Origin of the sequence: Sphingomonas sp. LHG3443-2, assembly GCF_049896405.1 — a bacterium.
In the GTDB taxonomy this organism is placed as follows: Bacteria; Pseudomonadota; Alphaproteobacteria; order Sphingomonadales; family Sphingomonadaceae; genus Sphingomicrobium.
In genome coordinates this window covers 1,099,760-1,155,233 of sequence record NZ_JAFCUG010000001.1, presented here as the reverse complement: position 1 = coordinate 1,155,233, position 55,474 = coordinate 1,099,760, and the positions used below count along the sequence as shown (strand labels likewise).

Sequence of the window (55,474 nt, the reverse complement as noted above, 5' to 3'; positions counted from 1 at the left end):
CCCGGCCTGACCTTCAATCTCCTCAGCGAGGATCGCCATGATCCCCACGGCTATCTCGTCGACCCGCAACTTTACGGGCCGGAGAATTGGCGGATCAATTGCACCATGGGCGGCCCCCGCTCCGTGCAGGACGAGCGCCATTATGCCGCTTACCGAAGCAGCAACCCAACCACCTTCTACGACGATGCCGTCAGCGACCTCGACCTGCCGTACGGTTGCCAGTCGCCGCTGATGCTGGATTCGGGCGGGCTGGTCGGCCTCGCCCTGCTTCGTTCTTCGCGCGATGGTCCGTGCACGCCCGACATCATTGCGGTCTTCACCCGGATCGCCCGCCAGGCGCACCGCGCCGTGCTGGTCCAATATGCGCTCGGTCAGCAGCGCGGCGAAGCCATGCTGGCCGGGCTGGCAACAAGTGGCGAGATGACCCTGCTTCTGGACCGTAGCGGCGGCCTGGTCGCGCTGACCCCCGCGGCGGAGCGGATGTTCGATTGTCCGCTCGGCCTCAGGCTCGATGGCTCGAACGTCCGCCTGTCACGCAGCGACGAGGATCAGGCGCTCACGGCCGCCATCGGGCGGCTGCTGGCAAGCGACGGATACAGCGGCCCCGTCGTTCACCAGGCAATCGTCGGCCGCAGCGACGAACATCCGGGCGGCTTGTGGGAGCTGTTCCTGACCCGCCTTCCCGCGCGCTATGACCTGATCGGGGTGGAGGCGCAGATCGCAATGACGCTGCGCCCCCTGCTCACCCCTTAGTTCGCCTTGTAGAGCACTTCGCCACGGCGGCTGCTCAGCAGCATCTTGAAGCTCACCGGGTGGAAATAGGCCTCGACGCGGCGGCCCTGCGGATCGGTGCCATAGACTTCGTAGCAGCCGCCATCGACCTTGGACTTGCGCACTTCCCAGCCGTCCTTCTTCAGCTTGCTCTCAAGGCTGGCCATGCTCTTCCAGCTCTTCTGCGGAGCATCGCACTTCATCTTGCCGGTGGCGGCAGCAGGCGTTGCGAGGCCAACCGACAAAGCGGCGGCGGCGGCGAGAAGAAGAATACGCATCAGATTGCACTCCTGGTGGGGGTTGGAAACAAGCGCGCCACCCGAACGGCCTGAAGCAGGACGAGCGGCGCGAAATGAAGCAGGGCGGCGGCAAGGCCGTCGTGGACCAGCGCCCAGTGGACAAGGGTCAGGATCGCGGCGGGGTAAGCCAAGCGCTGCAGTCGCTTCCAGCCGGACCGCAGCGCGCGCATGGCCGCATCGTTGCTCGTAAGACCGAGGGGCACGAGGATCAGCAGCGCCGCCCAGCCGGTCCAGATCGCCGGCGCGCCAAGCTCGGCCAGCATGTCGGCGACATTGCCCATGTCAGCCACATAAGCGGCGGTGTGCGCCAGCGCGTAGAGGAAGGCGGCAACGCCAAGCGCGCGGCGGTGACGGGCAAGGAAGCGAACGGCACTTGCCTGCGGCCACAGCTGCCGCCACGGCGTCACCATCAGTGCCAGGATGATGAAGCGCGCGGACCACTCGCCGGTCGGATGGAGGAGGTCGCCCGGCCAAGCGTCGGGATCAAGCGCATAGCGCACCAGCGCTGCGGCCAGCGGCAGGGCCAGGACGAGCCAAACGAGAAACTTGCCGCGCGAGGTCACCAAACCCTGCTACGGAACTTGCGAACGCCTCGCAATAGCAAATGCGCAGAAAGCGCTTGGGAGGGTTAGCCCTCGATCACCACCTCGGTGCCCATCTCGGTCAGTGGGTAGAGCTTCTTGGCGAATTCAAGCGGAAGCCGGACGCAGCCATGACTGGCCGGATAACCCGGCAGCGCACCACCATGAAAGGCGATGCCCATTTCGTCGTACATCTGCATGTAGGGCATCGGCGCATTGTCATACTTGCGGCTGAAGCCCTTCACCTGCTTGCGGAACACCTTCCAATAGCCAAGCGGGGTTTCCTTGCCTTTCTTGCCCGAGGAGATGGTGCTGACCCCGACCAGCGCGTCGCCCTTGTAGACAAACATAAGCTGCTGCATCCGGTCGATCACCACCTTGGCCGGTGCGTCGGGAATGGTCGCGGCCCACAGATACTGGCCTGGCTTCAGCGCCAGGTTGCCGAACTGCGCTTTCGCCTGCTGCGTCGCCTTGGGCGCATGGCCGTTGGTCCACTCATAAGGGAGCTGCACTGTCGGCACGGGCCGCGGCGCCTCGGCGACCTTGGTCGGCGTGGTGGCGCAACCGGCCAGCAGGGCGGCAACAAGCGCGAGCGGCGCGAAACGAAGAGCGGTGGTGCGATTCATGGTCGGCAGCCATCGCAAATGGCTCCATGACGTCAAGTGTCCGGTAAATCGCGATTTAAAGCCTTTTAGCCGCCGATCCCCGTGTCGGCCGGTGGCGCAGCGTTGACGTGGCTCCAGATCGCGCTGACCACCACCGAGCCTTCGCCGACGCTTGAAGCCACGCGCTTGACCGAGCCCGAGCGCACGTCGCCCACAGCAAAGATGCCGGGGCACGAGGTGGCATAGCTGCTTGCGCCCCCGACTTCGCGCCCCGTGCGGACGAAACCGGCGCGGTCGAGTTCGACAAGACCCGATAACCACTCCGTGTTGGGTGCGGCGCCGATCATGATGAACAACGCGCGGCAGCCGACGGACCACTCGCCGTCGCGCCCGCGCACCGTGACCCGCTCGAGATGGTCCCCGCCGTCCAGCCCGCACAACTGGCTGCCGGTATGGATCTCGATCCGCGGGTCGGCCTCCAGCCGCCCGCGGAGATAAGCGCTCATCGTCTCCGCAAGGCCTGACCCGCGCACCAGCACGTGCACCTTTCGCGCGACGCGGGAGAGATACATGGCGGCCTGCCCGGCGCTGTTGCCGCCACCGACCACGATCGCTTCGGTGTTGTGGCAGAAGCGGGCTTCCATCTCGGTTGCGGCATAATTGACGCCTGCCCCCTCGAAGCTCGCCAGCCGGTCGATGGGCAGGCGGCGGTACTGGACCCCGGTCGCAACCAGCACCGCACGGGTGCATAATTCTTCGCCATCATCGAGCGTGACGCAAAAGCCGTCGTCGCGCCGGGTCAGCCCCTCGACACGCCGGGGCATGGCGAAGCAGGTGCCGAACTTCATCGCCTGCACCTGCCCGCGGAACACGAGGTCGGCGCCCGAGATGCCCGTCGGAAACCCCATGTAATTCTCGATCCGGCTGCTGGTCCCAGCCTGCCCGCCAATGGCATTGTCCTCGACCACCAGGGCGCGCAGCCCTTCCGACCCGGCATAAACGGCGGCAGCGACCCCGGCGGGTCCGGCCCCGACGATGATGAGGTCAAGGGCCTCAGCCGGCCGCGCCTTGAGGTCGAGGCCGAAATGCCGCGCGACCTTGCGCGGCGTGGGATCGGCGATGGCCACGGCGTTGATGGTGACCCCGGGCGTGCCTTCGGCGACGTCGCGGAAGGGCAGGCGATTGCGGTTGAGGAAGCTCGCCACCCGAGCCACCGCGGCGTCATGCTCGGCACCGGTGACGATGATGCTGCTGTCACCCGATTCGAAGATGCGCCTCCGGCGCGCAGCAAAGACGGTGAGGATGTGGTCGCCGATCTCGGGGACATCGCTCATCAGCCGGAGCATGGCCGAGCGCGGAACCTCGATGGTGCTGGTGTCCACCGAACCCCGCATCGACAGGGTCATCGGCCCGCCCTTGGAGAAACGCCAGCTCGCCCATGAACTGGCCCGGGCGAAGGGTCGCATCATGCACCCGCTTGCCGGTCACCGGATCCGCGACCTCGATCTCACCTCCCTCGACCAGCACGAAGCGATCCTGCGAAGCGGCCGCTTCAAGGATGATGTCACCGGCACGGTAGCGGCAGACAGAAGCGATGGCGCGGATTGCCGCTATCTGATCGTCCGCGAACGGACGCGGTGCCATGGTGTCAAGATCGCCGCCGATGGAGTCCATGGGCTTCACTGTGAACGCCGCTCGGCTTGGCGCTAGGTCTAGTCAGCTTGGCGATGAAATCACCGGGGGATGCGTCCGAATGCGGGATTGAGTCGTAATAACGTGAGGTTAACCGTCTTGGTCAGCCCTGTAGGAGTTCCGCCCCCGCCCCTGCCCCCCTCAGGAAGGATCATCAATGAGAACCCGTCTAGCCGCGCCCTTGCTCATCGCCGCGTCGTTCTTCACCGCCACTTCAGCGTCCGCAGAGACGGTGTACGGCCTGACTTCCACCCGCATCGTCACGTTCGATTCGAGCAGCCCCGGGACCATCCTGTCGAGCAGCCCGATCACCGGCATCACCGGGAATGTCAGCCTCAAGGGCATCGACTTTCGTCCGGCTGACGGCCAGCTCTATGCGCTGGGTAGCAACGGCAATCTTTATCGCCTGACGCTCAACGGCAATACGTACCAGGCAGCCGACCTCGGCGCCCTTTCCACCGCGGTCGGGGGCAGCTCGACCGGATTCGATTTCAATCCGACGGTCGATCGCCTGCGCATCACGACGGACACTAACCAGAATCTGCGGGTCAATCCCAACACAACGCCACCGGGCGTAATCGTGGACGGTGCCATCACCTTGAATGGCAGCAGCAACATCGACCTGGTCGGGTCGGCCTACACCAACAGCTTCGCCGGCACGACCAGCACGGCGCTCTACGGCCTCGATGCCTTCACCGATGCACTGGTGCGGTCGACCGATGCCAACGCCGGCACCTACGTCAACACCAACACCGCTGGTGGCCTGTTCGGGCCGCTTGGCGTGACCTTTACCAATTCGGACCTTGTTGGGTTCGACATTTCGGGCGTCACCAACGCCGGTTTCTTCAACCTCAACGACGGCTTCTTCAGCGTCAACCTGACCACTGGCGCGGCAACGCGCATCGGGACCATCGGCGCGGGCAGCCTAATCGGGCTGTCGCTCGCGCCCGCCGCGGCGGTGCCCGAGGCCGGGACCTGGGCGCTGATGCTGATCGGGTTCGGAGCCATCGGCGCGAGCATGCGCCGCCGGCGTTCGGCAACTGCCAGGCTGGCCCGACTGGCCTAGGCAGCCGAGGAGCGAGCCTGCGGGTGTTCTCCCCCGCTCCCCGCAGGTTCGCTCATTCCCATTCGATCGTGCCAGGCGGTTTCGACGTATAGTCGTAGACCACCCGGTTGATCCCCTGCACCTCATTGACGATGCGGGTCGCCACACGGCTCAGGAATTCCGAGCTGAACGGATAAACATCGGCGGTCATGCCATCGACGCTGGTCACCGCCCGCAGCGCGCAGACATAGTCGTAGGTGCGCGCGTCGCCCATCACGCCGACGGTACGGACCGGAAGCAGCACCGCAAAAGCCTGCCAGATGGCATCGTACAGCCCGGCATTGCGGATCTCCTCGAGGTAGATGAGGTCCGCCTTGCGCAGGATGTCGCACTTCTCCTTGCTGACCTCGCCCGGGATGCGGATGGCGAGGCCAGGCCCCGGAAACGGGTGGCGACCGACAAAGGCCGGCGGCAGGCCAAGCTCGACGCCAAGCTCACGCACCTCGTCCTTGAACAATTCGCGAAGCGGCTCGACCAGCTTCATGTTCATGCGCTCGGGCAGTCCACCGACATTGTGATGGCTCTTGATCGTCACCGACGGGCCCCCGGTGAAGCTGACGCTTTCGATCACGTCGGGATAGAGCGTGCCTTGCGCCAGGAAATCGGCGCCGCCGATCTTGGTCGCTTCGGCCTCGAACACTTCGATGAAGGTCTTGCCGATGAACTTGCGCTTGGCCTCGGGATCGCTGACCCCGACGAGGCCCGACAGGAACAGCTCCTCGGCGCGGACGTGGACCAGCGGGATGTTGTAGTGGCCGCGGAACAGGGAGACGACCTGATCGGCCTCGGCGCTGCGCATCAGGCCGTGATCCACGAACACGCAGGTCAGCTGCTCGCCGATCGCCTCGTGGATGAGAACGGCGGCAACCGCGCTGTCCACCCCGCCAGACAGGCCGCAGATGACCCGGCCCGAACCGACCTGCGCGCGGATGTCGGCGATCTTCTGATCGCGGTAGGCCGCCATCGACCACTCGCCCGAGCAGCCGCAGATGTGCCGAGCGAAGTTCGCCAGCAGCTTGCCGCCGTCCGGGGTGTGGACCACTTCCGGGTGGAACATCAGGCTGTAGCGGCGGCGCTCTTCGTCGGTGGCGATGGCAAAGGGCGCCCCTTCGGAGGCGGCGACGACCGAGAAACCGGGCGCGAGGCTCTCGACCCGATCGCCGTGGCTCATCCACACCTGATGCCGCTCGCCGACCTGCCACAGCCCGTCGAACAGGGCGGAGGGGGCCACCACCTCTATAAAGGCTCGGCCGAATTCCTTTTGGTCGGAGGTGACGACCTTGCCGCCAAGCTGCTGGTGCAGCGTCTGCTGGCCGTAGCAGATGCCGAGCAACGGCAGGCCGCTGTCGAACAAAGCCTGCGGGGCGCGCGGACTGTCGTCCCAGGTCACCGACGAGGGACCGCCGGAGAAGATAACGCCCTTGGGGTTCAGCTGCTCAAAGGCTTCTTCGGCGGCGTTGAAGGGCGCGATCTCGCAATAGACTCCTGCTTCGCGGATGCGGCGGGCGATGAGCTGGGTCACCTGGCTGCCGAAGTCGACGATCAGCAGGGTTTCGGCCGGTTGCATGAGGCGGCTGCGCTCCGTTTGGCGGACATGAGAAAAGGCGCCGAAGCCCTATGGCTCCGGCGCCTTCCTGTCCACCGCGGCGGACCGCTTTAGCGGTTAGACGCGGTTGACCTTGAGGTCGGAAATACGGCCATTGCGATCGAACTTACAGTCGAAACGAAAATTGCCGCGAACCTGATTGTAGCCGTTGTTGTACGGCTGGTTGTACCCACCGTACGGCTGATTGTAGCCGCCGTAATAAGGCTGACCATAATTACCCTGGTAAGCAGCGTTGGTCGCTAGGCCATAGACCCGCATGTTGCCGTTCTTGGTCCGGTTAACGCGATCGATCTGGGCGACGCGATAGACCGTTCCCTGGTTATAGGCATAACCCGGGTTATAGCCGCCATACGGGTTGTTATAACCACCAGCGTAGCGACCGTTGAGACGCTGCTCGGTCGCCGCAGCGCACTGCTGCACCGCGACGCGCTCCTGGTCGTAGTTGCCGACACCGTAATACTGGTTGTAGCCGTAGGGGTTCTGGCCGCGCAGAATGGAGTTCAGCACCGCGCCGGTGATCACGTCACCAAGCCCGCCGCCGCCATAGCCCCCGCCGGGATAATATTGCGCCGCGGCCGGGGCCGCCGCACCGATCGAGATCGCCGCAACCGCGGCCGCACCCGTCAGGATCTTTGAAACAGCCTTCATGGCCACTGCCTCCTATTCTTCCGCAGACGTTTCTTCGCCTGTTGCAACGCTTTTGAACGATTCGCGCTGCATCATCTCTGAATGCCCTGTTTGCCCCAGTTCACTTTTCTTACCGGAGCGGCGCCAAAAGGGGAGTTTTCAGCCATTCAGAAAAGTTTGCTTTACTGCACGTGATAGTTGACAAAGCAAAAAAGTTCGTTTCGCGTACCGAAACGAGCGGAACTCGGCCCCGTCGATACGTGTTTTTACGGTCAAACGGAGTCACGAAAAATGAAGCGCCTAGCAACCTTGGCGGCAGCCATTGCCGTCGCGGTGGCGACCCCTTGCGCCGCCGCTTCTTCCAACTCGTTCGGACCTGACGAAAGCCCGGCGGCCCTGATGGCCGCATCGGCCGCCGTCGCTGCTGCCCGCGACCATGCCGAGCCGGTGATTGCCGAGCGCGCGCTGAAGCCGGGTGGTTTCTGGTGGGCGTCCGAGGCCCCGACCGACGGCAACATCGAAGTCGTCGTCAGCCTCCAGGACCAGCATGCCTATGTGTATCGCGCTGGCGAGCTGATCGGCGTCTCGACCATTTCGAGCGGCAAGCCGGGCAAGGACACGCCCCCGGGTATCTTCCCGATCCTCGAAAAGAAGCGGATGCACCACAGCCGCAAGTACGACAATGCACCGATGCCCTTCATGCAGCGCCTCGATCAATATGGCATTGCGCTGCACGCGGGTGCCATCCCGGGTCGCCCGGCCAGCCACGGCTGTGTCCGCCTGCCCGCGGCGTTCGCGTCCAAGCTGTTCGCGATGACCAAGGTCGGTGACCGGGTGGTGATCGGCTGACGAGATCAGCCGGCGAGGGTGTCTCCCCTTCTCTCGCCGGCTGCCCTCTCTCGCGAGCCTATGTGGTGATGGCAGTCCCAGCCTCCCCGACCGATCGGCCGGGGAGGCTGTCGGTTATTCTTACTTGATCTCGAGGCCGGTGAAGCGGGCCATGAAGGCCGTCACGTCGCTGGCTTCCTCGATGATCTTGTCGGTCGGCTTGCCCGAGCCGTGACCGGCGCGGGTTTCGATCCGGATCAGCTGCGGCGCGCCGGTCGGATGGGCGTTCTGCAACGCCGCCACATATTTGAAGCTGTGGCCGGGCACGACGCGGTCATCCGTGTCGGCGGTAGTGACCAGGATCGCCGGGTAAGCGACGTTGGCCTTGATGTTGTGGTAGGGCGAATAGGCCAGCAGGGTGCGGAAATCGGCTTCCTTGTTGGGGTAGCCATAATCGTCGACCCAGTACCGCCCGGCGGTGAAGCGGTCGAAGCGCAGCATGTCCATGACGCCAACCGCCGGATTGGCCGCCGCGAACAGGTCGGGACGCTGATTGACCACCGCACCAATCAGCAGGCCGCCGTTCGATCCACCCTGGATGGCGAGGCCGCCCTTCGGCGTCACGCCCTGCGCGATCAGCGCTTCGCCAGCGCCGATGAAGTCGTCGAACACATTCTGCTTGTTGGCGAGACGGCCGGCATCGTGCCACGCCTTGCCATATTCACCGCCGCCGCGGATGTTCGCCAGAACATAAGCGCCGCCCTGCTCCAGCCAGGCGAGGCGCGTCGCCGAGAAGCTCGGTGTCAGCGAGACGTTGAACCCGCCATACGCATAAAGCAGCGTCGGCGCCGGGCCGGTCACCCCGCGCTTGCGAACGATGAACATCGGCACGCGGGTGCCATCCTTGGACGCGAAGAAGCGCTGTTCGACGGTGAAGTCGTCGGGGTTGAACAGCAGCTTCGGCTCGAACCAGGCGGTGCTGGCGTTCGAGCGGACGTCGTAGCGGTAGATGGTCGACGGGCGGTTGAAGCTGGTGAAGGCGAAGAAGGTCTCGGGATCGTCGAGATCGCCCGAGAAACCACCCGCTGTGCCGAGACCCGGAAGCTCGATCACCCGCTCGCGCGCACCCGTCAGGCTGTGCACGCGCACTTCGGTCGACGCGTCCTTCAGGTAGGAGGTGATGAGCTTGCCACCGACCAGGCTCGACGCGCTCAGCGTTTCGGCCTGCTCGGGCACGATGGTGCGCTTGTTCGGCCGCGCCGCGTTGACGTCGATCGCCACCACCTTGAGGCGCGGCGCGCCATCGTTGGTCTGGAAATAATAGGTCGAACCGCGATTGCCGATGTAGCTGTAATCGTGGGTGAAGCCCGGGATCAGCACGCGGCGGGTGGGCTTGGCCTTCTGCCAATCGACCAGCGTCACCTCATAACGCTCGTCGGTGCCGCTGGACGAGGTCACGACCAGGGTCGAACCATCGTCGCTGACGGTCGCAGTGTTGCTGAGTTCGGGCTTGTCCGGCCGGTCGAACATCAGCCGGTCGGCGCTCTGCGCGGTGCCGAGGCGGTGGTAGTAGACCGCCTGGTTCTTGTTCAGCGACTGGAAGTCCTGGCCTTCGCCGCTTTCGGGGAAGCGCGAATAGAAGAAGCCGCGATTGTCCTTGGACCACGACAGGCCCGAGAACTTCACCCACTTGATTTCGTCGCCGACCACCTTGCCGGTGTTGACGTCGAGCACCTTCAGGGTGCGCCAGTCAGAGCCGCCGTCCTGGATTGCATAGAGCAGATAGCGGCCGTCCTCGCTCGGCACCCATTCGGCGAGCGCGGTGGCGCCGTCGGTGCTGAAGGTGTTGGGATCGATTAGCAGCCGCTCAGGCCCGTTGACGCTGTCGCGCACATAGAGCGGCGACTGGTTCTGGAGGCCCGTGTTGCGGGCATAGAAATAGCGGCTGCCCTTCTTCACCGGCACGCCGACACGCTCGTAGTTGTAGAGCTCGGTCATGCGCTTCTTGAGGATGTCGCGGCCGGGCAATGTGTCGAGGAAGGCGTCAGTGACCTTGTTCTGTTCGGCGACCCAGGCGGCGACCGCCGGATCCTTGCGAACGTCGTTCTCGAGCCAGCGGTACGGGTCGGCAACAGCGGTCCCGAACTGCGTTTCACTGACGTTGCCGCGCTGCGTCGCGGGATAGGTGAGCGCGGCGGGCGCAGCAGGCGCGGCTGCGGGCGCTGCGGCCTCCATCGGCGGCGGGGCGGAAACGGGTTCAAGCGGCGGAGTGGTCGAGCAGGCGGCGATCGGGAGGGTCATCAGGATCAAGCTCTTGCGCATGGAAGTCCCTTGGGTCGGGTTGGGGTCAGCAAGTGCTAGGCAGCGCGCCCGCGAAGGGCAAGCTTGCCTCTCATCCCAAACCGTCGCATCCCCGACCCATGACCCTCGTCAACACCGACTTCCACGCCGCGGCCGAGGCCGAATTTGATGCCATGATCGCGCTTCGCCGCGCGATCCATGCCGATCCGGAGCTCGGGCTGCACTGCACCCGAACCAGCGCCAAGCTGAAGGCGTCGCTCGAGGGCTTGCCGCTGGAAATCCGCGACTCGACGAGCACCAGCGGCTTCGTCGCCATTCTGCGTGGCGCCCGTCCCGGCCGCACCGTGCTGCTGCGCGGCGACATGGACGCGCTTCCGATCCACGAGGAAACCGGGCTGGAGTTCGCCTCGCAGACCGACGGCAAGATGCACGCCTGCGGACACGACACCCATTCGGCCATGCTCTCGGCGGCCGCGCGCATCCTCAGCGCCCAGCAGGCGAGCCTTGAAGGCACGGTGGTCTTCATGTTCCAGCCGGGCGAGGAAGGCCATCACGGCGCCCGCTTCATGATCGAGGACGGGCTGCTCGACGATCCGGCGCCCGATGGCGCCTTTGCGCTCCACATCTGGCCGACGCTGAAGGGCGGCCAGGTCACCAGCCGCGAAGGCGCGCTGCTTGCCTCGACCGACGCGCTCAACGCCACCATTCGCGGCCGCGGCGGCCATGCCGCGATGCCCTATCAGGCGGTCGATCCGATCCCCGTCGCTTGCGAAGCGGTCGGCGCGCTCCAGCATTGGATCGCTCGGCGTGTGCCGTTCTTCGATTCGGCGGTCATCTCGATCACCCAGATCCACGCCGGAACCGCCTACAACATCATCCCTGAAGTGGTGGAGCTGAAGGGCACGCTGCGCACCCTGTCCGACACCCGCCGCGAGGCCGGCCGCGCCGCCTTCGAGCAAATCGTGAAGGGTGTCGCCGCCACCCACGATTGCACCGCCGAGGTGCGCATCGACCAGGGCTATCCCGCCACCCGCAACGACCCGCGCGCCGTCGCCATGATCGAAACGCTGGCCACCGACCTGTTCGGCGAGGGCACCTACGAAGAAATGTCGAGCCCGGTAATGGGCGGCGAAGACTTCGCCTACGTGCTCCAGAAGGTGCCCGGCTGCATGGCCTTCATCGGCGTGGCGCCGGAGGGTCACGAAGATCCCGAAAGCCGCCCCTCGCTCCATCACCCGCAGATGACGCTGGAAGAGAGCTGGCTGAGCCGCGGGGTGGCGCTTCACTGTGCCTTCGCGACGCGCTTTCTGGGGCGGGGGTGGGAGTAAGCCCGATGCGGGAACTGACGCTCCGCGGGGTGGTGCTCGGCGCCGTCCTTACCCTGCTGTTCACCGCCGCCAACGTCTATCTCGGGCTCAAGATCGGCCTGACCTTTGCGACCAGTATTCCCGCCGCGGTGATCTCGATGGCGGTGCTGAAGGCGTTTCGCGACACCACCATCCAGGAAAACAACATCGTCCAGACGATCGCGTCGGCGGCAGGCACGCTGAGCGCGATCATCTTCGTGCTTCCGGGCCTAGTGATGATCGGTTGGTGGACGGGCTTCCCCTACTGGCTGTCGGTCGCAGTGATCGCGATCGGCGGAATCCTCGGCGTGATGTATTCGGTGCCGCTCCGCCGCGCCTTGGTAACGGGCAGCGACCTCCCCTATCCCGAAGGCGTCGCCGCTGCCGAAGTGCTGAAGGTCGGCGCAGGCGTCGGCGGAGCGGAGGAGAACAAGAAGGGTCTCGCCGCCATCATCCTCTCCTCGCTGGTCAGCGCCGGCTATGCGCTTGCGACCCAGCTCAAGCTGGTGGTCGCCGAAGCCGCGCGCACGGTGCCGGTGGGCGCCGGCGGCACCACGCTTTCGGGCAGCCTCAGCCTCGCACTGATCGGGGTCGGGCACCTTGTCGGCCTCGGCGTCGGGATCGCGATGGTTGTCGGGCTGGTGATCAGCTGGGGCGTTCTGGTCCCCTGGTTGACCGCCCTCACCCCGGCCGCCGCCGGCGTGGAGCTTGGCGACCATGTCGGCAACATCTTCCGCTCCGAAGTCCGCTTCATCGGCGCCGGCACCATCGGCGTCGCCGCCATCTGGACCCTGCTCAAGATTCTGCCGGCGATCAGCCGCGGCATCGCGGGCGCGCTGGCCGCCAGCCGCCAGCGCGCAGGCGGCGGACAGGAAAGCTTGCCGCTGACCGAGCGCGACTTGCCGATCAAGCTGATCGGCGGCGCGATCCTGCTGCTGATGCTGCCGATCGCGGGGCTGCTCGCTTTCTTCGTCAGCGGCACCGATCTGCATGAGCACGTCGGCGCCCTGATCGGCTTCAGCCTCGCCTACATCCTCGTCGCGGGCATCATCATCGCCAGCGTGTGCGGCTACATGGCGGGCCTGATCGGCGCGTCGAACAGCCCGATCTCGGGCGTCGGCATCCTTGCCGTGCTCGGCATCAGCCTGATCCTCGCCGCGCTGTTCGGGGGCGAGCTGACGCCCGACACGACCCGGACGTTGGTCGCCTTCGCACTGTTCGTCACCGCGGTGGTGTTCGGCATTGCCACCATCTCCAACGACAACCTCCAGGACCTCAAGACCGGCCAATTGGTCGGCGCGACGCCTTGGCGGCAACAGGTGGCGCTGGTGCTGGGCGTGCTGTTCGGGGCATTGGTGATCCCGCCGATCCTCGACTTGCTGAACGGCGCCTTCGGGTTCCAGGGCGCGCCGGGCGCGAGCGAGAATGCGCTTGCCGCCCCGCAGGCCGCGCTGATCTCCGCCATCGCGCAGGGCGTGCTGGGCGGGAACCTGCGCTGGGACCTGATCGGCATCGGCGCTGCCATCGGCGCGGTAGTCGTCGTGATCGACGAACTCCTCCGCCGCACCGGCAAGAAGAGCCTGCCCCCGCTCGCGGTCGGCATGGGCATCTACCTGCCGATGGCGCTGACCCTGCTGATCCCGATCGGCGCGCTGCTCGGCTACCTCTACAATCGCTGGGCTGAGCGCTCCGGCAATTACGAGGTCAAGGAGCGGCTCGGTGTCCTGATGGCGACCGGCCTGATCGTCGGCGAAAGCCTGTTCGGGGTCGCCTTCGCAGGCGCGGTAGCGGCGACTGACGATGACACGCCGTTGAGCCTGTTCCCGGACGGTTTCGAGCCCAGCGTCCTCCTCAGCATTGCGCTTTTCACCGCCGCCGTGCTGTACCTCTACCACTCCACCCGCCGCAGCGCCGCCGCCCTCCCGCCGGTGGCCGGCGAGCCGGGCATCGCGCAAGAAGCGACCTACCGATGACCCCCAAGTATCTCGGCCAGAACAGCGGCCTTCCTGCCTCTCCTGAAGAAGCCGCGCTCGATTATGTGCCGAACCCTCGGGTCGGCAGCCTCTACCTCGTCCGTTTCGCCGCGCCCGAGTTCACCTCGCTTTGTCCCGTAACCGGCCAGCCCGATTTCGCGCACCTCGTCCTCGACTATGCGCCGGGCGACACCATCGTCGAATCCAAGAGCCTCAAGCTGTTCCTCGGCTCGTTCCGCAATCATTGCGGGTTCCATGAGGACGTGACCGTCGGAATCGGCCAGCGCCTGTTCGACGAGATGAAACCGACGTGGTTGCGTATCGGCGGCTACTGGTATCCGCGCGGCGGCATACCGATCGATGTGTTCTGGCAGTCGGGTCCTCCGCCTGAAGGCCTGTGGGTGCCCGATCAAGGCGTGGCGAGCTATCGCGGGAGAGGATGATGGACGATCTGGTCTCGGTCTCGTGGCTGGCCGCCAACATGGGTTCGGCCGACGTGGTGGTGCTGGACGCGAGCTGGCACCTCGATCCCAAGCGCGATGGCCGCGCCGAATATGAGAAGCGCCACATCCCCGGCGCGCGTTTCTTCGACCTCAAGAGCTTGTCCGATCCCGCTGCCGGCTCGCCCCACATGCTGCCGAGCGCCGAGGCGTTCGGACAGGCGATGGAGGAACTCGGCGTGGCGTCGGACGACCGCATCATCGTCTATGACGACAGCGCCATCCACACTTCGGCCCGGGCCTGGTTCATGCTGCGCCACTTTGGCGCAAGCCAGGTCGCGATCCTCGATGGCGGGCTGCAATGCTGGATCGCCGAAGGTCAGCCGGTCACCGCCGACCCGCCGCCTGCCCGCCCCGCCCGCTTCGACGCAAAGGTCGAACGCCCGCAGACAGTGGCAACCAAGTCCGAGCTGCTGCGCGGAGTCGGCATGCCGATCGCCGACGCCCGCTCGGCCGAGCGCTTCAAGGGCGACACGCCCGAACCGCGGCCTGGGATCGAACCCGGCCATATCCCCGGCTCGCGCAACCTGCCGATGAGCGATCTCTACAGCCCTGATGGACGCTTCCGCCCGGTCGGAGAGCTCAAGGCCGCTTTCACCGCGGCTGGTGTCGATCCGGAACGGCCCTTCGTCGCCAGCTGCGGATCGGGCGTCACCGCCAACAGCCTGATCTTCGCCGCGCGCCTGCTCGGCAATCGCGACACCCGGCTTTACGATGGAAGCTGGAGCGAGTGGGGCGCGGACCCACTGACCCCCAAGGAACGCGGCTAAAAGGTCAGGCGCGGCCCGCGAACAGGGCTTCGATCCCGGCAAGGTCACGGCGCAGCGTGTCGCCAAGCACCGCCAGCGCTGCCGGATGGGTCTTCTCGCCGCTGCCCTCGGCACCGATCAGCGCTTCGATCCCTGCCGCAGCCGCACCTGCTGCCGCAACCGAGCGGCTGTCCGCACAAGCCTGCACCGCGGGCGGGCTTAGCGGAAGCAGCGCTTCAAAGGTGATGTCGTCCAGATTGCGGCGCGGACGGCCCTCGAACATCTCGACCAGCGCGAGCGCCTTGCGGACGCTACGCAGGCGATCGACGGCCTCGCCATACGGGGCTCCGGTCGCGGGCTGTTCGGGCTGAAAATGGATCATGCGACTCGAAGTAAAGCCGCGTGGTTGAGAAGACGTAAACGGGCCCGACCCGCCGCCTCGCAGCGGGGCCCGTCAGCTCAGCCAGCCGGCGCGTCGAGGTCGCGAAGGATCCAGCCGCGCTGGGGGATGGTCTCGATGAACTCGGCCCCATTGCTCGCCATCCGAAGCTTCTTGCGGAGCTTGGAGATGAACACGTCGATGATCTTGGGCTGCGGCTGATCGTCGGCGCGGCGATAGAGGTGCTTCAGCAGCATGGTGCGCGTGACGACATTGTTGCGCGCGAAGGCGAGCAGTTCGAGGACGCGATATTCCATTTCGGTAATCGCGATTGGGTGGCCGTCGATGCGGATCAAGCGCTGCACCTGGTCCACGCTCATCCGCCCGCCGCACAGGGTTGGCGGAAGCTCCGATCCTTGCGCTTTCAGGCTGGCGAGCAGCTTGGAAGCGACATCGTCGGCATCGTCACGCGCGCCAAGACTGACCGGAGCGCCGATCAGCTGCTGCTGAAGCTCGGCCACTAGGGCATGCGCTTCGTCAGCGAACTTGGTCCCCTCCTCGAATCGCTTGCGCGATCTTTCGAGCAAGGCTTCGACCTCGACCAGCCGGGCGGAAATCGTATCGTCGGCCATTCTACCCCCCGTCCCTCTTGTTCTGATTACGGCGTCTGAACCGATGCGTCCTGACCGTCGCCCGCCGGCGCCGAGAGGATGTTCTGGGTCAGCGCGCCCTTGTCGACCACGGCAGTGTCCGGACTTCCGGCGACGGAGCGGGCGCCAAGCGCCGCGCGGTCTGCGCCAGCCTTTTCAAGGAGACCGGTCTCGCTCGCCGGACGCGGCGCGGGGCCGCCGAACAAGGCCTGGATGGCCTGACCCTGCGCCCCTTCAGCGCTGAGGCTGGCAGTGCCGGCACGCGGCGGCGTCAGGCTGTAATCGGGCGGGATCACTAGCGGCGCGTTGCGGGCCACCCGGAACTCATCGAGGTTCGACCCGGCACCACCGCCGATGCCGAGCGCCGCGCAGCCGGACAGGGCCAGCCCGGCACCGAGGAGAGAAAGAAGGGAAAGCTGCTTACGCATTGTCAGGCTCTTTCGAAGGCTTTGGCTCGCGGACCAGAAAGGCGCGCAATATCAGGATCACGACGCCGATGCTAATGCATGCGTCGGCAACATTGAAGACCAGGAACGGGCGGAACTCGCCGATGTGCAGGTCGAGGAAGTCGAATACGTAGCCAAGCCGGGCGCGGTCGACGATATTGCCGAGGGCGCCGCCCAGCACCAGGCCGAGCGCCAGCTGGTCGCCGCGTTGCTCCTCGCGGGTCAGCCACCAGGCGACCACACCGGCGATCACCGCCGTCATGGCAACCAGCAGCCAGCGGCTGGTGTCGTTGCCGGCGGTCAGCAGGCCGCGTGAAATGCCGCGGTTGTGGACCCGGGTCAGGTCGAAGAAGGGCAGGACGTCGATGGTCTGGCCTTCCACGGTGAGCCCGATCGGACCGGCGGTCAGCCATTTGGTGAACTGGTCCAGGACGAACATCCCGCCCGCCAGCGCGAACCCGGCACGACCTCTCACGCCACCACCTCGCCACAGCGATTGCAGAGGTCACCGTCCTCCTCGACCTCGGGCAGGTGGCGCCAGCAGCGGCCGCACTTCTGATAGTCGGTGCGGTGCGCGACCACTGCCGGGCCTTCGACCACCGTGCCGGTGTCGAGCAGCACTTCGGAGACGATGAACAGCTCGGCCAGTTCGTCGGCGGCTAGCATCGGACGGTCGGCGGTGTCGGGCAGCCCGATCGCCACCTTGGCTTCAAGGCTGGACCCAATCACCTTTTCACGGCGCATCGGTTCGATCTCGGCGGTCACCTGCTCACGCAGCGCGCGGTAGGACGTCCAGATCTCGAGCAAGCGGGCGTCGGCGGCATCCGGCAGTTCCGGCCACTCGCTGAGGTGGACCGACGGCGCGTCCGGATAGCGGGTCGCCCACACTTCCTCGGTGGTGAAGACCAGGATCGGCGCGAACCAGCGGACCAGCGCGTGAAACAGGGTGTCGAGCAGGCTGCGATAGGCGCGGCGCTTGGGATCGTCGGCCGCGTCGCAATAGAGACAATCCTTGCGGATATCGAAATAGAAGGCCGACAAATCGTTGTTGCAGAAGTCGGTCAGCGCGCGGGCGTAGCCATTAAAGTCATAGACCGCGACCGCCGCCTTCAGCTCCTCATCGAGCTTGCTCAGCAGCGCCAGCATGTAGCGCTCGAGCTCCGGCATCTCGGCCAGGTCGGTGACCCGCTCCGCTTCCTCATACCCCTCGAGCGCACCCAGCAGGTAGCGGAAGGTGTTGCGGATCTTGCGATAGCTGTCGGAGACGCCGGCGAGGATTTCCTTGCCGATGCGGTGGTCTTCGGTGAAATCGACCGACGCGACCCACAGGCGCAGGATGTCGGCCCCGGTTTCTTTCATCAGGTCGAGCGGATTGACCGTGTTCCCCAGGCTCTTGGACATCTTCATGCCCTTGGAGTCCATGGTGAAGCCGTGGGTCAGAACCGTGTCGTAGGGCGCCCGGCCACGGGTCGCACAGCTTTCCAGAAGCGAGGACTGGAACCAGCCGCGGTGCTGGTCGGAGCCTTCGAGGTAAAGATCGGCGGGCCAGCGCTGCTCGGGCCAGTGGCCGCTTTCCAGCGTGAAGACATGGGTGCAGCCGCTGTCGAACCAGACATCGAGGATGTCGGTGACCTGTTCGTAATCGTCGGGATTGCGGCCCTCACCCAGGAAGTGCTGGACGGCGCCTTCCTCGGTCCAGGCGTCGACGCCCTTCTCACGGACGGCGGCGACGATGCGGGCGTTTACCTCCGGGTCGACCAGATATTTGCCGGTCTTGCGATCGACGAACAGGGTGATCGGCACGCCCCACGCGCGCTGACGGCTGAGCACCCAGTCGGGGCGGCCTTCGACCATCGAGCCGATGCGGTTGCGGCCCTTGTCGGGGACGAAGCGGACGCGCTCGATTTCGGACAGGGCAATGGAGCGGAGCGTCCGTCCCTCGACTTCGCTCGGGACTAGCGGATTTTCTTCTCCGTTCGTGCCGAGCGAAGTCGAGGCACCGATCGGCCGGTCCATCGCCACGAACCATTGCGGGGTGCAGCGGTAGATGACGCGGGCCTTGGAGCGCCACGAGTGCGGATAGGAATGGCTGAAGTCACCCGCGCTCAGCAGCGCCCCGGCCTCGCGGAGGTCGGAGCAGATCGGGCCTTCGGGACCGTTGAACCTGGGATTGATGACCGAGCCCTGCCCGCCCAGCCACAGCCAGTCCTCGCGATACTTGCCGTCGCCCTCGACCGCGAAGACGGGGTCGATGCCGACCGCCTTGCACGCCTCGAAATCCTCTTCGCCATGGTCGGGCGCCATGTGGACGAGGCCGGTGCCGGCGTCCGTGGTGACGTGGGGCGCGGCGATCAGCGGGCGCGGCTTGGCGAAAAAGCCGCCAAGGTGGTGCATGGGGTGGCGGGCGATGGTGCCGGCGAGGTCGGAGCCTTTGAAGTCTGGCGCGCTTACGTCGAAGCGCTCGATTTCGCCGGAAGATGCTCGCTCCATTAAGTGCGTGCGAGTGAGAAAAGCGGGCACCAGATCCTCGGCAATCAGGTACCGCTGCTTGGTCCCATCCTGCTGCGAGACATGCACCAGCAAGTATGCGATGTCCTCGCCGAACGCGATCGCCTGGTTAACCGGGATCGTCCAAGGCGTAGTCGTCCACACCACCGCATGGGCACCCACGAGGCTCTGCAGGGGACTCTCGACGATCTCAAACGCGACATCGATCTGGGTCGAGGTGACGTCCTCATATTCGATCTCGGCTTCAGCCAGCGCGGTCTTTTCGACCGGGCTCCACATCACCGGCTTGGCGCCGCGATACAGCTGGCCGCTTTCGGCGACCTTGCACAGTTCGCCGACGATGGTCGCCTCGGCGCTAAAGGCCATCGTCAGATAGGGCTTGTCCCATTGTCCCAAGATGCCGAGCCGCTGGAACTGCTCGCGTTGTACGTCGACCCAATGCTGGGCGTAGGCGCGGCATTCGGCGCGGAACTCGGCCGGCGGGACCTCGTCCTTGTTGCGTTTCTTCTTGCGATACTGTTCCTCGACCTTCCACTCGATCGGGAGGCCGTGGCAGTCCCAACCGGGCACATAAGGCGCGTCCTTGCCCAGCAAAGTCTGGGTGCGGACGACGAGATCCTTCAGCGTCTTGTTGAGGACATGGCCGATGTGGATGTCCCCGTTGGCGTAGGGCGGGCCGTCGTGAAGAATGAACTTCTCGCGGCCCTCTCGGGCGGCGCGGAGCTGGCCGTAGAGATCGGCTTCCTTCCACCGGGCCAGGATTGCCGGCTCCTTCTGCGGCAGGCCGGCCTTCATCGGGAAGGCGGTCTTGGGCAGGAACACGGTGTCGCGCCAATCCCTCTTCTCAGAGGCATCGCGCTTAGCGGGGGTTTGTTCGTCCGACATTTGGCGGCGGCTCTAGCGGGGCACGACTAGAGCAGCAACCGCCGTGCCTCGGCCTCGTCGCTGCGCATCTGCAGGCTAAGCGCGTCCATGCTGTCGAAACGGCGCTCGGGGCGGAGGAAATGGTGCAGCGCGACCTCGATCTCCTGGCCGTAGAGATCGCCCGACCAGTCGAACAGATAGGCTTCGAGCAGCTCCACCGGCGGTTCGAAGGTCGGGCGCACGCCGACATTGGCGACTCCGGCAACCTCGCTTCCGTCCGGCAGCCGCACCCGCACCGCATAGATGCCGTAGGCCGGTCGTTGATAGCTGCCGAGCGTGAGGTTGGCGGTGGGATAGCCAAGCTCCCGCCCACGCTTGTCGCCATGCTGGACGGTTCCACGAATAGCGAACGGCCGAGTGAGGAGACGGGTCGCGGTCGCGCAGTGGCCCATGCCAAGCGCCTCGCGGATCCGGCTTGAACTGACCGGCTCCTCCCCCAGCATCACGGGCGCAACCCCTTCCGCTGACAAGCCGCGAGCCGCGCCCAGCTCTCGCAGCACCACGGCATTGCCGCCGCGCCGCGCGCCGAAGGTAAAGTCCTCTCCCGTGACTACCGCGGTCGCGCCGACTTTCTCGGCGAGCAGGGCGACGAAATCCTCTGCGCTGGTGGCCGCCAGCGGCGCCCCGAAGTCGAACACCAGCATGGCGTCCGCCCCCGCTCCCGCGAACAGCTCCTCGCGCTGGTCGAGGGTGGTCAGCCGGAACGGTGCGGCGTCGGGCTTGAAGAAGCGGACGGGATGGGGGTCGAAGGTCGCGACCACCGCCGGCCGCTGCTCATGCGCCGCCCGTGCCACCGCCCGCCCGACCACCGCTTGGTGGCCGAGGTGAAAGCCATCGAAATTGCCAAGGGCCACGACACTGCCCCGGAAGCGGTCCGGGATGCCGTCGGCCAGGAGGAGGCGCTGCATCTTGGTCGCGGCTGTAGGCGAGACTGTGCCGAACCGCTAGTGAGCCGTTGACTCTGCGGCCACCCGAGCATATCTGGCGCCCATCCCGTTCCTCCGGTCCCGGCGGCGCTCTCGTTGCGTCCGCCGTTTTGGCGTTAGTCTGGATTGGAATGCGGGGTGCAAGCGACGAGATGGGTTGGCATCACCGCCGGCCTGTGGAGCTAACCAGAGGAAGAACGCACCTTCATGGCACGTATCGCCGGGGTCAACATCCCCACCAACAAGCGCGTCGAAATCGCGCTGACCTACATCCACGGCATTGGTCGCACCAAGGCCAAGGAAATCGCCGCCAAGCTGAACATCGCTTCCGAGCGCCGGGTTCAGGACCTGACGGACCAGGAAGTTCTGTCGATCCGCGAGACAATCGACGCCGATCACACGGTCGAGGGCGACCTCCGCCGCGAGACCGCGATGAACATCAAGCGGCTGATGGACCTCGCATGCTATCGCGGCCTGCGCCACCGCAAGGGCCTTCCGGTCCGCGGCCAGCGCACGCACACCAATGCGCGCACCCGCAAGGGCAAGGCCAAGCCGATCGCTGGCAAGAAGAAGTAACTGACACAGCGGCCATCCTGTGGATGGTCGCGCTGCAGTTACTCCGCCGGACGGCGGTTTCTTTCCGCGAAATGCAAATCAGCCTTCGGGCTTGGATGTAGGAACACACTATTATGGCACGCGAACCCCAGCGCCTTCGGCGCCGCGAGCGCAAGAACATCTCGGCGGGCGTTGCCCACGTGAATGCGAGCTTCAACAACACCATGATCACCATCACCGACGCGCAGGGCAATGCGATTGCCTGGTCGAGCGCCGGCATGATGGGCTTCAAGGGCAGCCGCAAGTCGACCCCCTACGCCGCGCAGGTCGCGGCCGAGGATGCCGGCCGCAAGGCTGCCGACCACGGCGTCCGTACGCTCGAGGTCGAGGTCAAGGGTCCGGGGTCGGGTCGTGAGAGCGCGCTTCGCGCCCTCCAGGCCGTCGGCTTCCAGATCACCTCGATCCGCGACGTGACCCCGATCCCGCACAACGGCGTCCGTCCGAGCAAGCGTCGCCGCGTCTAACCGGCGCGCCGACCTTCTCGTACCTACCCCGTATCTCCAGGGGGCCGGACGCGGCCCCCGCTGCCAAGGAAGACAAATGGCCGTCAACGCAAAGAACTGGCAGGAACTGAAGAAGCCGAACGCGCTGGAGCGCAAGGTCGCCGGCGACGCCCGCCGCAAGGCCGTGTTCGTGGCCGAGCCGCTGGAGCGTGGCTTCGGCATGACGCTCGGCAACTCGCTGCGCCGCGTGCTGCTCTCCAGCCTCCAGGGCGCCGCGATCACCTCGATCAAGATCGAAGGCGTGCTGCACGAATTCTCGAGCCTCGCCGGGGTTCGCGAGGACGTCACCGACATCGTTCTCAACACCAAGCAGGTCGCGCTGAAGTTCGAGGGCGAGGGCCCCAAGCGCCTTCACCTCACCGCCACTGGTCCCGGCCCGGTCACCGCCGGCCAGATCCAGACCACCGGCGACATCGAGATCACCAACCCCGATCTCGTGATCTGCCACCTCGACCAGGGTGCTACGCTCAACATGGAACTGACCGCGGACGTCGGTAAGGGCTATGTCGCAGCGGCCAACAACCGCCCGCTCGACGCGCCGATCGGCCTGATCCCGATCGACTCGCTCTACAGCCCGGTTCGCCAGGTCGCCTACAAGGTGGAAAACACCCGCGTCGGCCAGGAACTGGACTATGACAAGCTGACGCTGACGGTCGAGACCGACGGCACCGTGACCCCGGAAGAAGCCGTCGGCTATGCCGCGCGCATTCTCCAGGACCAGCTTGCGCTGTTCGTCGGCTTCGACGACCAGAGCTACCGCTCGGCCTCGCCGATGATCGGCCAGGCGGCTCCGTCCGCCGCTCCGATGGCCGGCGGCGGCGCTGTGCCGGAAACCACCGACACCAACCAGCTCAATCGCTACCTCCTCAAGAAGGTGGACGAGCTCGAACTGTCGGTCCGTTCGGCCAACTGCCTCAAGAACGACAACATCATCTACATCGGTGACCTCGTCCAGAAGACCGAGGCCGAGATGCTCCGCACGCCGAACTTCGGCCGCAAGAGCCTCAACGAGATCAAGGAAGTCTTGGCCTCGATGGGTCTGCGCCTCGGCATGGACATCCCGGGCTGGCCGCCTGAGAACATCGAAGAGATGGCCAAGAAGCTCGAGCAGGAAATGCTCGGCTAAGGCCCTGCCCCGGCCTCGGCCGGGGCACAGCAGGGTAAGGGCGGTGCCCTCATTCACCGCCTGGCTGGACCTACCTCACACGGGGTCCTGACGAACGACAAAGGAAGAAGATATGCGACATCGCGTTGGCCATCGTAAGCTGCAGCGGACCTCGGCCCACCGCGCGGCCATGTTCCGCAACATGGCGGCTGCGCTCATCAAGCATGAGCAGATCACCACCACCCTCGCCAAGGCGAAGGAACTGCGTCCCTACACCGAGAAGCTGGTGACCCTCGCCAAGAAGGGCGGTCTTTCGAACCGCCGTCTGGCGCACGCCCGTCTCCTCGACGATGCGATGCTGGTGAAGCTGTTCGACGTGCTGGCCGAGCGTTATTCGGCACGCAGCGGCGGTTACTGCCGCGTGGTCAAGGCTGGCATCCGCCAGTCGGACGCCGCGCCGATGGCGATCATCGAATTCGTCGACCGCGACGTCTCGGCCAAGGGCCAGGACAGCGGTCCGGTGATGATCGACGACGAGGACGATCAGCTCGCCGCCTAAGGGCAGCAGAAGCGCCAACAGAAAGGGCCGCCCCGGACACCCGGAGCGGCCCTTTTCTTTTGACCGAAGGTGGCGGCTCAGCGGCGCGGATAACCCGGCTGCGGCACGTTGGCGGCAGCCCGCTCGATCTCCTCGCCAGCCTTGTTCAGCGCCTCGCGGATTACTGGTAGGGTGCGCGCCATCGCCCGGCCGCCGGCAACCACCGCGCCCTTGCTCTGCTCAATGCTGGAGGCGACCTCGCGCTCGTCGGTGCCGGTCACAGAGCGCACAGTGCGCTGGCGGTCCTGGCGGGTCACCGGGCGGTTCTCGACCGCGGCTTCTAGCTCACCCACCGGAAGGTCGAGCAGCGCCTTGGTCACGGCGCCGACCATGTTGCCGATCTGGTCGATCCCGGCACCATCGACGATCTCGGGCGGAAGCTGCGCATAGGCAGGGTCAGAATAGCGCGGCGGCTCGGGCGGACGCGGCGCAACCTGCGCGGCGGCTGGACTTGCCACTGCGGCAAGGATGGCGAGCGAGAGGATTTTACGCATGACAATGTCCTCGGCTGTGAAGCGAATCTGCCGAGGCTATAGCAGAGCAAGCCTAAGCCTGCCTGAACGGCGGTTCAGCGAATGGTGAGCCAAGCCAGCGCCGCTGCGCCAGCGACAATGCGGTACCAGCCGAACGGCGCGAAACCGTAGCGGGTGACAAACCCGACGAAGAGCTTCACCACCACGATCGCCACCACGAAGCTGACCAGGCTGCCGATCAGGATGTTGCCGTACATCGCGGGCTCGATCCGGTCGTGGTGCTTGAGCAGGTAATAAGCCGTCGCCCCTGAGAGGGTCGGCATGGCGAGGAAGAAGCTGAACTCGGCGGCGGTCTTGCGATCGACGCCCAGGGCCATGGCGCCGAGAATGGTCGCGCCCGAGCGGCTGACGCCCGGGATCATCGCCACGCACTGCACCGCGCCGACCAGCGCCGACTGCTTCAGCGACAGGTTCTGGACGCCGTTGCACTCTTTGGGTCGGACGACCTTCTCGAGGATCAGGATGGCGACACCGCCGATGATAAGCGCCCAGCATACGACCACGGCGTTGCCGAGCAGCTTTTCGATCTGGTCACCGATTAGCAGCGCAAGAACTACCGCCGGCACGCAGGCGACGACGAGGTTGCGGACAAAGCGCCAGGCGCCTGCCTCCTTCCGGAACAAACCGGTGAACACGTCCCAGAAGGTTCGCCAGTAGAGCACCACGATGGCGAAGATCGCGCCTGGCTGGATCGCAACGTTGAACGCCTCCCAATCGCTGGCATTGAAGCCGAGCAGTTCGGTGGCGAGGATCAGGTGCCCGGTCGAGCTGACGGGCAGATATTCGGTGAGGCCCTCGACGACGCCGAGGATGATGACCAGCCAGACGATCGGCATGAAGGCTTAGCCGACGCTCGCCTGGGCGCGGCGGCTGGCGAAGCGGCCGCCTTCGTTGAAGCGGTCGAGCCAGTCGGGCGCGACGGCAGCCAGCGGCGTTGGCGTGATCCCGAACGCCTCGAGCCCGGGGCTGCTGGCGACATTGTCCTTTTGCAGCATGATCCACTGATCGCGCGTGATCGGCGCGCCGGGAAGGAAGCCGAAGCGGCTCATCATGTCGCCGACGAAGTCCGGCAGGTCGATCAGCTCGGGGCTGCGGCCCGCCGCCTCGGCGATCACGCGGTTCAGTTCGTGCATGGTGAGGACGTCGGGCCCGCCAAGCTCAAAGGTCTGGCCGGCATAGTCGCCCGGGTTCTGCGCCGCCTTGGCGATCGCGGCGCCGAGGTCGCGGACATAGATCGGCTGGAAGCGCGTCTTGCCGCCGAGCACGGGCACCAGCGGCAGGCGGCTCATGCCGGCAAAGCGATTGGTGAACTCGTCTTCCTGCCCGAACACCACGCTCGGCCGGATGATGGTGGCCTGCGGGTAAGCCGCGCGGACCTTCTCTTCGCCCTCGGCCTTGGTCCGGGCGTAGAAGGAAGCGCTGTCCTTGGTGACACCGATGGCCGAGATGTGGACAAGGCTCGCGGCGCCCTTCTCGGCGGCCAGTTCGGCAATGCGGCCCGGCGCGTCGCCGTGCAGCGCGCCGAGCTTGCCGCCGAACGCGCCGACAAGGTTGATCACGCCCCACGACCCCTCAACCGCCGCTTCGAGGCTGTCAGGACGCGTGAAATCGGTGCGGACAAGGTCGAGCTGCCCAACCGCGGCCAGCGGCTGCAGGAAGAAGGCATCGCGCGGAGTGCGCTGGGCCACCCGGACCCGGACCCCGGTCTTGAACAAGGCCTCGCAGACATAGCGGCCGATAAAGCCGCCGCCGCCGAAAACCGTAATGATCCGCTGCTGCCAGTCGTTCGCCGTCATGGGCGCTGCCCTAGCCTTGCGCGCCCCGTGCGACAAGGCAGCGCGAAAGCGTGTTGACAGCCCCTTCCCCCTCCCCCTAGAGGCGCCCTCCTACCGGCGAGTTTTCTCGCGAACAGCTCCTGTGCCCAGGTGGCGGAATTGGTAGACGCACCAGCTTCAGGTGCTGGCGCTCGCAAGGGCGTGGAGGTTCGAGTCCTCTCCTGGGCACCATTGTTGAGCTCTCCAGTCGATCACCTTTCCTGCACGACAAGCATCGCTGCCTGTTCGGCCGTTGCGAGCGCATAGGTCCAGCCGAGGCCGCCGTGCCCGACATTGACGGTGATCGCACCCCGCCGCGCGACGATCGGCAGACTGTCGGGTGTGACCGGGCGGAGGCCCGCCCAGAGGGGGCCAGTAACCGCATAGTCGGCGGCGTCGGGCAGGCTTTCGTGCGCTGCTGCCCGTAGCGCTGCCACCCGCACGGGATCGGCCGCATTGCTGTTGAAGCCGACATCGGCGAGCCCGGCGATCCGCATTCGGTCGCCAAGCCGGCAGAAGACCAGCTTTCTTCCAACATCGGTGATGCTGACTCGCGGCGCGCTCGGCCCAGGCGGAAGCGTCAGGGAATGGCCGCGGACCGGCATGATCGGCACCTGCCAGCCGAGTGGCCGGAGCAGCGCGGCCGCTTGCGGTCCGGCCGCGATCACCAGCTGCTGCCCTCTTAATCGCCCCCCGCTCGACAGGCGTAGCACTGGCTGATTACCGGGTTCGATCCGATCGACGGTAGCGCCGAAGCGCGTCTGCAGTCCTTGGCTTTCCAACTGCTCGACCAGCCGAGCGCAGAAGAGATGCGGATCGCCCACCGCATCGCCTGGCGAGAAGATGGCTCCGGCTAGCCGCGAGGCGATCGCTGCTAGCGCCGGCTCGACCTCCACCGCCTCGCCGGGGTTAAGCGCTCGCACCTCGATCCCGCTCTCGCGCTTGGCCGCAGCGATCGCGCTTGCGGCACGAAACGCCCCGGCATCCTCGTGCAGCAGCAGTTTGCCGGGCACCGCGTGTGCAAAGTCGATCGGCGTGCGTGCGAGCAGCTCCTCCATCAGTGCGCGGGAGCGCAGGGCGAGGGTAAGGCCCGCAAGGCTGTTGGCGGCAAAGCGCCCCGCCCGCCCCTGCGCAAAAAAGGCCAGGCACCAGCGGAGGTAATCGGGATCGAACCGCCGCGCGACACGAAAGGCAGGGTCGGTCGCCGCGAGGATGCCGGGCAGGCGCTTCAGCAGGCTCGGCGAGGCCAAGGCGTCAGTGTAGGAATAACTGAGCTGCCCGCCATTGGCGAAGCTCGCGCCCTCACCAGGGCCGGACGCCCGATCGACCAGCATCACCGAAAGGCCGCGTCGCATCAGCGCCTCGGCGGTCGCCACCCCGACCACACCCGCCCCCAGCACGAGGACGTCGGCGGTCACAGGCGGCGGGAGGGCAGCGGCATGGTCCGGCTATCGTAGCAGCCCGGCGCTCCATTGCACTCTTGGCCTGCCTGCTTATCGTCGCCCGCCATGATCACCATGCAACGCCGTGAAGCATTGGCCGCCCTTGGCGCGGCCGGAGCGACGCTCGCCCTTGCCCCGCCGCTGACGGCCGCGGTGCCTGCCTCCCGCAAGCCGCCGCGCCTGCGCGCCGGGGACAAGGTGGCGCTGGTCGCCCCCGCCGGCTTCTACGCCGACCAGCTCGACTTCCAGCTGGTGACTGAGGCCATCACCGCCATGGGGCTGGTCGCGGTGCCGCAGCCGCATTGGAAGGACCGCTTCGGCTATCTCGCGGGGACCGACAAGGACCGCGCCGCCGACCTGAACGCCGCGTTCGCTGACCGCAGCATCCGCGCCGTCATGGCGATGCGCGGCGGGTGGGGATCGCAGCGGCTGCTTCCGTTCCTCGACTGGGCGACCATTCGCGCCAACCCCAAGCTGCTGGTCGGGTTCAGCGATATCACCGCGCTGCACCTCGCGATCCAGGCCCGTGCCAGCTTTCCGACCATTCACGGCCCCACGGCCGGCAGCAGCTGGAGCAAATATAGCTACGCCGCCTTTCGCGACCTTGCGTTCGACGGCAAGCTCCCGCTCTACCGCAATCCGATCGCCGAGCAGGACCGCCTGGTCCAGCGCCAGGGTCGCACCCAGACGCTGCGTCCGGGCAAGGCCAGCGGCAAGCTGCTGGGCGGCAATCTTACCGTCCTCGCCAGCCTGGTCGGAACACCCTGGCTGCCCGACTTCAGCGGCGCCATCCTGTTTCTCGAAGACACCGACGAAGCGCCCTATCGCATTGACCGCATGCTGACGCAGATCGGCCAAGCGGGCATACTGCGCCGGGTTGCCGGCGTGGTGTTTGGCCAATGCACCAACTGCAAGCCGTCCGACGGCTCCACCAGCCTGTTCACCCTCGACGAGGTGCTCGCTCAGCATCTCACCCCGCTTGGCGTGCCGGTCTACACCGGCGCGATGTTCGGCCACATCGACAACCAGTTCAGCCTGCCCGTCGGCTGCCGGGCGGAGATCGATGCGGACGCTGGCACCATCCGGCTGCTCGAAGCGCCGGTGGCGTGAGGCGCCCCGCCCTTCTGTCACTTATCGCGCTGCCGCTCGCCGGCTGCATGACGGCCGAGCGGCCGGCCGGCTATGCCCCGCCATCCGAAGTGGCCTGGGCCTGGGCGAGCTTCGATGCCGCGACAATTCGCAGCTCCGGCGCGGGGGGCCTTGCCGACCGTGCGGCCGGGCGGCGGATCACCGCGGACGATCCGATCCGCGTGGCATCGGTCTCCAAGATCGTCACCGCGCTGACGGTGTTGCGGCTGGCCGAGCAGGGCAGGCTGGACCTCGACCGCGACGTCTCGGCCTGGCTTGGGTGGAGCCTGCGCAATCCAGCCTTTCCCGATCGCCCGATCACCCTTCGCATGCTGCTCAGCCACACCGGCAGCGTGCGCGACAATGGCGAGAATTACGTGGTTCGGTTGGGCAAGACGATCCGCCCCCAGGCCGAAAACGCCGGTTCTTTCGATCCCGATCACGCGCCCGGCAGCTTCTTTCGCTACTCCAACCTCAACTTCGGCCTGGTCGGGACGGTAATCGAGCGGGCCACCGGTGAGCGCTTCGACCGGGTTGCCCGCACACAGGTCCTGGAGCCGCTCGAGCTCGACGCCTGCTTCAACTGGGCGACCTGCAGCGATGCCGCCGCGCCCAAGGCGGTCGTGCTCTACGACGAGGACGGATCGGCGATCCTCGACGACCTTGGCGGCAAGCGTCCGGCCTGCCCGGTGTTCGTCGAACCCGGCACGTCCTGCACGCTCGAACGCTACGAGCAGGGCACCAACGGGGCTTTGTTCTCGCCGCAAGGGGGCCTGCGCATCTCCGCCACGGGACTAACGGTGATCGGGCGCATGCTGTTGAACGAGGGACGGCATGGCGGGCGCGCCTTCCTCTCGCCGGCAAGTGTGCGGACCATGACCAGCCCGGCTTGGACCTACAACGGCAGCAACGGCGTGACGGATGACGGCCTTTATTGCTCCTACGGCATCGCCATCCAGCTCATCCCGGCGCCGAATGCCGCTTGCCGCGACGATCTGTTCGGGTCCGGCCGCCGCGCTTTTGGTCATGCCGGCGAAGCCTATCGCGTGCGCTCGGGCTTGTGGCTCGACCCGGTGCGCAAGACCGGCATCGCCTTTGTCGCCGCCAACAACGGCAAGGACCCGCCTGCCGGCCGCTCGGCCTTCAAAGCCATCGAGGAATGGCTCGCCGCCAAGTTGCGGTAGTCACCCCAGCAAAAAGGAGCCCGGCCGTAAGCCGAGCTCCCCCCCCTTTCGATCAGCTGATCAGAACAGCTTCATGTCCACGCTGATCGTGAAGGACCGACCGCGCGGGTCTGCCACGCGGGGATCCCACGAACCGCCCGAGCCCGAATCGCTGTCATAGGTGATCGCGAACGGCGGGTCGGTATTGAACAGGTTGCGCACGCCAGCAGTCAGCGTGAAGCGATTGTCGATCCGCTGCGAGATCGAGGTATTGTAGATGATGTACGGCTTCACGCGCGGATTGAAGTCCGGCCGGGCCGCGCTGGCCGGAAGGGCCTGGTTGGCGTAACCGCTGCGATAGATCTGCGAGAAGGTCAGGCCGAAGCCATCGCGGCTGTAGCTGATCGCCGCATTATGCTTCCACTTCAGGCCGATGTCGCCCACCAGCACCCACTTGTCGCGAATATCGCGATACGGGGCAGTCGGCAGCAGCCGCTCCTTCTTTTCAAGCAGGTAGGTGCCGTCGAAGGTGAAGTTGAAGTCGCCGCCCAGCCCGCGCGCTCCCGCGCGACCGGTGAACTCGATCCCGGAAGTCCGCCGCGATCCGAAGTTGCCGGCGCGCAGGTCGACCAGGGTAATGATCCCGTTGGTGCGGGTGACCCGCTCCGGGAAATAATCGATGTTGGCGAACAGCTGCGGAATGGTGAGCGCACCAAGGATCGTGTTGTCGACCGCGATGTTCCAATAATCGACCGAGAAGCTCACCCGGCGCGCCGGACGCACGACCACGCCGGCACTATACTGCTTTGACGTCTCGGGCTCGAGCGCGAGGTTGCCGCCGTTGAGCGAGTCCGGCGTGATGGCGGTGCATCCCGGCGTCACGCCGACCTGGCCGCCCGGCGGGCAGGTGGTCGGATCGGTAAGTCCACCACCCGGATTGGGAAGCTGGACCTGGCCGTTGAAGATCTGGTTGAAGGTCGGGACCCGGAAGCCGGTGTTGTAGGATGCCCGGAACATCAGCCAGTCGGTCGGCGTGAACTTGCCGGTGAACTTCGGATTGAAGGTGGAGCCGAAGCCCGAATAATCGTCGAGACGAGCCGCAGCGGTTACTTCCAGCGAGCTCAGGATCGGGATCAAGGTCTCGGCATAGACCGCCTTCACCGTGCGCTTGGCCTTGGGCAGGGCAAACGCATTGTCGAACGGCGCGTTGAAGATGGACGGCGCCGCAAGCGAGCCGGGAGCGCCCGCATCGAAGCTGTAGCTTTCACGCCGATAATCGACGCCAGCGGCGATCCGGACCATGCCTGCCGGCAAGGCAAAGACCGCGCCGGAGGTGGAAGCATCGAACTGGCTGACCTCGTAGAGGCCGCCGTACAGCGTCACGCCATTCGCCGAGACAGCCTCCAGCGCGGCCAGCGCGGCGGGGGTCTGGGTCAGCGAGAAGGGATTGATGATGCCGCTGTTGAACAGGCCTACGATACCCGGTGCCGACGCCCCCGGCCCGGTTGGCGCGCGCGGATCGGCCCGGCCAATCACCGCGCCATTGCCGGCTGCCGCCGTTTGCGTGGAGTTGGTGTAGACGCCGGTGTAATGATAGCCCGAGCCGAGCGTGCTGTTCGACTTGCTTCGGGCGTAGGAACCTCCCGCCTGATAATCCCAGCTTCCGAACAGGGGGCCGTTGATGCCGAGCGTTCCGCGAAGCGTCTTCGTGTCGGTCACCAGCGACCGCTCGCCGCACTCGAGACAGCGGTAGCGGAAGGTAATCGGCTTACCATAATTGCCGACCGCATCGACGGTCCGGTCGCCCACCGCACCGATGGCTGGCAGAACGGCCGCAAATCGGTCGTAAATGTCATTGTAAGTCGCCGCCGTCAGCGCGTTTAGCGGATAGGCGATCGGCAAGATGGTGTTGTTCGACGAGTATTGGTTGTTTGAGAATGCCTTGCGAGCCGTGGCGTCCGAGCCCGTGAATTCGGCGAAGATCTCATGCTCGCCGCCGAGCCGGACGGTTGCCCGGCTGTAGTAAGTCAGCGTCTTAAGCGGCTGCTGCAGCGTCGCCGCCCGGGCCGTGTCCCACGAACAGGCCAGTGCGCGATCAGGCGCGGCCCACAGCACGGCGTCGTAATTGAAGGTATCCGCGATCGAGTCGCAGCCGGCCCCGCCCGGTAGACGCAACGCGTTGACGCCGCCTAGAGCAGCTACCGTGGTGCCCGGGATCCGAAACCCCGGATTATTCCCAAGGTACAAGGGGCTGGAAGCCAAGGGCACACCCAACAACGTGCCATTCTGAATGATTCCGACCCCAGCCGCACTGGTGTTGATCGGGAAAGCGGTCGCGATCGGCGTGCCACGTGTGTCGATCGACAGGCCGCGATTGGGCTGGTTGCCGTTCACGAAGGCGCGGTCGCGGCCGAACAGGATGCCGTTCTGGCTGTAGCTAACGGCGCCCATGACGTTGAAGCCCTGCTCGTCGAGCTGGCCGTAGCCGATCGTGCCCGACAGCCGGTAGATCGGCGCATCGCCTTCCTGGGTGATGTCGGTAAAGCCGTTGAGATTCAGGCCCGAGAAGTTCTTCTTGGTGATGAAGTTGATCACGCCGCCGACCGCGTCCGTGCCGTAGATGGCCGACGCGCCGTCCTTCAAGATCTCGACCCGGTCGATCGCAGCGAAGGGGATCTGGTTGACGTCGACCGCCGACCCGCCCTGTCCGTGCGAGGATACCCGGCGGCCGTTCAGCAGCACCAGCGTCGCCGACGGCCCCTGCCCACGCAGGTTCGCCGCGGACAGGCCGTTCTTGCCACGTGAATCGGCGCCGACCACGTCGGAGTTGGAGGCGAGATTGTCGTTCCCGCTGCCGTTGGTCGACAGGTAGGAGATCAGCTGCTCGGGATTGCTGATGCCTTCGCGGACGAGGTCCTGGTTGGTGATGATCTGCAGTGGCAGCGCGCTGCGGTTCGGATCCTGGCGGATGCGCGAACCGGTGACGATCACGTCGCCGCTGTCATTGGCCCGGCTCGTGCTGGTGTCGGCTGGTGTCACCGGTGTCTCGGCACCAGTAGGAGTCGCAGCCGGTTCCGTTGTGTTGCCCGTCGTGCTCTGCGCCGTGGCCGGTGCTGCCAGCATCAACGCCATCGCCATCGCGCTGCCCATCGACAGCATCGCTGCCCGTGCGTTCCGTTCAACCATCTTGAGTCCCCCGACCGGATAATTCCTGTTGTGGGCGGAATAGGGGGCAGAAGGCTGGTCTCCTGCCAGTCTTTTCTTTGTCACACGGTGCGGCCAGCCGGCGTTTTTCTGCCAGCGAGGCGATGGTGTTGCGGCGCGGCCACAGCGGGCGTCTCTAAGGCGCGGCGGCGACCAGTTCGAGCGCGCCGTCCATGATCGCCGTCGCTCGCACATCTTCGGGCACGTCGCTGGCAAGGAGCGAAAAGACCAGGGTCTCGCCGCGCGCGGTGAGGAGATAGCCGGACAAGGCGTTTGCCGCCGTCAGCGATCCTGTCTTGGCGAATATTCGGCCCTTCAGCCCGCCCTCGCGAAAGCGGTTGCGCAGCGTTCCGTCGACCCCACCCACGGGCAGGCTGGCGCGGAACTCGGCCGCCCACGGCCTGCCCGCGGCCCAGCGCAGCATCGTGACGACCCCGCGCGGCGAAACCCGGTTGTACGGCGACATGCCCGACCCGTCCGCCAGCGTCGCCGCCCGTTCGGGAACGCCGGCCTCAGTCAACATCGCCCGGACGCCTTCCAGGCCGCCGGCGACGTCCGGCTTGCCCCGCGCTGCGCCCAAGCGCCGCAGCAGCAACTCGGCGTGAACGTTCTGGCTGGCCTTGTTGATGGTCACGATGTCCGCCGCGAGCGGCTCTGGCGTGACCTCCGCAAGCGGGCTCGCCGTCGCCTTCGAGGGGGAATGATAGCGTCCGACCGGCCCGCCCAGCACCGCCACCCCTCGCTCCTTCAGCATCTCTGCGAAGCGCCACGCCGCATAATGCGCCGGGTCATCGATACCGAGGCGGATCAGCTCCTCCGTCGCATCGGCCGCGATCGCACCGGTCAGCCGAAGCTGCCGGCTCCCCGGCAATCGCACGATCTCGAGCTCGGTCTTCCCTTCGCTGCGGGTCACGGCCTCGTTCACGACGTCGACGTAGCTTGCCACTTGGACCTGCGGCGCTTCGCCCGGCTTGCCCGGCCTCACTCGCAATGCCAGCTCGTTGTCGTCGATCATCAGCGCGGCGAGCGCCGTGCCGGAACGGGTCGGGATGTTGTTCCAGCTCATGCCGAAACTCCATCGTTCGTCGGTAAAGACAGACGCATCGCCGATCACCGCACCGACCCGCTTGGTCCGGGCTGCCACGGCGTCGGCCAGCGTCGACAGGCAATCGACCTTGCAATCGGGTGCGCTCGACAGCCGGGCATCGCCGCGACCGACCAGCACCACGTTCGGCGCGCCCGCCGCACCGTCTTCCAGCACCACCCGCGCTCCGCCTCCGCTATCCGGCCGATCGAGCCCTGGCAGCAGTTCAAAGGCGGCAAGCGTGGTGAACAGCTTGGTGTTGGACGCGGGCACGAACCGCCCGTCCGGGTTGATGGCGATGAGCTCGCGCCCCTCCAGGGTCGACACGACCAGCCCGAACCGCACCCCCGGGCCAGCCTCGGCGAACTTGGCCTCGACCTGTTGCTGAAGCGTTGGAAGAACCTCGGCTGACGCAGGAGTGGCCAGCAGCAGCGCGACAAGGATGGCAGCCTTCATTGGCCCGCTCCGCCCGCCAACTGGCGCATCAACCGCGGCCAGAAGTCGAAGGCGTCGTAGAGCGCCCGCTCGGGAATGCGTTCGTTGAGGCCGTGCACCCCCGCCACCTCACCGCCGACGTTAAAGTCCGCGCTGAACCCGTACGTGGGGATTCCGCGGGCACGGAAATGTTTTCCGTCGGTGGCTCCAGGCGTCATGTAAGGGACGATCGGAATGTCGCGCGCTTGCGGTTCGAGCGCCTGGCGGATGGCCGCAAACAGCGCGGGATTGCTGGGCGAGGCGGCGGCGCCGAACGGCTCGCCATCGATCGCCCATTCCGCCGCCGGGTTGCCGCCGACCTCCGCCAGCTTTGCGCGCACCGCTTCGATCTCGACGCCGGGAAAGATCCGGCAATTGATCGTCGCCGTGGCGCTCTGCGGCAGCGCATTGTCGGCGTGGCCACCTTCCAGCAACGTCGGCACGCAGGTGGTGCGGACCGCATAGCCGAGCCGCGGCTCGCGTCCGATCTCCGCCAGCAGCGCCGGGTCGCCGGGCGCCGCCTCGAATGCCGCGACCTTGGCGCGAAAGCTTTCGCTGGCGCTCGACAAGGCCGCCGCATCGCGCAGCATGGTGCGGGTCAGTTCGCCATCCACCAGCGGGAAGGTATAGCCCCGCACCCGCCCCAGCACCTCGGCCAGCTCATAGATCGCATTGTCAGGCCGCGGTCGGGCGCTGTGCCCGCCGGGATTGCGCAAGGTGACCTTGATGTTGGCAAAGGTCTTCTCTGCCACCTGCACCGCAAACGACAACGGCTTGCCCGACGCATCGGCGCGCCCGCCGCCGGAATCTGAGTTGATGGCATATTCCGGCTTCAGCGCCGCCAGCCGCTCGGCCAGCACGCGGCTCGACGCCATGTCGGTCTCCTCGTCGCCGCTGAAGCCGAGGATGAGGTCGCGATCGGGCCGGAAGCCGGCCTTCTTCAGCGTGATGAAAGCGGCGACCAGATGCGCGACGCCCAGCTTGTTGTCGCTCGTGCCCCGGCCGTAGAGGAAGCCGCCTTCCTCATGCAGCTTGAAGGGATCGCGTTCCCAGTCGGCGCGCTTCGCCTCCACCACGTCCATATGGGCAAGGAACAGCAGCGGCGACTTGGCTCCCGAGCCACGATACCGCACGATCATCGCCGCCGTTTCACCCACCGGCACAATCTCGATGTCACGCGCGGCGAAGCCCGCCTGCCGGAGCTTTGCCGACAAGGAACGCGCCATCTTGGGCACTTGGCCGCGGCCCTTGACGGTGGGGATCTCGACGCTGGTCTTGAACAGGTCGTGGAGCAGCCGGCCCTCGGCGCTGCCGCGGGGTGCGGCTGCCGCCGGCGCGGCGAGCGCCAGCAGCGCCAGGCCGCCTAGGAGTTGCCTCAACATGGCCGCACCAAAGCAGGAGCGTGGCGCCAAAGTCCACCTCCCGCGCTGTCGCTCAGCGCATGAAGTTGATCAGGCTGAGGTTCGAGAGCCGCGAGAACAAGGTGTAGCTCGCTTCCAGCGTGGTCTGCCGTTGCACCAATTGGCTGGCCACTTCGGCAAGGTCCGCATCCTCGTTGCGCGACACCATCTTCTCGAGGATCAGGGTCCGCTCCGACGCCCGCTCGGCCAAGCTTTCCACCTGCGCTTGCCGCCGTCCGTTCTCGGCATGGGCGGCGCGCAGCGTCATCAGCCCATCGTTCAGCTGACCAATCGCCTCGTTGATGGAAGTCATCTGCGCCGGGGTCGGTGTCGCACCGATCGTGCCGGCCTCGGCCAGCGTTCGGAATGCGCCGAACAGTTCGGATCCGATCGCGCTGGCAGTGGTGCCGTAGGTGACGTCGAGCCCGTCGGCGACCCGCGCTTCGGCCGTTACCCCGTCGTTGCGAAAGGCACTGGCAGTCGGAACGCCAGCGCAAGCGGCAAGGCTAGCCGGCGCGAACGGCGCGGTCGCGGTCTGTGATCCGGCAAACAGAAACTGGCCCGCCTCGTCGCTGTTGAGCCCGGTGCGAAAGCGCTGAAAGGCTTCCTCCACCACCTCCTGCAAGCCGTCCGCACGGCCCGTCCCCACCGCAGACAGCAGCCCGTCGCGCAGCTTGGACAAGGATTCCTCGATGCCCCCCATCTGCGAATCCATGATCGACAGGGTGGTGCCGATCCGCGCCCCGACGGCCGCATGCGCTTCCTGCCGCACCAGCAGGGTGCGGGCCGACAGGTTGCGCATGGTTTCGATGCCAAGGCTGGCGAAATCCGGCGCCTTCTTGCCGGTCGCCATCTGCTGCTGCACCTCGCCAAGCTTGCGCTGGGAGACCGAGATGCTCTCGAACAGGCTGCGCTGCATCGGCACGGTCGCCACCCGGTTCCAGCCGCTCATCGACCCACCATCCCGATCAGAGTGTCGTACATTTCCGTCGCCGTGCTCATCACGCGCGCCGCTGCCGAATAGCTGTTCTGCAAGGTGACGAGGCTGGCCAGTTCCTCGTCGATGTTGACGCCCGAATAGCTGTCGCGCCGGTTCACCGCGTCAGAGCGCCGCGCTTCCATGTCGGCGAGCCGGTCCTTGGCGCCGGCCGCGTCGAGCCCGGTCTGGCCGAGCACGAAGCTTGCATAGCTTTCCATGCCCGACACCCGCCCGCGACCGAGGTCCACCGCGGCGCGCAACTGGTCCACAAAGGCGTTGGCGCCGCGGCTGTCACCCGGGCCGACCGCCTTGGTTCCGACCGCCGCCGTCGTGTCGAGCCGGGCGAGCGGCAGGGCCTTCCCGGTCGCAGCAATGTCTGCCCGCACCTTAGCCCCGCCGAGCCCGGCCTCGGTCCCTGACGGCAGCAGCAAGGAGGACAGCGAGCGGCCCGTACCGAAGCGGCTGGTAGTGTCGGACACCACCGACAGATTGGCCGTCGGCAGGCTCGCCACCGGCGTGAAGGCCAATCGTCCGCGGCCGTCCAGCGCGACGCTCCCGAACGCGCTCAGGGGTCCGGAATTGAGCGCGGTGACGAGATCGCCGATGGTGCCGCCCGCGGCCGGCGCCATGTTGTCCTCAGCCAGCACCCGCCCATCGGGCCCGCGCAGCACCATCTGCACGACCTCGCCCGGTGCGCAGCCATGCGGATCGGCGGCTGTGAAGCCCCCCGGCCCAAAAGTCCGGCTGCCGCTGACGAGATCGTTCAGCCCGAACAACTGCGCGAAGCCCATGCCGGCCCGGCTGCTCGGCGCCGAGGGGTCCTGCGCCACTGCAACGCCGAGCCCGCCTGAGCCGACGATGCTGAGCTTACCATTCGCAAAGCTGGCGGTCGCCGCTCCCCCCAGCCCGGCGTTGATCGCGTTTACGGCATCCGCGATCGTCGCGCCCGCGCCCAAGGCACCGAAATCGACCGTGACCTTAGCCGCCAGCGTTCCATCCGATTGCAGTGCGGCGAACACCGCCTTGCCGGAGAAGCCCAACCGGTCGCTTGCCGCAAAACCGGTCAGCGCCCCATCAAGGCGGGCCGGGGCCGGCACGGTGGTCCCGGCGTTGCTGACGGCGTTGAGGCTTTCGGCCAACCCGCCGAACAAGCTTCCGATTTCCTCGGCGAAGGCGGGAAGCCGGCGGTCGCGAAGGTCGATCAGGCCGCCCAGTCGTCCGCCCGCCGCCGACGAATCCAGGCGTTCGCCCGTCTCCGGGCCGAGGCTTCCATCCTCCGCTGCAAAGCGCAGCTTTACCGCCGGGTAGATCGGCTGGACCGAGCCTTCGCTCGGTGGATATTCGAGCAGCCGAAGGCGCCGGTCGAGCAGGGTCGCGCCGCCCGCGGTGTCGATGGTGAGGCGGCCGTCCTCACCCTGGCGGACCTCGATCTTGATCAGGCCAGCGAGCTCTTCCACCGCGCTCATGCGCTGGTCGACCGCGCCGTTGCTCGCCCGTCCACCCGCCGCCTGCCGGGCGACGCTGTCGTTCAGCCCGTCGATCCGGCGAAGCAGGTTGTTGATGGTTTCGACCGTGTAGCTGAGCTCACGCTCGGCATCGACGCGCAGCGCGGCGACGTCGCTGTCCAGCGTCTGCAACGCCGACAGCGCCTGCCCGACCGAGCCGACAAACCCGCGAACGGTGGGCTCGCTGCCCGCCGCGCCGGTCATCGCCACCGCCGCGGCGCCGATGGCGTCCAGCCGCGCGGGGAGGCCGCTGTCGTCACCCGGCGCACCGAGCAGGGCCTGCAAGCGCTCCAGCGAATTGGCGACCGCTTCGGCCTGCCCCCAGTCGCTCGCGCGCCGGTACACGGTGGATTCGAGAAAGCGGTCGGCGACCCGCACCGCTTCGAGCGCGCGGACGCCGCTGACCCGGCCCGCGGTCACCCCGGTCTCCAGCGGCACGCGCTCGCGGGCGTAGCCGGGCGTGTTGACGTTGGCGATGTTGTTCGACGCCGAACGCAGACCCGCCTGGGCCGCGTTCAGCCCCGACAGGGCAGAACCGAGGATGTCCGACAGGCTCATGCCCTAGATGCCCATTACCGCTTCAGGTTGGACAATTCCTGCAGCATGTCGTCGACCGTGGTCACGATCTTGGACGACGCGCTGTAGGCCCGCTGAAAGCGGATCATGTTGGTGAATTCCTGCGCCAGGTCGACGTTCGATCCTTCCAGCGAGGAGCTGGAGATCATTCCCGAGCCAAGCGCGCCCGGCGGATTGATCGCCACCGCGCCGCTGGCATTGGAGAGGCCGAAGGCATTGCCGTTAAGGCGGGTCAGGCCGTCTGGATTGAGGAAGGTCGCAACCGGCAGCTGGAACACCTTGCGCGAGGTGCCGTCGTCGAAGATCGCGCTGACCACGCCCTTTTCGTCGACCTCGATCGAGGCGAGGTTACCGGCCAGACCGCCATCGACGCCCGAGCTGATCACCGCGCTGGCGCCGCTGAACTGGATCAGGCCGTCGAGCTTGCCGTCCGAGCCGAGCTGCAAGTCGATCGGCTGCGATCCGGCGCCGTTGGTCCAGGTCGGGGTAAGATCCGCGAAGAAGGCGGCGGTGGAGCCGGCCATGTCGAGGCTGCCGTCGGGATTGAACTTCACCGTCCCGCTGGCGAGCAGGCCGTCGGCGGCGGTGACGTCCGTCGCCGGCACGGCGAAGATCTCGGCCTGCCATTCGTTGGGCGCGGTCTTGACGAAGCCCATGCTGATCCGGTGCGCCGACCCTTGCGCGTCATAGATGTCGAAGCTGCGCTGGAACTGCGGGGTGGCGGTGCCGGTCGCCATGTCGCCGGCGGTGTAGGTGCCCGCCAGCACCGGCGCGTCCGACTGCAGATTGGCCCGCAGCTGGAGCCTGGAAGTGGCGCTGGCCGAACCGGTAAGATCGCTCGCGCGGACCGCCTGCAGCGAGTTGATCCCGGTGTCGGTGAAGTTACCCGACGCGTCGAGCTTCCAGCCCTGGAGATAATAGCCGCTGGTATTGCGCAGGAAGCCCATGACGTCGGGCTTGAAGGCGCCGGCGCGGGTAAAGGCGACCGGGCTGTCGGCGCTGGTGCCCGAGCGAACCACGAAAAAGCCCGCGCCATCGATCGCAAGATCAGTCTGGCTGCTGCTCGCCTGGATCAGGCCCTGCTTGCTGATCAACGCCTGCGGCGCCGCGGCGACGCCGCCGGCCGAATATTGCGACTTGGTGCTGCCGGACGTGACCAGGGTGCGGAACTCGGTCGACACCCCCTTGTAGCCGATGGTGTTGATGTTGGTAATGTTGTCGGCAACCCCCGCCATGGCGGTGGACTGGGCGTTGAGGCCGGACGCACCGGCATAAAGGGCGGAATAAAGGCTCAAGGCTCGCTGGCTCCCGTTCGGACACGGCCCGCTGCCGGTGTCTTTCCTCCCTTATAGGACGGCTGACCGGACCCGCCCGGACACGGCAAGATTTGCCGCTTCCCGCCCCGCAATCGCCCGCGTCCCTCTAGGAAGAAGGCAACAGGCATCTTCCAAAAGGATTTGAGCAATGACGCTGAGGATTTCCCTTCGCGACGGCGAAAAGGTGGTGATCAACGGAGCGGTGATCCGTGCCTCCGGCCGCACCGATCTCGCGATCGAAAGCAAGGTCACCATCCTGCGCGGCCGCGAGATCATGACCCCGGCCGACGCCACCAGCCCGGCACGCGCGCTCTATTTCCACACCATGATGGCCTATCTCGATCCGGACGGCATCGCGGGCCACCACAGCGCCATCCTTGCGACCATCCCGCGGGTGGCGAGCCTCGCTTTGGGCGAGGACGGACGTCAGGCCATTGCCAAGTTCGCCACTCGGGCAGCGTCCGCCGACTACTACCGCGCGCTTGGCGAATGCAGGGTGCTGATGCGGATCGAAGAGGAAGCGACGGCGACCCTCGCGGAGCAAGCAGCCTGAGCAGCATCGCCGCCCTTGCCGTACTCGGGGAACGGGTCCGCGCCGCCGATCCGCATCGCCGCTTCGGCAAGCTGACCCGCGTCCAGGGCGCCTGCCTCAGCATCTCCGGCCTCGGCGGCGCGGCGCGGATCGGCGCGCGGCTTCACCTGGCCGGAAGCGACGGTCCGCTCGCCGCCGAGGTCACCGCCTTGGACGGCGAGACGGCGACCGCGATGGCCTTTGCCCCGACCGAAAGCCTCGTCACCGGCACGTCCGCCGAACTGGTCGCCGCCGAAGCCGCGCTGCGCCCGTCGCCCGCCTGGCTCGGCCGCGTCATCGACGGCCTCGGCGCCCCGCTCGACGGCCTCGGCCCGCTCGAACAGGGCCTCGCGCCCGCCCCCTTGCGCGCACCGCCGCCGCCCGCCGCCGAACGCGCCCGCGTCGGTCCGCTGCTCGCCACCGGCGTCCGCGCGCTCGATCTGTTCGCGCCGCTCTGCGAAGGGCAGCGGCTCGGCCTTTTTGCCGGCTCCGGTGTCGGCAAGTCGGTGCTGCTCTCCATGCTCGCGCGCTGGGCCGACTGCGACGTCGCGGTGATCGGGCTGATTGGTGAGCGCGGCCGCGAGGTGCAGGAATTCATCGCCGACGACCTCGGACCCGACGGCCTCGCGCGCTCGGTGGTGGTCGTCGCCACCTCCGACGCCCCCGCGCTGATGCGCCGCCAGGCGGCCTTCGCTACCCTTGCCGTCGCCGAGCATTTCCGCGCGCAGGGCCTGCGCGTCCTCTGCCTCATGGACAGCGTCACCCGCTTCGCCATGGCCGGGCGCGAAATCGGCCTGGCCGCCGGCGAGCCGCCTGCTACCCGCGGCTATCCGCCCTCGGTCTTCTCCGACCTCGCCCGCCTGCTCGAACGCGCCGGCCCCGGCCGCGTCGGCGAAGGCAGCATCACCGGCCTGTTCACGGTGCTGGTCGACGGCGACGATCATGACGAGCCGGTCGCCGACACCGTGCGCGGCATCCTCGACGGCCACGTGGTAATGAGCCGCCGCATCGCCGAACGCGGCCGCTACCCCGCCATCGACCTCCTCAAATCCGTCAGCCGCACCCTGCCTCACTGTCTTCCGGCCGAGGACAATGCGCTGCGCCTCGAAGCACGCCGGGTCCTCTCGACCTACGCCGACATGGAAGAACTGATCCGCCTCGGTGCTTATGCCCCCGGTGCCAGCCCGGAAGTCGACCGCGCCATCGCCGTCGCGCCGGGCATCGAAGCCTTGCTTACCCAGACCAAAGCCGACCGCGGCAAACCGGCGGACGCCTTCGCCGCCATGGCCGGGCTGGTCGCATGACCGGCCTCGCCGCCGCCATTCGCCTGCGCAAGCGACAACTCGACGCGCTTGCCATGCGGCTTGCCGCCAAGCAGGCCACCGTCCACGCGCTTGCCAGCGAACGCGAGGACCTCACCCGCCGCCGGGTGGCCGAACGCCACCTCGCTGCCGCCGCACCGCTGCCTTGCGATCCCTGGTTCACTCGCGGAGCTCACCGCCTGCTCGCGCTCGCCGCGGCCCAGGCCGATGCCGAGCAAGCGCTGTCGTCGCTCCGCCAGGAAGCCGTGCAGGCGCGTGCCCGGCTGCAGCTGCTGGAAGACGCCGCGGCCGACGCAAGCCGCGCGGCCGAGCGTCGCCGGGAAGCCAAGGCCGAAGCGGCGCTCGATGACCGCATTGCCGCAGCCTGGCACCGCCGATGACCCACGCGACCTCGTCCGCGCTGGCGCCGTTGCCGCCATCGGTCCGCGCCGACCTCCTCTATCGCGCGGCGCGGTTCGAGCTCGACAACCGCTTGTGGCAAGCCGCGCTCGGCGGCAGCGACCGCTCGCCACCTGATGCGGCGGCTGGCGCCCCGAGCGGCGGACTGCTTCGTCTCGACACACTGATCGAAGCGCTTGCGGCCGAGGAGCGGCTCCGGCCTACCCTTGCCCCTGAAGCTCCACCTCCCCCTGACCCCTCGGGCCCGCTCGACCTCGGCGTCAACCAGCCGCTCGCCCCTGCGCTGGAGCGCGCCGCGGCCCGGACCGGGCTCCAGCCCGCCATGCTCGCCTCCATCGTCGATGCCGAAGCCGCCCGCCGCCGCGATGGCAGCTGGGATCCCGCCAGCCGCAACCCGCGCTCCAGTGCCGCCGGCCTTGGCCAATTCCTGTCCGGCACCTGGCTCGACGAAGCGCGCCGCCCGGGCAGTTGGCTCAACACCACCGCACAGGCGCGTGGCTGGCTCGGCGCGGACGGTTCGGTCCGCCCAGAAGCGCGCGGCGCCGTCCTCGCGCTCCGCACCGACCCAGCCGCCTCGATCGAAGCAATCGCCGATCATGCCGCGGCCAACCTCCGCTCACTTCGCGCTCGCGGCATCACGCCGGACGACGGGCCAGGTACCGCCCGCGCCGCCTATCTCGCTCATCACCTCGGCCTTGGCGACACGCTGCGCTACCTTGGCGGCGGCCTTGGCGAGCGGCGCGCAGGCCACCTGCTCGCCGCGCAGGTCGGCAGCGCCGCCGCCGAACGTCGCATCGCCGCCGCCGGCAGCGCAACCTCCGCACACCGCGCCTGGCTCGACAGCTACGTCGACAAGCGCATCCAGCCGAACCGATTCATTTCCGCCTGACGCCGGAGTTTACCTCCGTTTTGGGGGGAGGCGGCAGTCCTGCCCACCGCGCCGCTCTTGGGGAGACCTTCATTCAATCCGCTCCGGAGGATCAGGTCCATGCCGGTTAACGGCCCCGGCTGCTTTCTCCTCTCACCGGGCGAGCAGGGATGGTCCCTCCGCCCCGACCCGGGGGGGTTTTAGAAGCCATGTCCAAGACCACTGCAGCGCTCGAAGTCGTCGTTGCCGAGATCAAAGCGATCCACACCGTTGCCGATGGCAAGCCCACGGCCCGCCAGCGCCGCGACACCGACGTCGCCTTCATGCGTCTGCTGCGGATCCTCAGCCCCCGCTTTCGCCACTTCATCCGCCAATATGGCCTTGGTGGTCACTGGGACGATGCCGAGCAGTGCTGCGCCATCGCCGTGCACCGCGCGATCGAAGCCTACGACCCTGAAAAGGCGCAGTTCACCACCTTCGTGAACTGGCAGATCCGCGGAGAGCTCCAGTCGCTCCGTTTCCGCGTCATGACCGACCAGCGCCCCTCGGCGCAGAAGGTCTCGGCGACCACCGTCTCGCTCCACAACGTCACTTCAGGCGCCGACGGCGAGGAAGCTTCGCTCGAAGCCCTGATCGAGGACGAAGACGCGCTGGCCCGCACCGAGGCCTCGGCCAGCGACTATCTCGCCCGCGCCGCCGCGCAGTGCCTGATCGAGGAGTTCGTCAACAAGGGCCGTCACGCCGCGCTCGAGGGCCTACGCCGCAAGCAGCCCAAGCGCGAACTTGCCCGCGCGCTCAAGGCCGGCGGCCGCGCCGGGCTGAACGAGGAAGCGGTGGACGCGATCGAAGCCAAGCTCGAGCGCGACCGCGAGATCCTCTCGGCCCGCGTGTTCGGCGAGCTTGCCGATTATGACGCGCCCGAAGGCAGCGGCCTCAGCCGCGAACAGGTCCGCCAGATCGGCAAGCGCGCCGCCAAGGTGATGGCTGAACTGGCCGAGGTGAACCCGCGCTTCCAGGTCATGGCCGACTACGGCCCGACCATCGCCAGCCGCAAGTCGGACAAGGCCAGCCTGCTCCCCGACGCTGGCTCCGCCACCGGTACGCGGGTGATTGCGGTGCGCGACCTCGATGCCGACGCCGGTCTCGCTTCCGTCCACCATCTGCAGCCCCGCCAAGGCCGCCTCGCCGCCTGAGCCATCAACCTCCCGCCGGTCACTGATCCCCGCTGCTCCCCGGAGCGGCGGGGTTTCTTCTGTCGATTGCAGGAGCCCATGCGCAAAAGAAAATGGCCCGGCAGCATATGCGCTGCCGGGCCATGGCCAGCCCTCATGGGGGGAGAGTGGGCTGGACCTTAGAACTCCTTCCAGTCCGCCTCGATCGGGCGGGTCAGCGCGCTGATCGCGCTGGCGGGGAGTGGTTTCACCGGAGACTGATATGCTCCTTCCTTGGCGCGCTTCGGCAGCTTGGGCGCGGGCGCCGCTGCCGCGCTGCCGTCGCAGCGGAAGCGGCCGGCCTGATCGGCCAGCCCGCTGACCTCGCTGAGGAGATTGCGCGCCGCGGCCGAGGTTTCCTCCACCATTGCCGCATTCTGCTGCGTCGACTGATCCATGCTCGCAATCGCGGTGTTGATCTCGGTGATCGCCAGCGCCTGCGCCTGGTTGTCCGACGCCATCTGCCCGAGCAGCTGGTGCACCTCCCCAACGTCGACCGAGATGTTCTGCAAGGCGCCGTCGACCTGGCTTACTGCCTGGACGGCCGTGACGATGTCGGTCTGAGTGACGGTGAGCTGGTCGCGCGCGCGCTTGGCTTCCTCTTCGGCCCGCATGGCAAGCGCGCTGACGAGATCGGCCACCACCGCAAAGCCGCGGCCAGCTTCGCCAGCGCGGCCTGCTTCAACCGCGGCGTTCATCGCCAGCACGCGGGTCTGGAAAGCGATCTTGTCGAGACCTTCGATCACGCTGTCGATGCCCTTGGCGCTTTCGCTGACCCGGCCCATTGCCTGCACCGCTTCGTCGGCAAGGCCGCGCCCGCCGCTGACGGTGGCGATCGCCTGGTCGGCACGGCCCACGGTCTGGGTCGCCGCGCCAGCCGTCGCCTTGAGTCGTTCGTCCATTTGCACGATGGCGGCGCTGGTCTCTTCCAAACTTGCGGCATTGCTTTCGGTGCGCCGGGCAAGATCCTCGCTCGCCTGCGCGATCTCGCCGCTCCCGGTGCGGATCTCTGCCGCGCTTTCAGCCACCGAGCGGATCAGCTCGGCGATAGCCGCCACCGCTTCATTATAGGCCGTCTTCAGCGCTTCATAAGCTTGCGGCGCGTCGGCGGTGATCCGCACGGTCAGGTCCCCGCCCCGCAACGCCTTCAGCGCATCGCCGAACAGATCAACCACGGCCGCCTGCTCTTCGGCCTGCGCGACCATCTGCTTTTTGGCCGTGTCACGGAATACGAACATCGCCCTGGTCAGGCGTCCGACGCAATCGGTGTAGTTCGTGAACTCGATCGGGGAATCGAGATCGCCCTTGGCCAGCGCTTCCATGCGGACAACCGTGCTGGCGTACGGATGCGCAATGGCTTCGCGGTACCATGCTCCCAGCGCAACCGCCGTCACCGCAGCGGCAGCGCCCACAGCTGCCGTGAAGAAGTCCCCGCGAAGCAGGGCCGCTACTGTAGGGAAACAGACCAGCGCCGTCATGGAAGCGAAAACCGTGAAGAGCTTGCTTCGGATCGGCGCGCTCTCGCGGAAGGATGTCATCATTCTTTCTCTCCTTGAGACCGGTCAAAGAAAGCTCAGAAGGCACACGCTTCACCAAGAAGTGCCGCCGCCCCGCCAGCGTCTTCGACCTTGAACTTTCGGCGCTGCGCAGAAGCTTGCCGCACCCGACCGCTGCGTCGTTGCTCCCTTTGTAGAGGGCTGCGCTGGTGGCACGGGCGGACAGGGCCAATCAGCCGTATCGGAATGGGCGGGGCCGGATTGTCGCTCAGGTCGTTGCCCGCAAGAATGGATCGCCCGGCCCCCCGCGAACAGCGCCTACGCTCCTGGCGGCCACGGCAGCTGCTGATCACCCGCTCGGCGCGCGAGCATGCGCACGGCCGCGCCATTGCCGAGCGCGCCGCCGCGCGCGGCATCCCGGTCACCGAGCTTCCCGGCAACCAGCTTCGCCTCGGCCTTCCGGAGGACGAGCGCCGCGCTTATGCAGCCGCCAAATCGACCCTTGCGGTGGTCAACGCGCCGCCATCCAAGCTCCGCCTCCAGCCGATTGCCCCCAGCGCCGACTGGCGCGTCGACCTCGCCGAAGGCTGCCCCGCTCACTGCGCCTATTGTTACCTTGCCGGCTCGCTCAAAGGCCCGCCGATCACCCGCGTGTACGCCAACCTCGACGAGATCACCGCCGCGCTTCTACCCTACCTCGGCCAGGGCCGCATCACGTCGCGCTCGGCCGCCCGCGCGCACGAAGGAACCACCTTCGAAGCAAGCTGCTACACCGATCCCCTGGCGCTCGAACCGCTGACCGGCAGCCTCGCGGCGCTGATCCGCTTCTTCGGCGCGTGGGAAGCGGACGTGCAGCTCCGTTTCACCAGCAAGTTCGCCGACGTCTCTTCGCTGCTCGACCTTCCGCACGGCGGCCGCACCCGGATGCGCGCCTCGATCAACCCGCCCGGCTACCACCGCTTCGAAGCCGGCACCGACCCGGTCGCCGCCCGCCTCCGCGCGCTGCGCCGCATGGCCGCCGCGGGCTACAAGGTGGGGCTCACCATCGCTCCGATCATCGCTGCTGACGGCTGGCGGGACGCCTATGCCGCCCTGATCGCCGCCGCGGCGACACAGCTGCGCGATGTGCCGAACCTCGACCTCACCGCCGAGCTCATCACCCACCGCTTCACGCCCGGCAGCCGGGCGGTGCTGGCAAGCTGGTATCCGGGATCGGACCTCGAGATGGACCCCGAGCAGCGCGCCGAAAAACGCACCAAGTTCGCCGGTACCAAATTCGTCTACCCGCCTGAGCTGATGAAGGAATTAAAGGCTTTCTTCCACGAAGAGCTGGCGGCGACCTTGCCGCAGGCCCGCATTCTTTATTGGACGTGAGAGCGTGCGAGCAGATGGTGATCGGTCTGCATGAACCTGTTTGCCCACCAATCTCGCGGCAAGCGGACGCGAGAGCCTAGTCAGTCCGCGGCAGCCCGACTGTGCCCCCTATGCGGCGCGGCTCTGCAAATCCGCAAAGCCAATGAACTGCGCGCGAAGGCTGGCATCGTCGATCGGATCGACGAGCTTGGTGACCACTTTCGCCAACTGCTCGTCGTCCGACAACTCCGGTCCGCCCGCGACGTAGCCCATCGACCATTCCCCGAACTGACGCTGGTCAAGGTATTGCTCGCTCAGCAGCACGCAGGCGTAATGCCGAGTGTCCTTCACGATTCGCGCATAAGTCGCGCGCACGGCATCGGTCGGACCTTCCAGCGCTTGCAGGAAGCGCCGTTGGCCGGCGACCAGCAGACCGGTGACGCCGTTGCGAGAATTGTTGGTGCGAGAGACCGCCAGAACATCTTCGCAGACTGAAGCGGTAATCGGCTGCCGGGCCGAGCTAATGTAGACCAGTTGAAGCAAGACACTCTCCGGACGGTGATGATCCTGCTTTGCACCAGAAGTCTTTAAGAAGAACTAATCGGAGATCCGCTCCGGGCGTAAGCAGACGGGGGAGGCTCTACTCCAAGCCGCCCAGTGCTCCCTCTTATCGGACCAGCCAGCCCTTCTGCTGCAAGCTGCGCCGCCAGGCTTTCTCAAAGCATCCCGTTCCTGCCGACAGGCCGATGTTGGAGCAGCTGCCGATTCCGCTGTCGCCCTCGGCGATCCAGCCCATCCGCTCGGTCATCGCACCCTTGAAGTTACCTTTGGGATCATAGGGCGCAGTCGGGTCGGTGACCTGGTAGCGGTTCTTCTGCTCGCGCCGGCCGCAGACCGTGACGTCGGCTTCCTTGTCCTTGAGGCGGCACTCCTGCCGCGCCACCTCGCGCCGCGCTTCGGCGGCAAGGTCGGGTCCGAGCGCCAGGGCGAACAGCAGCAGCATGGCCTCACCATGCGCCTCGCCACGCCCCTCCGCAAGCCGGCCCACGCCGAGCGAACTAGCCGGAGGCAAGAAACCGCTGTCCTACAACAAACCATATCGGTTAGCTTTTCTGCGACTCGGGACGACCGCTTGCTGGAGCCGCGCATGTTTGACGACCAATCTTCCCACGACGTCGATCAGTTGATCGACGAGCTGATCACGCGCGAAGGTGGCTACAGCAACCACCCGGCCGATCGCGGCGGTCCGACGCGCTACGGGATCACCGAAGCGGTTGCCCGCGCGCACGGCTATACCGGCCCGATGTCGCTTCTGCCTCGCGATGAGGCGGCCGCCATCTACCGCCGGCTTTACTGGCTGCGCCCACGCTATGACCAGGTCGCACGGCGCAGCGCCAGGATCGCGGCGGAGCTGTTCGACACCGGCGTCAACATGGGGCCGGGGGTGGCCACCACCTTCCTTCAGCGAGCCTTGTCGGCGCTCAACCGCCAGGCGAAGGACTTTCCCGATCTGGTTCCTGATGGCCGCGTCGGTCCGGCCACGCTCGGCGCGCTGGACAAGTTTCTCGCGCTTCGCGGGCCGGGCGGGGAGAAGGTGCTGATGCGTGCGCTCGAAGCGATGCAGGGCGAGCGCTACCTCCGTCTGGCCGAGAAGCGCCCGGCCAACGAAGCCTTTCTCTACGGTTGGCTCGCGAACCGCATCGGTCAAACCGATTGACACGGGGGGCCGAACCGCCGCCGACCCCCGCCCTATGTGAACTTTGAGAACTTCGCCTCCGGAAAGCAGGACAACCACCATGCCCCTACTCGATGCCATCGTCGGCCCGCTCGGCAAGCTGATCGACAAGATCATTCCCGATCCCCGCGCCCGCGATGCCGCCAAGCTCGAATTGCTGAAGCTTCAGGGCGATCAGGAAGCCGCGCAGATCGCGCAGCAGATGCAGGCCATCATCGCCGAAGCGAACAGCCACGATCCTTGGACCAGCCGCGCGCGCCCGAGCTTTCTTTACGTCATGTATGCGCTGATGCTGTGGTCGGTGCCGATGGGCCTGATCGCCGCGGTTGATCCATCCAAGGCCAATGCCATCGCGGTCGGCATGACCTCCTATCTTCGCGCCTTGCCGGACGAGCTCTACACCCTCTTCGGCACCGGCTACCTCGGTTACACCGCCGCCCGCACCTGGGGAAAGGTCAAGGGCGCCGAACGCTGACGCGCCTGCAACACTCACCCGCGCAAGTGATGCCTTAATCCCCTTGCATCGCTTCGCCCGTGGAACGATCCTTCCCCTCCGCCTTTTGATGAGGGCGGACAGGAGGGATCGTTTTCGTGGGGCCACAGCTCGAACCGGGACGCAATTGCTGGCGGATTGAGCAGGCGGGCCGCGCGTCGGTGATCGTCGACGCCTGCGATTACTACCACATCATTCGCCAGATGATGGAGCGGGCCGAGCGCCGCATCCTGATCATCGGCTGGGATTTCGATCCCCGCATCCTGCTGGACCGCGACGACAGCGACGAAAGCCTTGGCGACTTCCTGCTCGGGCTCGCCCGCAAGAAGCCCAACGTCGACATCCGGATCCTGAAATGGGATCTGGGCGCCCTGAAGTTGCTGGTCCGCGGCAAGGCGCTCGGCTGGCTGGCCCGGCTGGCCTGGCAGAAATCGATCAGGTTCACCCTCGACCACGCCCATCCGGCGGGATGCAGTCACCACCAGAAGATCGTGGTGATCGACGACAGCTTCGCCATCTGCGGCGGTATCGACATGACCGGCGACCGCTGGGACCGGACCGAGCATAATGACGACGAGCCCAAGCGGGTCCGTCCAAACGGCAAGCCCTACGGGCCATGGCACGACGTCACCATGGCGGTCGACGGTCCGCTGGCGCGCGCGCTCGCCGAACTCAGCCGCGACCGCTGGCGCCGCGCCACCGGCGACGAGCTGCCCGAGCTAGAACAGCGTCACGACTTCTGGCCCGACGAGCTCGCCCCCCATTTCACCGACGCCCGCTTTGCCATCGCCCGCACCCAGGCCGCGTTCAAGGAATGGGACGAGGTCAAGGAAGTGGAGGCGCTCTTCATCGACGCGATCGAGAGCGCCCGCGACTTCATCTACTTCGAGAACCAGTACTTCACCTCGCCGCGCATCGCCGCCGCCATCATGCGCCGGCTGGAGAAGCCCCACCCGCCCGAAATCGTGCTCGTCACCCCCATCACCGCCGACGGCTGGCTCGAGCAGGTGGCAATGGACGCGACCCGGCTACGGCTGATGAAGATCATCGGCGCAGTCGATCCCGAAAACCGCTTTCGCATCTACACGCCGAAGACCAAGGGCGGGCAGGACATCTATGTCCATGCCAAGGTGATGATCGTCGACGATGCCTTTCTCAAGATCGGCTCGGCCAACATGAACAACCGCAGCCTTGGTCTCGACAGCGAATGCGACCTCGCGCTGATCGACGAGGAGCAGCACCGCGCCTGCGTTCGGGCCGTGCGCGAACGGCTGATGGCCGAGCATCTGTGCGCCACCGAGGAGCAGGTGCGCGAGGCGTTCGAGCGGACGGGCTCTCTTCGCGCCACCATCGCCGAGCTGACGAAGCCCGACGACCGCCGGCTCGAGCCGTTGCCCTACGAGAAGCCGGAGGGCGCTGCCTGCTTCATCGCCGAGACCGAACTGCTCGATCCCAAGAGCCCCGACGCGATGTTCGAAGGCATGACCCGCCGCACCCTGTTCGATCCCTTGCGCGGGCGCTTCAAGGCGCTTCGCCGGAGGGGCCGGAAACTGCCGGTCTGATGGCCCGGTCGAACCGGCGGCGGCGCTGGCAAAACATCCCCCGGGTCGCCGCGGAATTGGTCGATCGCTTCGGCTGGAGCCCGGTCGCGCTGCTCAACACCATTGATCGCCTGACCCCCGGCCGCGGTGACCGGGCGCGCAAGGTGGGCGACGGGATCAGCTACGGTCCGCTGGGGCGGCAGCAACTCGACATCTGGGCTCCGACCCATCCCGACAGCGCGCGGCTGCCTGTCATGATCTTCTTCTACGGAGGCGGCTGGCATGCGGGCGAACGCGGCGACTACGGCTTTGCTGCTGCCGCCTTCGCTGGCCACGGGTTCCTCGCCATCGTGCCCGACTACCGCCTGGTGCCCGAGGTGCGATACCCAAGCTTCCTGGAAGATGCCGCACTCGCCGTCCGCTGGGTGTTCGCGCACATCGCGGAATATGGCGGCGACCCGGCCAAGATCACGGTCGGCGGGCATAGCGCGGGAGCCTACATCGCTGCCATGCTCGCGCTCGACCCGCGTTGGCTTGGCGCGGTGCAGCTTGGGCCCGACACGATCCGTGCCGGGGTGCTGCTGTCCGGTCCGTTCGACTTCGCACCCTTTCGCGAATGGCGCGGGCGGGCGACCTTCGGCGGCTATCATGACCCCGCCGATACCCAGCCCATTAATCATTGCCGTGCGGACGCTCCGCCGCTGCTGCTCCAGCACGGCAGTTCCGACCGGCTGGTCTATGCCAAGAACAGCCGCGCGCTCGACGAAGCGCTGACCCGCACGGGCGCCCCGCACGAGCTGCGCATCTACAAAGGGTGCGATCATGCCGGCACGGTGGTCGCCCTGTCTCGCCCCTTCCGCGGCCGCTTTCCGGTGTTGGCGGACGCCGTCCGTTTCTTGCGCTCCGTGCTCGGGCTTCCCACCTCCCCGCCAACACCATGAGCGGGACACATATGGAACAATGGCACGGCACCACGATCATCGGGGTGCGCAAGGACGGTCGCACGGTGATCGCCGGCGACGGTCAGGTCAGCATGGGCAATACGGTGATGAAGCCCAACGCCCGCAAGGTTCGGAGGCTGGGCAAGGACGGCAAGGTGATCGGCGGGTTCGCCGGTGCCACAGCCGACGCCTTCACCCTGTTCGAGCGGCTGGAAAAGAAGCTCGAAGCACATAACGGCCAGCTGCTCCGCGCCGCCGTCGAGCTCGCCAAGGATTGGCGCACCGACAAGTTCCTGCGCAATCTCGAAGCGCTGATGATCGTCGCCGATGCCGACGTGCTGCTGGTCATCACCGGTAACGGCGACGTACTGGAGCCCGAAGGCGGTATCGCGGCGATCGGCAGCGGCGGCAATTACGCGCTGTCGGCCGCCAAGGCCCTGGTCGACTACGAGCCCGATCCCGAGAAACTCGCCCGCAAGGCCATGGCGATCGCTGCCGAGGTATGCGTGTTCACCAACGACCGGGTGGTCGTGGAAACCGTCTGAGGCGCAAGGAAAACACATGCTTTATTCACGGCTTGGCACGTCCGGCCTGATCGTCTCGCGCTTGAGCCTGGGAACGATGACGTTCGGCACCGGCGGCGGCAACAAGGCGATCGCCAAGACCGATCCGGCAGCGGCGGGGCGCATCCTCGACCGTGCGGTCGACGCCGGTGTCAACTTCATCGACACGGCCGATGTCTATTCCGAAGGTCAGTCGGAGGAGATGCTGGGCGAGCTGATCCGCGGCAAGCGACAGGACCTCATCATCGCTACCAAGGCCGGCTGGCGCAGCGGTAGGCCGCTGCATCGTAGCGGCCTGTCGGCGGCGCACCTGCTGTCGTCGATCGACGAAAGCCTGACCCGGCTCGGGACCGACTACACCGACGTCTACATCGCTCATCGCAACGACGATCAGACGCCGCTCGAGGAAACGCTCCAGGCGCTGGACGCCATCATTCGCTCGGGCAAGGCACGCTACCTTGGTGTGTCGAATTGGGCGCCGTGGAAGGTTGCCGCCGCGCTTGAACTGCAACGCGCCAATGGCTGGGCGCCGTTCACGCACGTGCAGATGATGTACCACCTGCTCGGCCGCGGCATCGAGCAGGAGATGACCGGAATGCTCGCCCATTACGGGCTGGGTCTCACCGCCTGGAGCCCGCTGGCCGGCGGCTTCCTGTCCGGCAAATACACCCGCGAGAACCTGGCCGATCCGAACTTCCGTTTGTCCGGTTTCGACATGATCCCGTTCGACAAGGAGCATGGCTTTGCCCTTGTCGAGCAGATGCGCGCGATTGCGGACGCAAAAGGTGTCAGCGTTGCCCAGGTCGCGCTTGCCTGGCTGCTCTCCAAGCCGGCCGTGTCGAGCGTCATCATCGGCGCTTCCAAGATCGAGCAGCTCGACGACAATCTCGCGGCAGCCGACCTCTCGCTCGATGGCGACGAACTCGCCGCGCTCGATGAGGCGACTTTGCCCAAGCCCGACTATCCGGTGTGGGTGACCCGCGTCGTCGACCAACCCATTACCAATGCCCTCGCCGCCAAGCCTGGCGAGCGTCCGACCCTTGAGGCTCCCAACGTCGTATGAATGACAATCTCACACCCAAGACCATCGTTGCTGCTTTGGACGATCACATCATCGGCCAGGCCGACGCCAAGCGCGCCGTTGCGGTCGCCATGCGCAATCGCTGGCGCCGTCAGCAGCTCGGTCCGGAGCTTCGCGACGAGGTTACGCCCAAGAACATTCTTATGATCGGGCCGACCGGTTGCGGCAAGACCGAGATCAGCCGCCGCCTGGCGAAGCTGGCCGACGCGCCGTTCGTGAAGGTCGAGGCCACCAAGTTCACCGAGGTCGGCTACGTCGGCCGCGACGTTGAGCAGATCGCCCGCGACCTGGTCGAGGAAGCGGTGCGTCTTGAAAAGGAACGCCGCCGTGAGCGCGTTCGCCAGGCCGCCGAAGAGGCCGCGATGGAGCGGTTGCTTGACGCGCTGACGGGCAAGGGCTCGAGTGAAGCGACCCGCGCCTCCTTCCGCCAGCGCTTCTCCGACGGCAGTCTCGACAGCGCCGAGGTCGAGATCGAAGTGACGGAAGCGCCTTCCACCCCCTTCGAGCTTCCGGGCCAAGGCGGCGTCGGAATGATCAATCTCAGCGAGATGATGAGCAAGGCGATGGGCGGCGCGCCCAAGAAGCGGCGCAAGCTGAAGGTGCCGTCGGCCTTCGCCAAGCTGACCGAGGAAGAAGCAGACAAGCGCCTCGACCAGGAAGACGTGACCCGCGCCGCGCTGGCCGACGCGGAAGCCAATGGCATCGTGTTCCTCGACGAGATCGACAAGATCGCGGTCAGCGATGTGCGCGGCGGCTCGGTCAGCCGCGAAGGCGTCCAGCGCGACCTCCTGCCGTTGATCGAAGGCACCACCGTTGCGACCAAGTACGGGCCGCTCAAGACCGACCACATCCTGTTCATCGCGTCGGGCGCGTTCCACGTCGCCAAGCCTTCGGACCTGCTCCCCGAGCTTCAGGGCCGCCTACCGATCCGGGTCGAGCTGAAGGCGCTCAGCGAAGATGATTTCGTCCGCATCCTCTCGGCGACCCGCGCCAGCCTGACCGACCAGTATCGCGCGTTGCTTCAGACCGAGGACGTCACGGTGGACTTCGCCGAAGACGGCATCCGCGCGCTGGCGAAGATCGCGGCCGAGGTGAACGAAAGCGTTGAGAATATCGGCGCGCGGCGCTTGCAGACGGTAATGGAGAAGTTGCTCGAAACCGTCAGCTTCGAGGCCGAGGATCGCCGCGGCGAGACGCTTCTCGTCGATGCCGCCTTTGTCGAGTCGCAACTGGCGGACCTCGCCCGCAACACCGACCTATCGCGCTACGTCCTCTAGGCGCTCGTCGACCTTGCGATAACGCCACAGCAGCCCTTGCGCGAACGGGGTCCAGGCGCTCGTCCGGACCCCGGCAAGCCGCAGCTTGTCGGCCACCCACTGGTTGCAGGTCTGCACCGCACTGGCCTTGCCGCGCGCCTCGTAGAAGGCGTCGTCGGGCCCATAGCCCGGATGATCGATCCGCCGCGGCTTTCCGTCGAAATCGGCGCGAATGGCGGCCCACAGGCGGCGATATTCTTCAGGACGAAGACGCACCGCGTAGAGCTCGGCCCCAGGGTCCGCCGTCTGGTCGACGTGCATCACGCGCTCGCCGCCTGCCAGGGCCGACCACAAGGTGCGCGGCGTGATGTCGCTCCAGCTTGGCGTCT

The 55,474-nt window shown here is 66.7% G+C and carries 54 protein-coding genes and 1 tRNA gene (2 of these 55 cut by a window edge); 27 read left to right on the top strand and 28 right to left on the bottom strand.

All coding sequences use genetic code 11. The features are described 5' to 3' along the window. Positions 1-753, top strand: the 3' portion of a protein-coding gene (locus ACP69Z_RS05730; RefSeq protein ID WP_426266563.1) for a hypothetical protein. Its footprint begins 144 nt before the window's first position; the window shows 753 of its 897 coding nt (coding positions 145-897); the start codon falls outside the window, past its left edge; the stop codon is at positions 751-753. Here the strand turns inward: ACP69Z_RS05730 and ACP69Z_RS05725 are convergent. The 5 genes from ACP69Z_RS05725 to ACP69Z_RS05705 all read right to left on the bottom strand — a co-directional run bounded on the left by ACP69Z_RS05725 (position 750) and on the right by ACP69Z_RS05705 (position 3,900). After that, on the bottom strand, positions 750-1,049 hold the full coding sequence (locus ACP69Z_RS05725; RefSeq protein ID WP_426266562.1) for a PepSY domain-containing protein: 300 nt from the start codon (positions 1,047-1,049) through the stop codon (positions 750-752). The genes ACP69Z_RS05730 and ACP69Z_RS05725 overlap by 4 nt on opposite strands. Further along, the gene (locus ACP69Z_RS05720; RefSeq protein ID WP_426266561.1) at positions 1,049-1,633 is read right to left on the bottom strand and encodes a sulfite oxidase heme-binding subunit YedZ; all 585 of its coding nucleotides are present in this window, start codon (positions 1,631-1,633) and stop codon (positions 1,049-1,051) included. Before ACP69Z_RS05720 ends, ACP69Z_RS05725 begins: the two co-directional genes overlap by 1 nt. Positions 1,634-1,698: 65 nt before the next feature. Next, positions 1,699-2,277 (bottom strand): L,D-transpeptidase family protein, encoded by a 579-nt coding sequence (locus ACP69Z_RS05715; RefSeq protein ID WP_426266560.1) that lies wholly within the window; start codon positions 2,275-2,277, stop codon positions 1,699-1,701. 65 nt (positions 2,278-2,342) lie between these two features. Beyond that, on the bottom strand, positions 2,343-3,590 hold the full coding sequence (locus ACP69Z_RS05710; RefSeq protein WP_426266559.1) for an NAD(P)/FAD-dependent oxidoreductase: 1,248 nt from the start codon (positions 3,588-3,590) through the stop codon (positions 2,343-2,345). Beyond that, the gene (locus ACP69Z_RS05705) at positions 3,511-3,900 is read right to left on the bottom strand and encodes a cyclic nucleotide-binding domain-containing protein (protein WP_426268055.1); all 390 of its coding nucleotides are present in this window, start codon (positions 3,898-3,900) and stop codon (positions 3,511-3,513) included. The genes ACP69Z_RS05710 and ACP69Z_RS05705 overlap by 80 nt, the downstream gene beginning before the upstream one ends. A gap of 205 nt (positions 3,901-4,105) precedes the next feature. Between ACP69Z_RS05705 and ACP69Z_RS05700 the strand changes: the two genes are divergently transcribed. After that, positions 4,106-5,014 carry a DUF4394 domain-containing protein gene (locus ACP69Z_RS05700; protein WP_426266558.1) on the top strand — a complete coding sequence of 303 codons (909 nt, stop codon included), beginning with the start codon at positions 4,106-4,108 and terminating at the stop codon, positions 5,012-5,014. A 52-nt stretch (positions 5,015-5,066) separates the two neighbouring features. Here the strand turns inward: ACP69Z_RS05700 and guaA are convergent, their stop codons facing one another. Together guaA and ACP69Z_RS05690 are read right to left on the bottom strand one after the other, a co-directional pair. Then, positions 5,067-6,620, bottom strand: coding sequence for a glutamine-hydrolyzing GMP synthase (guaA, locus tag ACP69Z_RS05695; protein WP_426266557.1), 1,554 nt, complete (start codon positions 6,618-6,620; stop codon positions 5,067-5,069). 96 nt (positions 6,621-6,716) lie between these two features. Continuing rightward, positions 6,717-7,307 carry a hypothetical protein gene (locus tag ACP69Z_RS05690; protein WP_426266556.1) on the bottom strand — a complete coding sequence of 197 codons (591 nt, stop codon included), beginning with the start codon at positions 7,305-7,307 and terminating at the stop codon, positions 6,717-6,719. Positions 7,308-7,577: 270 nt separating this feature from the next. Between ACP69Z_RS05690 and ACP69Z_RS05685 the strand changes: the two genes are divergently transcribed. Then, on the top strand, positions 7,578-8,135 hold the full coding sequence (locus tag ACP69Z_RS05685; protein ID WP_426266555.1) for a L,D-transpeptidase family protein: 558 nt from the start codon (positions 7,578-7,580) through the stop codon (positions 8,133-8,135). A 120-nt stretch (positions 8,136-8,255) separates the two neighbouring features. On the opposite strand, the gene ACP69Z_RS05680 is transcribed toward ACP69Z_RS05685, so the two are convergent. Next, positions 8,256-10,349, bottom strand: a complete 2,094-nt coding sequence (locus ACP69Z_RS05680) for a prolyl oligopeptidase family serine peptidase (RefSeq protein WP_426268054.1) — start codon at positions 10,347-10,349, stop codon at positions 8,256-8,258. A gap of 185 nt (positions 10,350-10,534) precedes the next feature. Here ACP69Z_RS05680 and ACP69Z_RS05675 point away from each other — a divergent pair, with 185 nt between their 5' ends. From ACP69Z_RS05675 to sseA, 4 genes are read left to right on the top strand one after another with little or no spacing between them, the layout of a single operon-like run. Next, positions 10,535-11,743 carry a M20 metallopeptidase family protein gene (locus ACP69Z_RS05675; RefSeq protein WP_426266554.1) on the top strand — a complete coding sequence of 403 codons (1,209 nt, stop codon included), beginning with the start codon at positions 10,535-10,537 and terminating at the stop codon, positions 11,741-11,743. Between the two features lie 5 nt (positions 11,744-11,748). Continuing rightward, the gene (locus tag ACP69Z_RS05670; RefSeq protein ID WP_426266553.1) at positions 11,749-13,734 is read left to right on the top strand and encodes an OPT family oligopeptide transporter; all 1,986 of its coding nucleotides are present in this window, start codon (positions 11,749-11,751) and stop codon (positions 13,732-13,734) included. After that, a complete protein-coding gene (gene queF / locus ACP69Z_RS05665) occupies positions 13,731-14,177 on the top strand; it encodes a preQ(1) synthase (RefSeq protein ID WP_426266552.1) in 447 nt (148 codons plus the stop codon). Before ACP69Z_RS05670 ends, queF begins: the two co-directional genes overlap by 4 nt. Continuing rightward, the gene (gene sseA, locus ACP69Z_RS05660; RefSeq protein ID WP_426266551.1) at positions 14,177-15,004 is read left to right on the top strand and encodes a 3-mercaptopyruvate sulfurtransferase; all 828 of its coding nucleotides are present in this window, start codon (positions 14,177-14,179) and stop codon (positions 15,002-15,004) included. Before queF ends, sseA begins: the two co-directional genes overlap by 1 nt. A gap of 4 nt (positions 15,005-15,008) precedes the next feature. Here sseA and ACP69Z_RS05655 read toward each other — a convergent pair whose 3' ends face one another. From ACP69Z_RS05655 to ACP69Z_RS05630, 6 genes are all read right to left on the bottom strand, one after another. Then, the gene (locus tag ACP69Z_RS05655) at positions 15,009-15,365 is read right to left on the bottom strand and encodes a hypothetical protein (RefSeq protein ID WP_426266550.1); all 357 of its coding nucleotides are present in this window, start codon (positions 15,363-15,365) and stop codon (positions 15,009-15,011) included. 77 nt (positions 15,366-15,442) lie between these two features. Continuing rightward, entirely contained in the window at positions 15,443-15,994 is a 552-nt protein-coding gene (locus ACP69Z_RS05650; protein ID WP_426266549.1) for a winged helix-turn-helix domain-containing protein, read from the bottom strand. 26 nt (positions 15,995-16,020) lie between these two features. Continuing rightward, entirely contained in the window at positions 16,021-16,440 is a 420-nt protein-coding gene (locus tag ACP69Z_RS05645; protein WP_426266548.1) for a DUF3035 domain-containing protein, read from the bottom strand. Beyond that, positions 16,433-16,897, bottom strand: a complete 465-nt coding sequence (lspA, locus tag ACP69Z_RS05640; protein ID WP_426268053.1) for a signal peptidase II — start codon at positions 16,895-16,897, stop codon at positions 16,433-16,435. The genes ACP69Z_RS05645 and lspA overlap by 8 nt, the downstream gene beginning before the upstream one ends. Positions 16,898-16,929: 32 nt before the next feature. Next, positions 16,930-19,851, bottom strand: a complete 2,922-nt coding sequence (gene ileS, locus ACP69Z_RS05635; protein ID WP_426266547.1) for an isoleucine--tRNA ligase — start codon at positions 19,849-19,851, stop codon at positions 16,930-16,932. Between the two features lie 26 nt (positions 19,852-19,877). Next, a complete protein-coding gene (locus ACP69Z_RS05630; RefSeq protein ID WP_426266546.1) occupies positions 19,878-20,798 on the bottom strand; it encodes a bifunctional riboflavin kinase/FAD synthetase in 921 nt (306 codons plus the stop codon). Between the two features lie 225 nt (positions 20,799-21,023). On the opposite strand from ACP69Z_RS05630, the gene rpsM reads away from it, so the two are divergent. The 4 genes from rpsM to rplQ all read left to right on the top strand — a co-directional run bounded on the left by rpsM (position 21,024) and on the right by rplQ (position 23,598). After that, positions 21,024-21,392, top strand: a complete 369-nt coding sequence (rpsM, locus tag ACP69Z_RS05625; RefSeq protein ID WP_338502768.1) for a 30S ribosomal protein S13 — start codon at positions 21,024-21,026, stop codon at positions 21,390-21,392. Between the two features lie 113 nt (positions 21,393-21,505). Beyond that, positions 21,506-21,895 (top strand): 30S ribosomal protein S11, encoded by a 390-nt coding sequence (gene rpsK, locus ACP69Z_RS05620; protein ID WP_029941296.1) that lies wholly within the window; start codon positions 21,506-21,508, stop codon positions 21,893-21,895. Positions 21,896-21,971: 76 nt separating this feature from the next. Beyond that, on the top strand, positions 21,972-23,060 hold the full coding sequence (locus ACP69Z_RS05615) for a DNA-directed RNA polymerase subunit alpha (protein ID WP_426266545.1): 1,089 nt from the start codon (positions 21,972-21,974) through the stop codon (positions 23,058-23,060). 112 nt (positions 23,061-23,172) lie between these two features. After that, positions 23,173-23,598, top strand: a complete 426-nt coding sequence (gene rplQ / locus ACP69Z_RS05610) for a 50S ribosomal protein L17 (RefSeq protein WP_426266544.1) — start codon at positions 23,173-23,175, stop codon at positions 23,596-23,598. Positions 23,599-23,675: 77 nt separating this feature from the next. Here rplQ and ACP69Z_RS05605 read toward each other — a convergent pair whose 3' ends face one another. The 3 genes from ACP69Z_RS05605 to ACP69Z_RS05595 form a co-directional block, all read right to left on the bottom strand. Beyond that, on the bottom strand, positions 23,676-24,131 hold the full coding sequence (locus ACP69Z_RS05605; protein ID WP_426266543.1) for a hypothetical protein: 456 nt from the start codon (positions 24,129-24,131) through the stop codon (positions 23,676-23,678). Positions 24,132-24,205: 74 nt separating this feature from the next. After that, positions 24,206-25,006, bottom strand: a complete 801-nt coding sequence (locus tag ACP69Z_RS05600) for an undecaprenyl-diphosphate phosphatase (RefSeq protein WP_426266542.1) — start codon at positions 25,004-25,006, stop codon at positions 24,206-24,208. A gap of 6 nt (positions 25,007-25,012) precedes the next feature. Further along, positions 25,013-25,966: a complex I NDUFA9 subunit family protein gene (locus ACP69Z_RS05595; RefSeq protein WP_426266541.1), complete on the bottom strand. Its 954-nt coding sequence runs from the start codon at positions 25,964-25,966 to the stop codon at positions 25,013-25,015. 123 nt (positions 25,967-26,089) lie between these two features. Here ACP69Z_RS05595 and ACP69Z_RS05590 point away from each other — a divergent pair. Then, positions 26,090-26,176, top strand: a tRNA-Leu gene (locus tag ACP69Z_RS05590). A gap of 20 nt (positions 26,177-26,196) precedes the next feature. On the opposite strand, the gene ACP69Z_RS05585 is transcribed toward ACP69Z_RS05590, so the two are convergent. Further along, positions 26,197-27,402: an FAD-dependent oxidoreductase gene (locus ACP69Z_RS05585; RefSeq protein ID WP_426266540.1), complete on the bottom strand. Its 1,206-nt coding sequence runs from the start codon at positions 27,400-27,402 to the stop codon at positions 26,197-26,199. A gap of 99 nt (positions 27,403-27,501) precedes the next feature. On the opposite strand from ACP69Z_RS05585, the gene ACP69Z_RS05580 reads away from it, so the two are divergent. After that, entirely contained in the window at positions 27,502-28,536 is a 1,035-nt protein-coding gene (locus ACP69Z_RS05580; RefSeq protein WP_426268052.1) for a S66 peptidase family protein, read from the top strand. Beyond that, a complete protein-coding gene (locus ACP69Z_RS05575) occupies positions 28,533-29,738 on the top strand; it encodes a serine hydrolase domain-containing protein (RefSeq protein WP_426266539.1) in 1,206 nt (401 codons plus the stop codon). The genes ACP69Z_RS05580 and ACP69Z_RS05575 overlap by 4 nt, the downstream gene beginning before the upstream one ends. Positions 29,739-29,798: 60 nt before the next feature. On the opposite strand, the gene ACP69Z_RS05570 is transcribed toward ACP69Z_RS05575, so the two are convergent. The 6 genes from ACP69Z_RS05570 to ACP69Z_RS05545 form a co-directional block, all read right to left on the bottom strand. Then, a complete protein-coding gene (locus ACP69Z_RS05570) occupies positions 29,799-32,903 on the bottom strand; it encodes a TonB-dependent receptor domain-containing protein (protein WP_426266538.1) in 3,105 nt (1,034 codons plus the stop codon). A 154-nt stretch (positions 32,904-33,057) separates the two neighbouring features. After that, entirely contained in the window at positions 33,058-34,461 is a 1,404-nt protein-coding gene (gene dacB / locus ACP69Z_RS05565; protein WP_426266537.1) for a D-alanyl-D-alanine carboxypeptidase/D-alanyl-D-alanine endopeptidase, read from the bottom strand. Further along, positions 34,458-35,861: a M20/M25/M40 family metallo-hydrolase gene (locus tag ACP69Z_RS05560; RefSeq protein ID WP_426266536.1), complete on the bottom strand. Its 1,404-nt coding sequence runs from the start codon at positions 35,859-35,861 to the stop codon at positions 34,458-34,460. Before ACP69Z_RS05560 ends, dacB begins: the two co-directional genes overlap by 4 nt. Before the next feature lie 52 nt (positions 35,862-35,913). Beyond that, positions 35,914-36,831 carry a flagellin gene (locus ACP69Z_RS05555; RefSeq protein ID WP_426266535.1) on the bottom strand — a complete coding sequence of 306 codons (918 nt, stop codon included), beginning with the start codon at positions 36,829-36,831 and terminating at the stop codon, positions 35,914-35,916. Beyond that, positions 36,828-38,921, bottom strand: a complete 2,094-nt coding sequence (locus ACP69Z_RS05550; protein ID WP_426266534.1) for a flagellar hook-associated protein FlgK — start codon at positions 38,919-38,921, stop codon at positions 36,828-36,830. Before ACP69Z_RS05550 ends, ACP69Z_RS05555 begins: the two co-directional genes overlap by 4 nt. 14 nt (positions 38,922-38,935) lie before the next feature. Beyond that, positions 38,936-40,234, bottom strand: a complete 1,299-nt coding sequence (locus ACP69Z_RS05545) for a flagellar hook protein FlgE (RefSeq protein WP_426266533.1) — start codon at positions 40,232-40,234, stop codon at positions 38,936-38,938. A 169-nt stretch (positions 40,235-40,403) separates the two neighbouring features. On the opposite strand from ACP69Z_RS05545, the gene ACP69Z_RS05540 reads away from it, so the two are divergent. The 5 genes from ACP69Z_RS05540 to ACP69Z_RS05520 all read left to right on the top strand — a co-directional run bounded on the left by ACP69Z_RS05540 (position 40,404) and on the right by ACP69Z_RS05520 (position 44,608). After that, positions 40,404-40,808, top strand: a complete 405-nt coding sequence (locus ACP69Z_RS05540) for a flagellar biosynthesis repressor FlbT (protein WP_426266532.1) — start codon at positions 40,404-40,406, stop codon at positions 40,806-40,808. Between the two features lie 5 nt (positions 40,809-40,813). Then, positions 40,814-42,130: a FliI/YscN family ATPase gene (locus ACP69Z_RS05535; RefSeq protein WP_426268051.1), complete on the top strand. Its 1,317-nt coding sequence runs from the start codon at positions 40,814-40,816 to the stop codon at positions 42,128-42,130. Then, positions 42,127-42,528: a hypothetical protein gene (locus ACP69Z_RS05530; protein WP_426266531.1), complete on the top strand. Its 402-nt coding sequence runs from the start codon at positions 42,127-42,129 to the stop codon at positions 42,526-42,528. Before ACP69Z_RS05535 ends, ACP69Z_RS05530 begins: the two co-directional genes overlap by 4 nt. Beyond that, positions 42,525-43,436: a peptidoglycan-binding protein gene (locus ACP69Z_RS05525; protein WP_426266530.1), complete on the top strand. Its 912-nt coding sequence runs from the start codon at positions 42,525-42,527 to the stop codon at positions 43,434-43,436. The genes ACP69Z_RS05530 and ACP69Z_RS05525 overlap by 4 nt, the downstream gene beginning before the upstream one ends. A 188-nt stretch (positions 43,437-43,624) precedes the next feature. Further along, the gene (locus ACP69Z_RS05520; protein WP_426266529.1) at positions 43,625-44,608 is read left to right on the top strand and encodes a sigma-70 family RNA polymerase sigma factor; all 984 of its coding nucleotides are present in this window, start codon (positions 43,625-43,627) and stop codon (positions 44,606-44,608) included. Positions 44,609-44,766: 158 nt separating this feature from the next. On the opposite strand, the gene ACP69Z_RS05515 is transcribed toward ACP69Z_RS05520, so the two are convergent. Continuing rightward, positions 44,767-46,167: a methyl-accepting chemotaxis protein gene (locus ACP69Z_RS05515; RefSeq protein ID WP_426266528.1), complete on the bottom strand. Its 1,401-nt coding sequence runs from the start codon at positions 46,165-46,167 to the stop codon at positions 44,767-44,769. Between the two features lie 243 nt (positions 46,168-46,410). On the opposite strand from ACP69Z_RS05515, the gene ACP69Z_RS05510 reads away from it, so the two are divergent. Next, positions 46,411-47,496, top strand: a complete 1,086-nt coding sequence (locus tag ACP69Z_RS05510; protein WP_426266527.1) for an SPL family radical SAM protein — start codon at positions 46,411-46,413, stop codon at positions 47,494-47,496. Positions 47,497-47,604: 108 nt separating this feature from the next. Here ACP69Z_RS05510 and ACP69Z_RS05505 read toward each other — a convergent pair whose 3' ends face one another. Both ACP69Z_RS05505 and ACP69Z_RS05500 read right to left on the bottom strand, forming a co-directional pair. Further along, on the bottom strand, positions 47,605-48,018 hold the full coding sequence (locus tag ACP69Z_RS05505) for a BLUF domain-containing protein (protein ID WP_426266526.1): 414 nt from the start codon (positions 48,016-48,018) through the stop codon (positions 47,605-47,607). A 124-nt stretch (positions 48,019-48,142) separates the two neighbouring features. Further along, complete coding sequence (locus ACP69Z_RS05500) at positions 48,143-48,478, bottom strand: hypothetical protein (RefSeq protein WP_426266525.1); 336 nt, start codon at positions 48,476-48,478, stop codon at positions 48,143-48,145. Positions 48,479-48,622: 144 nt separating this feature from the next. Between ACP69Z_RS05500 and ACP69Z_RS05495 the strand changes: the two genes are divergently transcribed. The 7 genes from ACP69Z_RS05495 (at position 48,623) to hslU (ending at position 55,106) form a co-directional block, all read left to right on the top strand. Continuing rightward, a complete protein-coding gene (locus ACP69Z_RS05495) occupies positions 48,623-49,192 on the top strand; it encodes a glycoside hydrolase family 108 protein (RefSeq protein WP_426266524.1) in 570 nt (189 codons plus the stop codon). A gap of 79 nt (positions 49,193-49,271) precedes the next feature. Further along, positions 49,272-49,685, top strand: a complete 414-nt coding sequence (locus tag ACP69Z_RS05490; RefSeq protein ID WP_426266523.1) for a holin family protein — start codon at positions 49,272-49,274, stop codon at positions 49,683-49,685. A 116-nt stretch (positions 49,686-49,801) separates the two neighbouring features. Further along, the gene (locus tag ACP69Z_RS05485; RefSeq protein ID WP_426266522.1) at positions 49,802-51,265 is read left to right on the top strand and encodes a phospholipase D-like domain-containing protein; all 1,464 of its coding nucleotides are present in this window, start codon (positions 49,802-49,804) and stop codon (positions 51,263-51,265) included. Continuing rightward, positions 51,265-52,185, top strand: coding sequence for an alpha/beta hydrolase (locus tag ACP69Z_RS05480; protein WP_426266521.1), 921 nt, complete (start codon positions 51,265-51,267; stop codon positions 52,183-52,185). Before ACP69Z_RS05485 ends, ACP69Z_RS05480 begins: the two co-directional genes overlap by 1 nt. After that, the gene (gene hslV / locus ACP69Z_RS05475; protein ID WP_426266520.1) at positions 52,182-52,730 is read left to right on the top strand and encodes an ATP-dependent protease subunit HslV; all 549 of its coding nucleotides are present in this window, start codon (positions 52,182-52,184) and stop codon (positions 52,728-52,730) included. Before ACP69Z_RS05480 ends, hslV begins: the two co-directional genes overlap by 4 nt. A 16-nt stretch (positions 52,731-52,746) precedes the next feature. Next, a complete protein-coding gene (locus ACP69Z_RS05470) occupies positions 52,747-53,811 on the top strand; it encodes an aldo/keto reductase (protein ID WP_426266519.1) in 1,065 nt (354 codons plus the stop codon). Further along, positions 53,808-55,106: an ATP-dependent protease ATPase subunit HslU gene (hslU, locus tag ACP69Z_RS05465; RefSeq protein WP_426266518.1), complete on the top strand. Its 1,299-nt coding sequence runs from the start codon at positions 53,808-53,810 to the stop codon at positions 55,104-55,106. Before ACP69Z_RS05470 ends, hslU begins: the two co-directional genes overlap by 4 nt. On the opposite strand, the gene ACP69Z_RS05460 is transcribed toward hslU, so the two are convergent. Continuing rightward, positions 55,086-55,474, bottom strand: partial view of a TIGR02117 family protein gene (locus ACP69Z_RS05460; protein WP_426266517.1) — the 3' portion only. Its footprint extends 283 nt past the window's final position; 389 of the gene's 672 nt are visible here — the last part of the coding sequence; its start codon lies off the right edge, out of view; it ends in the stop codon at positions 55,086-55,088. The two genes, hslU and ACP69Z_RS05460, sit on opposite strands and share 21 nt — an antisense overlap.

Bases quoted from the DNA above. Each gene is read 5' to 3' on its own strand.
- ACP69Z_RS05715 (WP_426266560.1), bottom strand. From the start codon at position 2,277: ATGAATCGCACCACCGCTCTTCGTTTCGCGCCGCTCGCGCTTGTTGCC.
- rpsK (WP_029941296.1), top strand. From the start codon at position 21,506: ATGGCACGCGAACCCCAGCGCCTTCGGCGCCGCGAGCGCAAGAACATC.
- ACP69Z_RS05690 (WP_426266556.1), bottom strand. From the start codon at position 7,307: ATGAAGGCTGTTTCAAAGATCCTGACGGGTGCGGCCGCGGTTGCGGCG.
- ACP69Z_RS05670 (WP_426266553.1), top strand. From the start codon at position 11,749: ATGCGGGAACTGACGCTCCGCGGGGTGGTGCTCGGCGCCGTCCTTACC.
- ACP69Z_RS05725 (WP_426266562.1), bottom strand. From the start codon at position 1,049: ATGCGTATTCTTCTTCTCGCCGCCGCCGCCGCTTTGTCGGTTGGCCTC.
- ACP69Z_RS05615 (WP_426266545.1), top strand. From the start codon at position 21,972: ATGGCCGTCAACGCAAAGAACTGGCAGGAACTGAAGAAGCCGAACGCG.
- ACP69Z_RS05480 (WP_426266521.1), top strand. From the start codon at position 51,265: ATGGCCCGGTCGAACCGGCGGCGGCGCTGGCAAAACATCCCCCGGGTC.
- ACP69Z_RS05645 (WP_426266548.1), bottom strand. From the start codon at position 16,440: ATGCGTAAGCAGCTTTCCCTTCTTTCTCTCCTCGGTGCCGGGCTGGCC.
- ACP69Z_RS05600 (WP_426266542.1), bottom strand. From the start codon at position 25,006: ATGCCGATCGTCTGGCTGGTCATCATCCTCGGCGTCGTCGAGGGCCTC.
- queF (WP_426266552.1), top strand. From the start codon at position 13,731: ATGACCCCCAAGTATCTCGGCCAGAACAGCGGCCTTCCTGCCTCTCCT.
- rpsM (WP_338502768.1), top strand. From the start codon at position 21,024: ATGGCACGTATCGCCGGGGTCAACATCCCCACCAACAAGCGCGTCGAA.
- ACP69Z_RS05510 (WP_426266527.1), top strand. From the start codon at position 46,411: ATGGATCGCCCGGCCCCCCGCGAACAGCGCCTACGCTCCTGGCGGCCA.
- ACP69Z_RS05490 (WP_426266523.1), top strand. From the start codon at position 49,272: ATGCCCCTACTCGATGCCATCGTCGGCCCGCTCGGCAAGCTGATCGAC.
- ACP69Z_RS05515 (WP_426266528.1), bottom strand. From the start codon at position 46,167: ATGATGACATCCTTCCGCGAGAGCGCGCCGATCCGAAGCAAGCTCTTC.
- ACP69Z_RS05525 (WP_426266530.1), top strand. From the start codon at position 42,525: ATGACCCACGCGACCTCGTCCGCGCTGGCGCCGTTGCCGCCATCGGTC.
- ACP69Z_RS05705 (WP_426268055.1), bottom strand. From the start codon at position 3,900: ATGGCACCGCGTCCGTTCGCGGACGATCAGATAGCGGCAATCCGCGCC.
- ACP69Z_RS05520 (WP_426266529.1), top strand. From the start codon at position 43,625: ATGTCCAAGACCACTGCAGCGCTCGAAGTCGTCGTTGCCGAGATCAAA.
- ACP69Z_RS05495 (WP_426266524.1), top strand. From the start codon at position 48,623: ATGTTTGACGACCAATCTTCCCACGACGTCGATCAGTTGATCGACGAG.
- ACP69Z_RS05605 (WP_426266543.1), bottom strand. From the start codon at position 24,131: ATGCGTAAAATCCTCTCGCTCGCCATCCTTGCCGCAGTGGCAAGTCCA.
- hslV (WP_426266520.1), top strand. From the start codon at position 52,182: ATGAGCGGGACACATATGGAACAATGGCACGGCACCACGATCATCGGG.
- hslU (WP_426266518.1), top strand. From the start codon at position 53,808: ATGAATGACAATCTCACACCCAAGACCATCGTTGCTGCTTTGGACGAT.
- ACP69Z_RS05595 (WP_426266541.1), bottom strand. From the start codon at position 25,966: ATGACGGCGAACGACTGGCAGCAGCGGATCATTACGGTTTTCGGCGGC.
- lspA (WP_426268053.1), bottom strand. From the start codon at position 16,897: ATGTTCGTCCTGGACCAGTTCACCAAATGGCTGACCGCCGGTCCGATC.
- ACP69Z_RS05650 (WP_426266549.1), bottom strand. From the start codon at position 15,994: ATGGCCGACGATACGATTTCCGCCCGGCTGGTCGAGGTCGAAGCCTTG.
- ACP69Z_RS05470 (WP_426266519.1), top strand. From the start codon at position 52,747: ATGCTTTATTCACGGCTTGGCACGTCCGGCCTGATCGTCTCGCGCTTG.
- ACP69Z_RS05555 (WP_426266535.1), bottom strand. From the start codon at position 36,831: ATGAGCGGCTGGAACCGGGTGGCGACCGTGCCGATGCAGCGCAGCCTG.
- dacB (WP_426266537.1), bottom strand. From the start codon at position 34,461: ATGAAGGCTGCCATCCTTGTCGCGCTGCTGCTGGCCACTCCTGCGTCA.
- sseA (WP_426266551.1), top strand. From the start codon at position 14,177: ATGGACGATCTGGTCTCGGTCTCGTGGCTGGCCGCCAACATGGGTTCG.
- ACP69Z_RS05655 (WP_426266550.1), bottom strand. From the start codon at position 15,365: ATGATCCATTTTCAGCCCGAACAGCCCGCGACCGGAGCCCCGTATGGC.
- ACP69Z_RS05550 (WP_426266534.1), bottom strand. From the start codon at position 38,921: ATGAGCCTGTCGGACATCCTCGGTTCTGCCCTGTCGGGGCTGAACGCG.
- ACP69Z_RS05580 (WP_426268052.1), top strand. From the start codon at position 27,502: ATGCAACGCCGTGAAGCATTGGCCGCCCTTGGCGCGGCCGGAGCGACG.
- ACP69Z_RS05530 (WP_426266531.1), top strand. From the start codon at position 42,127: ATGACCGGCCTCGCCGCCGCCATTCGCCTGCGCAAGCGACAACTCGAC.
- ACP69Z_RS05500 (WP_426266525.1), bottom strand. From the start codon at position 48,478: ATGCTGCTGCTGTTCGCCCTGGCGCTCGGACCCGACCTTGCCGCCGAA.
- ACP69Z_RS05710 (WP_426266559.1), bottom strand. From the start codon at position 3,590: ATGAGCGATGTCCCCGAGATCGGCGACCACATCCTCACCGTCTTTGCT.
- ACP69Z_RS05700 (WP_426266558.1), top strand. From the start codon at position 4,106: ATGAGAACCCGTCTAGCCGCGCCCTTGCTCATCGCCGCGTCGTTCTTC.
- ileS (WP_426266547.1), bottom strand. From the start codon at position 19,851: ATGTCGGACGAACAAACCCCCGCTAAGCGCGATGCCTCTGAGAAGAGG.
- rplQ (WP_426266544.1), top strand. From the start codon at position 23,173: ATGCGACATCGCGTTGGCCATCGTAAGCTGCAGCGGACCTCGGCCCAC.
- ACP69Z_RS05685 (WP_426266555.1), top strand. From the start codon at position 7,578: ATGAAGCGCCTAGCAACCTTGGCGGCAGCCATTGCCGTCGCGGTGGCG.
- ACP69Z_RS05680 (WP_426268054.1), bottom strand. From the start codon at position 10,349: ATGGAGGCCGCAGCGCCCGCAGCCGCGCCTGCTGCGCCCGCCGCGCTC.
- ACP69Z_RS05540 (WP_426266532.1), top strand. From the start codon at position 40,404: ATGACGCTGAGGATTTCCCTTCGCGACGGCGAAAAGGTGGTGATCAAC.
- ACP69Z_RS05560 (WP_426266536.1), bottom strand. From the start codon at position 35,861: ATGTTGAGGCAACTCCTAGGCGGCCTGGCGCTGCTGGCGCTCGCCGCG.
- guaA (WP_426266557.1), bottom strand. From the start codon at position 6,620: ATGCAACCGGCCGAAACCCTGCTGATCGTCGACTTCGGCAGCCAGGTG.
- ACP69Z_RS05675 (WP_426266554.1), top strand. From the start codon at position 10,535: ATGACCCTCGTCAACACCGACTTCCACGCCGCGGCCGAGGCCGAATTT.
- ACP69Z_RS05570 (WP_426266538.1), bottom strand. From the start codon at position 32,903: ATGGTTGAACGGAACGCACGGGCAGCGATGCTGTCGATGGGCAGCGCG.
- ACP69Z_RS05630 (WP_426266546.1), bottom strand. From the start codon at position 20,798: ATGCAGCGCCTCCTCCTGGCCGACGGCATCCCGGACCGCTTCCGGGGC.